Annotated in this window: 51 protein-coding genes (1 of these 51 running past the window's edge); 24 read left to right on the top strand and 27 right to left on the bottom strand. The window is 72.2% G+C overall.

From position 1 onward, the window contains the following. Positions 1 to 525 (bottom strand): hypothetical protein (locus tag ACWIGU_RS42860; RefSeq protein ID WP_454407308.1); only part of this gene is annotated, 525 nt, incomplete at its 3' end. Between the two features lie 648 nt (positions 526 to 1,173). Between ACWIGU_RS42860 and ACWIGU_RS42865 the strand changes: the two genes are divergently transcribed. Beyond that, entirely contained in the window at positions 1,174 to 2,565 is a 1,392-nt protein-coding gene (locus ACWIGU_RS42865) for an MFS transporter (RefSeq protein WP_454407309.1), read from the top strand. A 109-nt stretch (positions 2,566 to 2,674) separates the two neighbouring features. Here ACWIGU_RS42865 and ACWIGU_RS42870 read toward each other — a convergent pair whose 3' ends face one another. From ACWIGU_RS42870 to lnt, 4 genes are all read right to left on the bottom strand, one after another. Then, the gene (locus tag ACWIGU_RS42870) at positions 2,675 to 4,618 is read right to left on the bottom strand and encodes a helix-turn-helix domain-containing protein (protein ID WP_454407310.1); all 1,944 of its coding nucleotides are present in this window, start codon (positions 4,616 to 4,618) and stop codon (positions 2,675 to 2,677) included. Positions 4,619 to 4,708: 90 nt separating this feature from the next. Continuing rightward, positions 4,709 to 5,500, bottom strand: a complete 792-nt coding sequence (locus ACWIGU_RS42875; protein ID WP_454407311.1) for a 3-hydroxybutyrate dehydrogenase — start codon at positions 5,498 to 5,500, stop codon at positions 4,709 to 4,711. A gap of 55 nt (positions 5,501 to 5,555) precedes the next feature. Next, on the bottom strand, positions 5,556 to 6,035 hold the full coding sequence (locus ACWIGU_RS42880) for an NUDIX hydrolase (protein WP_454407313.1): 480 nt from the start codon (positions 6,033 to 6,035) through the stop codon (positions 5,556 to 5,558). A gap of 10 nt (positions 6,036 to 6,045) precedes the next feature. Continuing rightward, positions 6,046 to 7,647, bottom strand: a complete 1,602-nt coding sequence (gene lnt, locus ACWIGU_RS42885) for an apolipoprotein N-acyltransferase (RefSeq protein WP_454407314.1) — start codon at positions 7,645 to 7,647, stop codon at positions 6,046 to 6,048. A 224-nt stretch (positions 7,648 to 7,871) separates the two neighbouring features. Here lnt and ACWIGU_RS42890 point away from each other — a divergent pair, with 224 nt between their 5' ends. Further along, on the top strand, positions 7,872 to 8,942 hold the full coding sequence (locus ACWIGU_RS42890) for an O-antigen ligase family protein (RefSeq protein WP_454407371.1): 1,071 nt from the start codon (positions 7,872 to 7,874) through the stop codon (positions 8,940 to 8,942). A 15-nt stretch (positions 8,943 to 8,957) separates the two neighbouring features. Here ACWIGU_RS42890 and ACWIGU_RS42895 read toward each other — a convergent pair whose 3' ends face one another. Both ACWIGU_RS42895 and ACWIGU_RS42900 read right to left on the bottom strand, forming a co-directional pair. Continuing rightward, the gene (locus ACWIGU_RS42895) at positions 8,958 to 9,509 is read right to left on the bottom strand and encodes a hypothetical protein (RefSeq protein WP_454407315.1); all 552 of its coding nucleotides are present in this window, start codon (positions 9,507 to 9,509) and stop codon (positions 8,958 to 8,960) included. 105 nt (positions 9,510 to 9,614) lie between these two features. Beyond that, on the bottom strand, positions 9,615 to 10,403 hold the full coding sequence (locus ACWIGU_RS42900) for a glutamate racemase (protein ID WP_454407316.1): 789 nt from the start codon (positions 10,401 to 10,403) through the stop codon (positions 9,615 to 9,617). A gap of 58 nt (positions 10,404 to 10,461) precedes the next feature. Between ACWIGU_RS42900 and ACWIGU_RS42905 the strand changes: the two genes are divergently transcribed. After that, positions 10,462 to 11,637 (top strand): glycosyltransferase, encoded by a 1,176-nt coding sequence (locus ACWIGU_RS42905; RefSeq protein WP_454407317.1) that lies wholly within the window; start codon positions 10,462 to 10,464, stop codon positions 11,635 to 11,637. A 12-nt stretch (positions 11,638 to 11,649) separates the two neighbouring features. On the opposite strand, the gene ACWIGU_RS42910 is transcribed toward ACWIGU_RS42905, so the two are convergent. Further along, positions 11,650 to 12,939 (bottom strand): TerD family protein, encoded by a 1,290-nt coding sequence (locus ACWIGU_RS42910; protein ID WP_454407318.1) that lies wholly within the window; start codon positions 12,937 to 12,939, stop codon positions 11,650 to 11,652. A 259-nt stretch (positions 12,940 to 13,198) separates the two neighbouring features. Between ACWIGU_RS42910 and ACWIGU_RS42915 the strand changes: the two genes are divergently transcribed. The 4 genes from ACWIGU_RS42915 to ACWIGU_RS42930 all read left to right on the top strand — a co-directional run bounded on the left by ACWIGU_RS42915 (position 13,199) and on the right by ACWIGU_RS42930 (position 17,816). Further along, the gene (locus tag ACWIGU_RS42915; RefSeq protein ID WP_454407319.1) at positions 13,199 to 13,639 is read left to right on the top strand and encodes a DUF6643 family protein; all 441 of its coding nucleotides are present in this window, start codon (positions 13,199 to 13,201) and stop codon (positions 13,637 to 13,639) included. Positions 13,640 to 13,684: 45 nt separating this feature from the next. After that, on the top strand, positions 13,685 to 14,509 hold the full coding sequence (locus tag ACWIGU_RS42920; protein ID WP_454407321.1) for an MOSC domain-containing protein: 825 nt from the start codon (positions 13,685 to 13,687) through the stop codon (positions 14,507 to 14,509). Positions 14,510 to 14,689: 180 nt separating this feature from the next. Continuing rightward, the gene (locus ACWIGU_RS42925; RefSeq protein WP_454407322.1) at positions 14,690 to 15,295 is read left to right on the top strand and encodes an Rv1733c family protein; all 606 of its coding nucleotides are present in this window, start codon (positions 14,690 to 14,692) and stop codon (positions 15,293 to 15,295) included. 115 nt (positions 15,296 to 15,410) lie between these two features. After that, positions 15,411 to 17,816: a right-handed parallel beta-helix repeat-containing protein gene (locus ACWIGU_RS42930; protein WP_454407324.1), complete on the top strand. Its 2,406-nt coding sequence runs from the start codon at positions 15,411 to 15,413 to the stop codon at positions 17,814 to 17,816. On the opposite strand, the gene ACWIGU_RS42935 is transcribed toward ACWIGU_RS42930, so the two are convergent. Next, on the bottom strand, positions 17,786 to 20,125 hold the full coding sequence (locus ACWIGU_RS42935; RefSeq protein WP_454407325.1) for a hypothetical protein: 2,340 nt from the start codon (positions 20,123 to 20,125) through the stop codon (positions 17,786 to 17,788). The two genes, ACWIGU_RS42930 and ACWIGU_RS42935, sit on opposite strands and share 31 nt — an antisense overlap. A gap of 215 nt (positions 20,126 to 20,340) precedes the next feature. On the opposite strand from ACWIGU_RS42935, the gene ACWIGU_RS42940 reads away from it, so the two are divergent. Together ACWIGU_RS42940 and ACWIGU_RS42945 are read left to right on the top strand one after the other, a co-directional pair. After that, on the top strand, positions 20,341 to 21,168 hold the full coding sequence (locus tag ACWIGU_RS42940; protein WP_454407326.1) for a DeoR/GlpR family DNA-binding transcription regulator: 828 nt from the start codon (positions 20,341 to 20,343) through the stop codon (positions 21,166 to 21,168). 66 nt (positions 21,169 to 21,234) lie between these two features. Further along, on the top strand, positions 21,235 to 21,732 hold the full coding sequence (locus tag ACWIGU_RS42945) for an SRPBCC family protein (protein ID WP_454407327.1): 498 nt from the start codon (positions 21,235 to 21,237) through the stop codon (positions 21,730 to 21,732). A gap of 16 nt (positions 21,733 to 21,748) precedes the next feature. On the opposite strand, the gene ACWIGU_RS42950 is transcribed toward ACWIGU_RS42945, so the two are convergent. After that, complete coding sequence (locus tag ACWIGU_RS42950; RefSeq protein WP_454407328.1) at positions 21,749 to 22,906, bottom strand: PLP-dependent cysteine synthase family protein; 1,158 nt, start codon at positions 22,904 to 22,906, stop codon at positions 21,749 to 21,751. Positions 22,907 to 23,212: 306 nt separating this feature from the next. On the opposite strand from ACWIGU_RS42950, the gene ACWIGU_RS42955 reads away from it, so the two are divergent. Both ACWIGU_RS42955 and ACWIGU_RS42960 read left to right on the top strand, forming a co-directional pair. Then, on the top strand, positions 23,213 to 23,557 hold the full coding sequence (locus ACWIGU_RS42955) for a hypothetical protein (RefSeq protein ID WP_356287178.1): 345 nt from the start codon (positions 23,213 to 23,215) through the stop codon (positions 23,555 to 23,557). 211 nt (positions 23,558 to 23,768) lie between these two features. Then, positions 23,769 to 24,287 (top strand): ATP-binding protein, encoded by a 519-nt coding sequence (locus ACWIGU_RS42960; RefSeq protein ID WP_454407329.1) that lies wholly within the window; start codon positions 23,769 to 23,771, stop codon positions 24,285 to 24,287. A 62-nt stretch (positions 24,288 to 24,349) separates the two neighbouring features. On the opposite strand, the gene ACWIGU_RS42965 is transcribed toward ACWIGU_RS42960, so the two are convergent. From ACWIGU_RS42965 to ACWIGU_RS42975, 3 genes are read right to left on the bottom strand one after another with little or no spacing between them, the layout of a single operon-like run. Further along, positions 24,350 to 26,911, bottom strand: a complete 2,562-nt coding sequence (locus ACWIGU_RS42965; RefSeq protein ID WP_454407372.1) for an ABC transporter permease — start codon at positions 26,909 to 26,911, stop codon at positions 24,350 to 24,352. A gap of 5 nt (positions 26,912 to 26,916) precedes the next feature. Continuing rightward, entirely contained in the window at positions 26,917 to 27,705 is a 789-nt protein-coding gene (locus ACWIGU_RS42970) for an ABC transporter ATP-binding protein (protein ID WP_454407330.1), read from the bottom strand. Then, on the bottom strand, positions 27,702 to 27,983 hold the full coding sequence (locus tag ACWIGU_RS42975; RefSeq protein WP_100598543.1) for an SHOCT domain-containing protein: 282 nt from the start codon (positions 27,981 to 27,983) through the stop codon (positions 27,702 to 27,704). The genes ACWIGU_RS42970 and ACWIGU_RS42975 overlap by 4 nt, the downstream gene beginning before the upstream one ends. A gap of 183 nt (positions 27,984 to 28,166) precedes the next feature. On the opposite strand from ACWIGU_RS42975, the gene ACWIGU_RS42980 reads away from it, so the two are divergent. From ACWIGU_RS42980 to ACWIGU_RS42990, 3 genes are read left to right on the top strand one after another with little or no spacing between them, the layout of a single operon-like run. Then, the gene (locus tag ACWIGU_RS42980) at positions 28,167 to 28,727 is read left to right on the top strand and encodes a TetR/AcrR family transcriptional regulator (RefSeq protein WP_454407331.1); all 561 of its coding nucleotides are present in this window, start codon (positions 28,167 to 28,169) and stop codon (positions 28,725 to 28,727) included. A 19-nt stretch (positions 28,728 to 28,746) separates the two neighbouring features. Next, complete coding sequence (locus ACWIGU_RS42985) at positions 28,747 to 29,331, top strand: DUF4865 family protein (RefSeq protein WP_454407332.1); 585 nt, start codon at positions 28,747 to 28,749, stop codon at positions 29,329 to 29,331. Beyond that, positions 29,328 to 30,248 (top strand): phosphotriesterase family protein, encoded by a 921-nt coding sequence (locus ACWIGU_RS42990; RefSeq protein WP_454407333.1) that lies wholly within the window; start codon positions 29,328 to 29,330, stop codon positions 30,246 to 30,248. The genes ACWIGU_RS42985 and ACWIGU_RS42990 overlap by 4 nt, the downstream gene beginning before the upstream one ends. Positions 30,249 to 30,256: 8 nt before the next feature. Here ACWIGU_RS42990 and ACWIGU_RS42995 read toward each other — a convergent pair whose 3' ends face one another. The 4 genes from ACWIGU_RS42995 to ACWIGU_RS43010 all read right to left on the bottom strand — a co-directional run bounded on the left by ACWIGU_RS42995 (position 30,257) and on the right by ACWIGU_RS43010 (position 34,370). After that, positions 30,257 to 30,847, bottom strand: a complete 591-nt coding sequence (locus tag ACWIGU_RS42995; protein WP_454407334.1) for a DUF1097 domain-containing protein — start codon at positions 30,845 to 30,847, stop codon at positions 30,257 to 30,259. 84 nt (positions 30,848 to 30,931) lie between these two features. After that, positions 30,932 to 32,182: an amidohydrolase family protein gene (locus ACWIGU_RS43000; RefSeq protein ID WP_454407335.1), complete on the bottom strand. Its 1,251-nt coding sequence runs from the start codon at positions 32,180 to 32,182 to the stop codon at positions 30,932 to 30,934. A 107-nt stretch (positions 32,183 to 32,289) separates the two neighbouring features. After that, the gene (locus tag ACWIGU_RS43005; RefSeq protein WP_454407336.1) at positions 32,290 to 33,357 is read right to left on the bottom strand and encodes an acetamidase/formamidase family protein; all 1,068 of its coding nucleotides are present in this window, start codon (positions 33,355 to 33,357) and stop codon (positions 32,290 to 32,292) included. Continuing rightward, positions 33,354 to 34,370: a carbamate kinase gene (locus tag ACWIGU_RS43010; RefSeq protein WP_454407337.1), complete on the bottom strand. Its 1,017-nt coding sequence runs from the start codon at positions 34,368 to 34,370 to the stop codon at positions 33,354 to 33,356. The genes ACWIGU_RS43005 and ACWIGU_RS43010 overlap by 4 nt, the downstream gene beginning before the upstream one ends. 171 nt (positions 34,371 to 34,541) lie before the next feature. Between ACWIGU_RS43010 and ACWIGU_RS43015 the strand changes: the two genes are divergently transcribed. The 4 genes from ACWIGU_RS43015 to ACWIGU_RS43030 all read left to right on the top strand — a co-directional run bounded on the left by ACWIGU_RS43015 (position 34,542) and on the right by ACWIGU_RS43030 (position 40,212). Further along, positions 34,542 to 36,158, top strand: a complete 1,617-nt coding sequence (locus tag ACWIGU_RS43015) for a PucR family transcriptional regulator (RefSeq protein WP_454407338.1) — start codon at positions 34,542 to 34,544, stop codon at positions 36,156 to 36,158. A gap of 132 nt (positions 36,159 to 36,290) precedes the next feature. Continuing rightward, a complete protein-coding gene (gene fdrA / locus ACWIGU_RS43020; RefSeq protein ID WP_454407339.1) occupies positions 36,291 to 37,862 on the top strand; it encodes an acyl-CoA synthetase FdrA in 1,572 nt (523 codons plus the stop codon). Continuing rightward, on the top strand, positions 37,859 to 39,307 hold the full coding sequence (locus ACWIGU_RS43025) for a DUF1116 domain-containing protein (protein WP_454407340.1): 1,449 nt from the start codon (positions 37,859 to 37,861) through the stop codon (positions 39,305 to 39,307). Before fdrA ends, ACWIGU_RS43025 begins: the two co-directional genes overlap by 4 nt. A 38-nt stretch (positions 39,308 to 39,345) precedes the next feature. Next, positions 39,346 to 40,212: a DUF2877 domain-containing protein gene (locus ACWIGU_RS43030; protein WP_454407341.1), complete on the top strand. Its 867-nt coding sequence runs from the start codon at positions 39,346 to 39,348 to the stop codon at positions 40,210 to 40,212. Between the two features lie 9 nt (positions 40,213 to 40,221). Here ACWIGU_RS43030 and ACWIGU_RS43035 read toward each other — a convergent pair whose 3' ends face one another. From ACWIGU_RS43035 to ACWIGU_RS43055, 5 genes are all read right to left on the bottom strand, one after another. Continuing rightward, the gene (locus ACWIGU_RS43035) at positions 40,222 to 40,716 is read right to left on the bottom strand and encodes a levansucrase (protein WP_454407342.1); all 495 of its coding nucleotides are present in this window, start codon (positions 40,714 to 40,716) and stop codon (positions 40,222 to 40,224) included. Between the two features lie 62 nt (positions 40,717 to 40,778). Continuing rightward, positions 40,779 to 42,041 (bottom strand): ROK family protein, encoded by a 1,263-nt coding sequence (locus tag ACWIGU_RS43040; RefSeq protein ID WP_376252430.1) that lies wholly within the window; start codon positions 42,039 to 42,041, stop codon positions 40,779 to 40,781. A gap of 108 nt (positions 42,042 to 42,149) precedes the next feature. Further along, positions 42,150 to 42,836, bottom strand: a complete 687-nt coding sequence (locus ACWIGU_RS43045; protein ID WP_454407343.1) for an alpha-ketoglutarate-dependent dioxygenase AlkB family protein — start codon at positions 42,834 to 42,836, stop codon at positions 42,150 to 42,152. Between the two features lie 60 nt (positions 42,837 to 42,896). Continuing rightward, positions 42,897 to 43,772: a class II fructose-bisphosphate aldolase gene (locus ACWIGU_RS43050; protein ID WP_454407344.1), complete on the bottom strand. Its 876-nt coding sequence runs from the start codon at positions 43,770 to 43,772 to the stop codon at positions 42,897 to 42,899. Positions 43,773 to 43,811: 39 nt separating this feature from the next. Next, positions 43,812 to 44,696 carry an SIS domain-containing protein gene (locus ACWIGU_RS43055; protein ID WP_454407345.1) on the bottom strand — a complete coding sequence of 295 codons (885 nt, stop codon included), beginning with the start codon at positions 44,694 to 44,696 and terminating at the stop codon, positions 43,812 to 43,814. A 179-nt stretch (positions 44,697 to 44,875) separates the two neighbouring features. Here ACWIGU_RS43055 and ACWIGU_RS43060 point away from each other — a divergent pair, with 179 nt between their 5' ends. The 3 genes from ACWIGU_RS43060 to ACWIGU_RS43070 all read left to right on the top strand — a co-directional run bounded on the left by ACWIGU_RS43060 (position 44,876) and on the right by ACWIGU_RS43070 (position 47,837). Next, a complete protein-coding gene (locus ACWIGU_RS43060; protein ID WP_356287247.1) occupies positions 44,876 to 45,655 on the top strand; it encodes a DeoR/GlpR family DNA-binding transcription regulator in 780 nt (259 codons plus the stop codon). 153 nt (positions 45,656 to 45,808) lie between these two features. Continuing rightward, positions 45,809 to 47,032 carry an MFS transporter gene (locus ACWIGU_RS43065; protein ID WP_454407346.1) on the top strand — a complete coding sequence of 408 codons (1,224 nt, stop codon included), beginning with the start codon at positions 45,809 to 45,811 and terminating at the stop codon, positions 47,030 to 47,032. A 67-nt stretch (positions 47,033 to 47,099) separates the two neighbouring features. Continuing rightward, positions 47,100 to 47,837: a maleylpyruvate isomerase family mycothiol-dependent enzyme gene (locus ACWIGU_RS43070; protein WP_454407347.1), complete on the top strand. Its 738-nt coding sequence runs from the start codon at positions 47,100 to 47,102 to the stop codon at positions 47,835 to 47,837. 24 nt (positions 47,838 to 47,861) lie between these two features. On the opposite strand, the gene ACWIGU_RS43075 is transcribed toward ACWIGU_RS43070, so the two are convergent. Then, entirely contained in the window at positions 47,862 to 48,266 is a 405-nt protein-coding gene (locus ACWIGU_RS43075) for a MarR family winged helix-turn-helix transcriptional regulator (protein WP_454407348.1), read from the bottom strand. A gap of 87 nt (positions 48,267 to 48,353) precedes the next feature. Between ACWIGU_RS43075 and ACWIGU_RS43080 the strand changes: the two genes are divergently transcribed. Then, positions 48,354 to 49,880, top strand: a complete 1,527-nt coding sequence (locus tag ACWIGU_RS43080) for an MFS transporter (RefSeq protein ID WP_454407349.1) — start codon at positions 48,354 to 48,356, stop codon at positions 49,878 to 49,880. A 94-nt stretch (positions 49,881 to 49,974) separates the two neighbouring features. Here the strand turns inward: ACWIGU_RS43080 and ACWIGU_RS43085 are convergent, their stop codons facing one another. From ACWIGU_RS43085 to ACWIGU_RS43095, 3 genes are all read right to left on the bottom strand, one after another. Then, positions 49,975 to 50,640, bottom strand: coding sequence for a response regulator (locus ACWIGU_RS43085; protein WP_454407350.1), 666 nt, complete (start codon positions 50,638 to 50,640; stop codon positions 49,975 to 49,977). Next, the gene (locus ACWIGU_RS43090; protein ID WP_454407351.1) at positions 50,637 to 51,929 is read right to left on the bottom strand and encodes a sensor histidine kinase; all 1,293 of its coding nucleotides are present in this window, start codon (positions 51,927 to 51,929) and stop codon (positions 50,637 to 50,639) included. Before ACWIGU_RS43090 ends, ACWIGU_RS43085 begins: the two co-directional genes overlap by 4 nt. Before the next feature lie 102 nt (positions 51,930 to 52,031). Continuing rightward, positions 52,032 to 52,784 (bottom strand): TetR/AcrR family transcriptional regulator, encoded by a 753-nt coding sequence (locus ACWIGU_RS43095; RefSeq protein ID WP_454407353.1) that lies wholly within the window; start codon positions 52,782 to 52,784, stop codon positions 52,032 to 52,034. A 175-nt stretch (positions 52,785 to 52,959) separates the two neighbouring features. Here ACWIGU_RS43095 and ACWIGU_RS43100 point away from each other — a divergent pair, with 175 nt between their 5' ends. Then, a complete protein-coding gene (locus ACWIGU_RS43100) occupies positions 52,960 to 53,442 on the top strand; it encodes a nitroreductase family deazaflavin-dependent oxidoreductase (protein ID WP_454407355.1) in 483 nt (160 codons plus the stop codon). Here the strand turns inward: ACWIGU_RS43100 and ACWIGU_RS43105 are convergent. Next, complete coding sequence (locus tag ACWIGU_RS43105) at positions 53,426 to 54,733, bottom strand: geranylgeranyl reductase family protein (RefSeq protein WP_454407356.1); 1,308 nt, start codon at positions 54,731 to 54,733, stop codon at positions 53,426 to 53,428. The two genes, ACWIGU_RS43100 and ACWIGU_RS43105, sit on opposite strands and share 17 nt — an antisense overlap. Before the next feature lie 211 nt (positions 54,734 to 54,944). Between ACWIGU_RS43105 and ACWIGU_RS43110 the strand changes: the two genes are divergently transcribed. After that, positions 54,945 to 56,279, top strand: the 5' portion of a protein-coding gene (locus tag ACWIGU_RS43110; RefSeq protein ID WP_454407357.1) for a M20/M25/M40 family metallo-hydrolase. 24 nt of this gene lie beyond the right edge of the window; 1,335 of the gene's 1,359 nt are visible here — the first part of the coding sequence; it begins with the start codon at positions 54,945 to 54,947; the stop codon falls past the right edge of the window.

Raw genomic sequence — 56,279 nt, forward strand, 5'->3', positions numbered from 1 at the left:
GCCGGCGTGGATGCCACCACGCGGCTTGCCGTGGCCAGAGCCATAGCCGTCGCGCTCGTTCTTGCCGTAACCGCCGCGCTCGTCCTTGCCCGAGCCGTGATCGCCCTTGCCGGAGCCGCGTTCGTCCCCGCGCTCGTCGCCGCGCTCGTCCCCGCGCCCGTCCCCGCGCTCGTCGCCGCGCTCGTCGGAGTCCCCCTTCTTGTTCTCGTCCTTGCTCCAGTCGTCACCCTTCACCGCGGTGAGGGCGCCACCGCCGGTGTGGATGCCACCACGCGGCTTGCCGTGGTCAGAGCCGTAGCCGTCGCGCTCGTTCTTGCCGTAGCCGCGCTCGTCCTTGCCCGAGCCGTGGTCACCCTTGCCCGAGCCGTGATCGTCGCCGCGGTTGCTGTCCTTGTCGTGCCCTGTGCTGTAGGAAGAGTCATCGTTGTCCCAGTCGCCTGCGGCGACTGCGTACGCACCGGGAGCAGCCATGGCGAGTGCAGCCGTGGCCGTCGCGGTAGCGAGGAGCATGCGAGCAGAACGCATCGTCGAAGTCCTTCCGCCGCGGCCAGGCCACTGACTCTTCGTCAGCTCGACTTACCCGGCCCCGACGTGATAACCGTCGACCACGTGTGGCCCGCTCACCACTTGAACCGCCCGCCCGGCCGATTGCCGCGTCGTCACCCACTCGGCCCCCAATGGCTCAACCGGGGGCGAGTCACAGATCCTGACCAGGCATTTCACCACAAGATTTCCCCGGCCTCCGGCTCGTGGACCGCTTCGGGCACAACCCGATCGGCCCCGACACGACTGCGCGCACCCGGCCCCTCGAATGCACCAGCCCGACTCACCCCTCTCGCTGACGATGGGTCCGATCCGACCACACCTGATCGCTGACGAGGAGTCTGATCCGCGCCGGCCGTGCTCCCTGACGACGGGTCCGATGCACTGACCCCGATCGCTGACGGTCAGTCTGATCCGCCTGGCCCAGTGACTACGGGGCCCCACGGTCGTCACGCTGTCGCGACACGCCGACGTGCGATGAACTTGACGCTGCTCACCGACTCCTCATGGTGGCTCCCCGCATAGCACCGCCCAAAACTATGGTGCCCCACCACATGTGCCGTTGACCTGCGTCTTTCTACCTTGTGCCGACACGTTCCCGTCCCCGCCCAACGCCTGGAAGTGGTCCACATGGCCTCCGCAGCAACCGCTCCCCCACCGCCCGCGAGCCTCCGGCGGATCGTCGCCGCGAGCCTCATCGGCACCACGATCGAGTGGTACGACTTCTTCCTCTACGGCTCCGCCGCCGCGCTCGTCTTCAACAAGCTCTTCTTCCCCAACTCCGAGCCGCTCGTCGGCACGCTCCTCTCGTTCCTGACCTACGCCGTCGGGTTCGCCGCGCGGCCGATCGGCGCGCTCGTCTTCGGGCACTTCGGCGACAAGCTGGGCCGCAAGAAACTGCTGGTCCTGAGCCTGCTCATGATGGGCGGGGCGACGTTCGCGATCGGCCTCCTGCCCACGTACGACACGGTCGGCATGGCCGCTCCGGTACTGCTCACCGTGCTGCGACTGGTCCAGGGCTTCGCGCTGGGCGGCGAGTGGGGCGGCGCCGTGCTCCTCGTCTCCGAGCACGGGGACGCCAAGCGGCGCGGCTTCTGGGCCTCCTGGCCGCAGACCGGAGCGCCCGCGGGACAACTCCTCGCCACCGGCGTGCTCTCCCTGCTGACCGCGCTCATCTCCGACTCCGCCTTCACCTCCTGGGGCTGGCGCATCCCGTTCCTGCTGTCCGGCGTCCTTGTCATGGTCGGCCTGTGGATACGTCTCTCTGTCGATGAGTCACCTGTCTTCAAGGAGGCGCTGGCCCGGGCCGAGTCTCGCAAGGCCGCGCAGGGCGGCGCGAGCGAGAAGACGCCGCTCGTCGCCGTGCTGCGCCACCACTGGCGTGACGTCCTCGTCGCCATCGGCGCTCGCATGGCCGAGAACATCAGCTACTACGTCATCACCGCCTTCATCCTCGTGTACGCCACCACGTCGGCCGGCGTCTCCAAGCAGACCGCGCTGAACGCCGTACTCATCGCGTCCGCCGTGCACTTCGCGGTCATCCCGGCCTGGGGCGCGCTCTCCGACCGGGTCGGGCGCAGGCCCGTGTACCTGCTCGGGGCCGCGGGCGTGGGCCTGTGGATGTTCCCGTTCTTCTCGCTCATCGACACCGGCGGCTTCGGGAACCTGATCCTCGCCGTGACCGTGGGCCTCGTACTGCACGGGGCGATGTACGCACCGCAGGCGGCGTTCTTCTCCGAGATGTTCGCGACGCGGATGCGCTACTCGGGTGCTTCCATCGGCGCGCAGTTCGCCTCGGTCGCCGCCGGAGCACCCGCGCCGCTCATCGCCACGGCGCTCCTCGCGGACTACGGCAGCTCCACCCCGATCGCCCTGTACGTGATCGCCGCCGCCGTCCTGACGCTCATCGCCGTGGGCGTCGCGAAGGAGACCAGGCACCGCGATCTGGCTCACGTCGAGGAGGACAGCGCCGCCGGCGAGCAGGCGGCCGCGGCCCGCACGGCGGACGCCCGCCCCGCCTGACCCGGCCACCGCTCCCCCGGCCCCCGTACGCACCGCGCGTACGGGGGCCTCGCCGTCACGCGGGGCACGGCGCACGACACGCAGCGCCCAGCTCAGCACACCCCGGCCGTCAGCCCGATATCGCCCCGGCCAACCGGTGCAGCCGCAACGCGAGTTGGATCTCAAGGGCGCGCGCGGGCGACTGCCAGTCCGGGCCGAGCAGGCGCCCTATTCGTTCCAGGCGCTGTGCCACCGTGTTCACGTGCACATGCAGCGCGTCCTTGGTGCGGGCGGGACTCATGCCCGAGGCGAAGTAGGCGTCGAGCGTGCGCACGAGGTCGGTCCCCCTGCGCTGGTCGTACGTCACGACCTCGCCCATGGTGCGTTCGACGAACCCGGAGATGTCCCGGCTCTGCGCGAGGAGCAGGCCGAGGAAGCCGAAGTCCTCCGCGGCGGCGCCCTCGCCGGCTCTGCCGAGCAGGCGCAGGGCGTCCAGGCAGCGTTGCCCCTCCGCGTACGCGGCGGCGACGGTGTCGGTGCGAGTGGTCAGGTCCTCCACGGGCGCCGACGCGCCGACGGTGACCTGCTCGTGGACCGCGGCGGAGAGGTGCTTGGCGGTGCGGCGGGCGAGGTCGGAGGCCCGGTCCCCGGTTCTCAGGGGAAGCAGCAGGACCGTACCCCCGTCACGCGCGGCGGCGAGCCCGTGCCGGGTGGCGGCGACATGGGAGGCGGCGGACCACAGACGGCGCCGGGCGGCGGCCTCCTGTTCGGCGTCGGCGCCGGGGGTCTCGAGGCGCGCGGCCAGGACCACATGGGTGGCGTCCAGGTCGGCGTGCAGCCGCGCGGCGCGCTCCCGCAGCAGCCGCGGATCCCGGTCCCGCGCGTCGAGCAGGTCGTCCAGCAGCTCACCCCGTACACGCTGTTCTGCCTCGGAGGCGGAGCGCCGGGCGAGGAGCAGGAGCGAGGTGACCATCGCGGCCCGTTCCAGAGTGCGCTGGTCGACGGGGTCGAGCCCCGGGTGGCCCCGCAGGACGAGCGCGCCGAGGAGTTCACCGCCCGCCGCGACGGCGGCGACCCAGTCGTCCCCGTCCCGCACGGCGTGCCCGTCGGCGCGGGAGGCGTCGAGGGGTTTGTCGGGGGCGGTGACCACGTCGGCGAACTCCACGGTCCCGTCGAGGACTTGGGAGACGGCAGCCGCCACGTCGTGGACGCCGCCGCCCCTCAGGACGAGTTCCGCGAGGCGGTCGTGGACGTCGGACGCGCGCTCGATGACGTCGCCGCGGTCCCGGATGATCTCGTTGGCGCGCTCCAGCTCGCCGAGCGCCTCCCGGGTCTCCGAGAGGAGGTTCGCGGTGTCGATGGCGGCCGCGGCGAGCGCCGCGAAGGAGCCGAGCAGCGCGATCTGCTCCCGCTCGAAGACCCGCGCGCGCCGGTCGGCGGCGAACAGCACGCCGATGACATGGGGGCCGAGCATCAGCGGCACGCCAAGGATCGCGACGAGGCCCTCGTCATGGACTCCGGTGTCGATGGTGCGCGTGTGCTTGAAGCGGATGTCCTGCGCGTAGTCCTCGGTGACGTACGGCCGGGCGGTCTGGGCGACGAGTCCGCCGAGCCCCTCGCCCATGCCGAGCCTGAGCTGCTGGAAGCGCGCGGCGACGGAGCCTTCGGTGACCCTCATGTAGGTGTCGCCCCTGGCCGGGTCGTTCAGCGTCAGATAGGCCACGTCCGTGCTGAGGAGGGAGCGGGCGCGCTGCACGATGGCCTGGAGGACGGCGCCCACGTCGCGCAGGCCGGCGAGGTCGTGGGCGGTCTCGAAGAGCGCGGACAGCTCCGCCTCGCGGCGGCGCCTGCCTTCGAGGTCGGCGCGGACCCGCAGGGCGAGCCCCTTGGCGTGTTCGAGGGCGTCGAGCCGCCCCTGCGGCTCGCCCTCGGCGCGAGCGACCAGCACGGGCTGTTCGTAGGCGTCGGCGGACGCGCCCCGGGCGAGGAGCTCGAGGAACGGCGCCTCGGCACTCGATGCGGGGCGTTCAGGGCCTGCGGGGCCTGACGGGGACTGTGCTGGATCGTGCTTCATGCTCAACAGGATTACCCGCCGTACGGCCGGCCCCGCCAGCCCTGTGGACAACTCATTGGATCAGACAATCGCCGCCACCCGCGAGGGTGATCAGTGTGCGGTCCAGCCGCCGTCCAGGACGAGCGACGTCCCGGTGATGAAAGAGGCCTGCGGGCTGCACAGGTACGCGACGGCCTCGGCGATCTCGTCGGGTTCGATGAGCCGCTTGAGCGCGCTGTCCTGGAGCATGACTTCGGCCAGGACCCGTTCCTCGGGGATGCCGTGGGCTGCGGCCTGGTCGGCGATCTGCTTCTCGACCAGCGGCGTGCGGACGTAGGCGGGGTTCACGCAGTTCGAGGTGACGCCGTGCGGAGCGCCTTCGAGCGCGGCGGTCTTGGAGAGCCCTTCGAGGCCGTGCTTGGCGGCGACGTACGCGGACTTGAACGCGGAGGCGCGCAGGCCGTGGACCGAGGAGAGGTTCACGATGCGGCCCCAGCCCTGCTCGTACATGTGCGGCAGGGCGCCGCGGATCAGTCGGAAGGGTGCCTCCAGCATCACCGTCAGGACGGTGTGGAAGACGTCGGGCGGGAACTCCTCGATGGGGCGCACCAGCTGGATGCCCGCGTTGTTGACCAGGATGTCGGCGCCCGCGGCGCACTCCTCGGCCGCGTCCAGGTCGGTGAGGTCGAGGACGCGCGGCTCGATGCCGCCGGGGGTGGCGCCGGCCTGCTCGGCCAGCGCGTCAAGGCCCTCCCGGTCCCGGTCGACCGCTCTCACCTTGGCCCCGGCCGCGGCGAGCCGCAGCGCGCAGGCGCGGCCGATGCCGCCTGCGGCGCCGGTGACGAGTGCGATGCGGCCGCCGAGATCGAGCGGCGCGGTGAGGGGTGCGTTGGGCGCGGTCATGCTCCGCACCCTAGGCAGCGCTCGCGCCCCGCCCGATGTGGTCAGCACCCATACTTCAGCGCTCGGACGTGGTTTCGAACCATGTCGGCCCGTCGGAGGCCGCCTGCTTGATCCGGAGCAGGCAGAAGTCTCCCAGCGGCGGCAGCGAGTCCAGCGCGAACCAGCCCACCTCGAGGGACTCGTCGTCGTTGACCCGGGCTTCGCCGCCGGTCGCCCGGCAGCGGAAGGTCGTGTCCGTGAACTGGCACTGGTCGCCGTTCGGGTACGTCACCGGCTTGAGGGTCTTCACCAGGACGACCCGCTCGGGCACGCACTCGACGCCCGTCTCCTCGTACACCTCGCGTACGGCGGCCGCGGCGGGCTGCTCACCCGGCTCCGGTATCCCGGCGACGACGGCCCAGTTGCCGGTGTCGGCGCGCCGCCCGAGGAGAACCCTGCCGTCGTCGTCGAAGACGACGGCGCTCACGCCGGGCAGCACGAGGAGCTGGTGGCCCGCGGTGGCCCGGATCGTACGGATGAAGTCTGGAGTCGGCATGCCAGCGACCCTATCCGGCGGTGCTGCGCCCCACCCGGCGGGAGCGCACCACCGCCCAGCCGAGACCGCCCACGCCGACGGCCACGAGCAGCAGCTCAGGCCATCCGCCCAGGCGTGTGGCCGGCGTCAATGAGGTCCGCTTGGGCACATCGGCGACCAGGGTGTCGGCGACGAACATGCCGGTGTGCTGGGCGACGGATCCGTCGGGCCTGATGACCGCGCTGACGCCGCTGGTCACCGGCACCATCACGGCGCGGCCGTGCTCCACGGCGCGTACCCGGTCCATGGCGAGCTGCTGGTAGGTCATCTGGCTGCGGTCGAAGGTGGCGTTGTTGCTGGGCACGGAGAGGATCTGCGCGCCCGCCTTCACCTGGTCGCGCACGACGGAGTCGAACGCGGCCTCGTAGCAGGTGACCGGCCCGATCCTGGTGCCGGCCATGTCGAAGACGACGGCCTTCTTCCCTGACACGAAGTTGCCCGCGCGGTCGACGTCCTTGCTGAAGATGCGGAAGAAGCTCCGGTACGGCATGTACTCGCCGAAGGGCTGGAGCTGCCGCTTGTCGTAGACGGCGCCGGGGCCCGTCTTCGGGTCCCAGAGGATCTGGCGGTTGCGGGGCGTGCCGTCCTTGGCGGTGACGACGGCGCCGACGGAGACGGGCGCGCCGACCGCCTTGGCCGCCTTGTCGATCTCGGCGTACGCGTCGGGGTTCACGTAGGGGTCGATGTCGGAGGAGTTCTCCGGCCACAGCACGAGGTCGGGCTTCTTGATCTGGCCCGCCTTGATCTTCGCGGCGAGCTTCATCGTCTCCCGTACGTGGTAGTCGAGCACGGCCCGGCGCTGGGAGTTGAAGTCGAGGCCCATGCGCGGCACGTTGCCCTGGATGACGGCGACGCGCGCGGTGCCGTCCTCGGCGGCGGTGGAGACGAGGGGCGCCGCGGCCGCTCCGGCGATGACGGGCGCGACGGCGAACGCGGCGGCGATGGCCACACCCCGGTCGCGTACACCGCGTACGTCCTTGAGGCGCAGCGCGAGAGCGGTGAGGCCGAAGCCGCACAGGACGACGGCGAATCCCAGGAGCGGGGTGCCGCCCAGCGAGGCGAGCGGCAGGAACAAGCCACTGGGCTGACCGAACGCGACCTTGCCCCAAGGGAAGCCGCCGAACGGAAAACGTGCCCGCAGCGCCTCGTCCGCGATCCACACGCCCGCGGCCCACAGCGGCCACAGCGGCAGGCGTGAGACGTAGGCGATGCCGAGCCCGGCCAGGGCCATGACCAGCGATTCGGCGAGGGCGAGGGCCAGCCACGGCAGCGGCCCGACGTCGACGCCCGTCCACGACAGGAGCGGCACGAGGAAGCCGAGGCTCATGAGGAAGCCGAGGCCGAACCCCGCGCGCAGGCGCCGCCCGTACACGGACGCCCCGAAGAGGGCGAGGGCCAGGGGCGCGAGCCACCACAGTTCACGGGGCGGGAAGCCGGCGTACAGCAGCAGTCCGGAGAGCACCGCGGCGGCGGCCGGAGCGATCCGTCGCGGCAGGCGGGCCCGGCGCGAGGCGGGCGCCGACTGCGGATCGAGCTGTTCCGGCTCGTCTACGGAGGTTGCGGTGGCGGTCACCCGGGGAGTGTACGGCGGGTCACCTGCCGGGCGACACGGCGGTCCGCGGGGGTCCTGGCCGCCACGCGGATCACTGCGTGCAGCATCGTTCCTGCGCAACCCGTGCACAAACCGGCGCATCAGCCGTTACGGTGTGCCCGAGTCCCCGAGGAACGGCCGGATCCGGCCATGCCGCTCGGGGCCCGTCACAGTCGGGGGGCGACGGGGTGGTGGGGACCACGGGGATGTCGTCGGCGGCCGGTCCGTCGGCGGAGTACGAACGGCGCAATGTCGCCGACGCGGCGGGCATCGTCGTGCTCGGCGCGTGCGCCGTCTGGTCGCTGATCACCGCGACCGCCCGCGCGGGCAGGCCCGAGGGCGTGCTGCTCGCGGTGCTGGCCGTCGCGGCGGGCTACGCGTGCGGCCGGATCTCCGGCGCGCTGCTGCCCATGGCGACGCCCTGTGCGGCGGCCTTCGCGGGACTCGGGCTCGCGCTCGCCTCCCCGCACGCGGTGCCCGCGCCCGACACGGGTTCCCCGCTCGGCCGCACCGGCGCGACGGCCGCACTCCTCGTGCTCTCCACCGGCGGGGCCTGCTGCGCGGCCTGGGCGGCGCGACGCCTGCCCGTGCGCGCGGCCCTGTTCCTGCTGGCCGGCGGCACGGTCGCGGCGGCCGCCGCCGTCGGATCGATCGCCGGTGTCACCGCGTGCACGGGCGTGCTGCTGTGCTCCCTCGCCTCGGTCATGATGCGGCGCCACAGGGGCGTCGGCCTCGCCGGTCTCGGCGTCATGACGGGGCTGGTGACCGGACTCTCCCTGGCTCTGCTGAAGGGCGCACTGCCCTCGGGACTCACCGCCTCCTTGGAGGGGCAGCTCACGCAGCACCGGATCCTTTTGTGGCAGGACGCGCTGCGCATGGCCGAGTCCGATCCCGGCCTCGGCAGCGGCCCGGGCCGCTTCGGAGAGCTCAGCCCCACGGTCGGCGAGACGCTGCTGCCCGACGGCAAGCCGCACTCCGCCCCGCTGCAGCAGGCCGCCGAACAGGGACTCGTAGGAGTCTGCCTCCTTGCCGCGGTGTTCTGCTGGCTCCTGTACGTCCTGTGGCGGTCGGCGCGCTCCACGCCGGTGGTCCTGACGGCCGGCGCGGCCCTGACCGCTCTCGCTGCTCTGGCGACGCTCGGCAACGCCCTGAGTTTCACGACCGTCACCGCGGGCGCGGGCCTGCTCGCGGGGGTGGCGACGGCGAGACCCTGGGGCGACGAGCCCCCGGACAGCACTACGGCCGCCCCGGAGCGTGTCCAAAGCGGCCGCGTGTAAAGGGGGCGGGTGCCGTCAGACGGCGGGGCCCATCGAGGCCGGCTTGAGCCTGGCGTGAATGGCGCGCACCGCGGCCTCGGCGTTGTCCACGGTCACTGTGAACTTCCTGCCGTCGACCATGATCAGAACGACGCCTTCGCCACGCCGGACGATGACGGCCGTGCCCTGCTCGGGACGCCAGCGGTAGCCCCAGCCGCCCCACTGCCGTGGCGTGACGCTGGGTTCGAACTCGGCTCCCGCCACATGGGCGAGCAGGATGCGGCGGCGCGGGACTCCTATGTGGCCGCACCGCACTTCCAGGTAGTCCTTGTCGACCCTCACGGCCACATGGACGAAGGCAAGGGTGCCGAACAGGATCAGGAGACCCGCGGCGATGCAGCCGACCACCGACATCACCAGCGCGACGATCCCGGAAGTCCACTGGGAAGCCACGGCGATCTCGATGCCGAGCGCCACGCACGCGGCTCCGCCCAGCGCTGCCAGCCACTGCACGCGATTGCGCGCACGGCCTGTCCAGACCTCGGGGGCGGCGGAGGTGCGCCGCTCACTTCCGGAGTGGTGCCTCATGAAAACGAGACTACTCATGTTCCGCAGTGAAGGCACTGGGCTGCGGAGAGTGATTGCGTCAAGCCCTGGCGCACCTGGGCCATGCCCGAAATCCGGGCCCGGTCGTCACTGTGCGTGGCTTACGGCGGCCTGGAGCAGCCTGCCTTCCGCGTACGCGAGTGCGGCGGGCGGCAGCGAGGAGGTGCGGCCGCTGAGGAGGACGGTGAGGGAGCCCTGCGCACCGGTCTCGGCGTCGGGCCCGGCGCCGATCCTGCGCAGCGCCTGCGCGGCGACGGCCCCTGCGCTGCCGTGCAGGGCGAGCGGCGGCATGCCGGGCTGCTGGACGGCTGCGCGGATGCGTTCCGCCACGAGTTCGTAATGGGTGCAGCCCAGGACGACGGCCCTTACATCCTTCGGAGTGAGCGCCGCGGCGGCAGCGATCGTCCTGTCGATGGCGCCCTCGTCCGCGTACTGCACGGCGTCGGCGAGCCCCGGACAGGGCACCTCGGTGACCTCCACCCCGTCGGCGAAGTCCCGGATCAGTCCCCGCTGGTAAGGGCTTCCTGTGGTGGCGGGGGTGGCCCAGATGGCTACGGGTCCGGCGCCGGCGGCGGCCGGCTTGATCGCGGGGACCGTGCCGATGACGGGGATCCCGGGTTCGAGTCGGGCCCGCAGCGCCGGCAGGGCGTGGACCGAGGCGGTGTTGCACGCGACGATGAGCGCGTCGGGGCCGTGCTCCGCAGCGGCCTCGGCGACGGCCAGGGCCCGCTCGGTGATGCCCTGCGGGCTGAGCGGCCCCCAGGGCATCCCGTCGGGGTCCGAAGAGAGGACGAGCCCGGCGTCGGGCCGCAGGCGCCGTACCGCGGCAGCGGCCGCGATGAGTCCGATTCCCGAGTCCATGAGCGCGATCTTCACCCGGAAACCATAGACGATGGCCCTCACAGCGAGGGGGCGGTGGGGCAGACTGCGGCGGATGGACGCCGTTGTGTGGATCACCGCAGCATCGCTGGCCGCGTGGGTGTGGCTGCTGGCCGGGCAGGGCTTCTTCTGGCGCACGGACCTGCGTCTGCCCCCGCGTACGGAGCCGGCCAAGTGGCCCTCGGTGTGTGTCGTCGTCCCCGCACGCGACGAGGCGGCGGTCCTCCCGGACAGCCTGCCCTCGCTCCTCGCGCAGGACTATCCGGGGCGGGCCGAGGTCTTCCTGATCGACGACGGCAGCACGGACGGCACCGGAACCCTGGCGAGGGAGCTGGCCCTGCGGCACGGCGGGCTGCCCCTCACGGTCGACTCACCGGGCGAACCGCCGGCGGGCTGGACCGGCAAGCTGTGGGCGGTGCGCCACGGGATCGGCCTGGCACGCGCGCGTGAGCCCGAATATCTGCTCCTGACCGACGCGGACATCGCGCACGAGCCGGACAGCCTGCGGGAGCTGGTGGCGGCGGCGCGCACGGGCGGCTTCGACCTCGTCTCGCAGATGGCGCGGCTGCGCGTGGAGAGCGTGTGGGAGCGGCTCGTAGTCCCGGCCTTCGTGTATTTCTTCGCCCAGCTGTACCCGTTCCGCTGGATCGCGCGGAGGGGCTCGCGCACGGCGGCTGCGGCGGGTGGCTGCGTGCTCCTGAGCGCCCGGGCCGCCGAACGCGCCGCGGTCCCCGACTCGATCCGGCACGCCGTCATCGACGACGTCGCGCTCGCGCGGGCGGTGAAGGGCGCGGGGGGCCACATCTGGCTGGGCCTCGCCGACCGCGTCGACAGCGTCCGCCCGTACCCGCGGCTCGGCGACCTGTGGCGCATGGTGTCGCGCAGCGCCTACGCCCAGCTGCGCCACAACGCGCTGCTCCTCGCCGGGACCGTGGCCGGCCTTGCGCTCGTCTACCTGGCGCCGCCGGTCGCACTCGTCGCCGGACTCGCCACGGGACATGGACTGACCGCGCTGCTCGGCGCTCTCGCGTGGCTGCTCATGACCGCGACGTACGTTCCGATGCTGCGCTACTACGCGCAGCCGCTGTGGCTGGCGCCGCTGCTGCCGGGCACCGCGTTCCTGTATCTCCTCATGACGGTCGACTCCGCGGTGCAGCACTACAGGGGGCGGGGTGCGGCCTGGAAGGGACGTACGTATTCCAGGCCGGACCCCGCGCCGGAGCGGCAGTAGCCGACCGGGGCGCTACTTTCTGCCCGGCGTCCAGTTCATGCCCCACCCGTAGGCGTAGTCGACGGTGCGCTGCGGGCTCACGCCGCGCTCGGGCACGAGGTAGCGGGCCTCGCGCTGCACGGTCAGGTCGCTGCCCGTGTTCGTGATGAGCGCGAGGGCGCACACCGTCGACGGCACGGTGCACTCGTCCAGGGAGAAGTCGACGGCCGCGCCGAACTGGGGCTGGAGCGTGACGGTCGCGTGCAGGTCCGCGAAACTGCGGGCGCCTTCGTAGATCGTGACGAAGATGAGGACGCGCCGGAGGTCCTTCATGTGGTCGAGGTTGATCGTCAGGTTCTCGCCGCTGGAGACGGCGCCGGTGCGGTCGTCGCCGTCGAGGTGGATGTACGGCGGCCGGTTCAGGGCGCCGAACGCGTTGCCCAGGGCCTGGACGACGCCCTTGCGGCCGTCGGTGAGTTCGTAGAGGGCGCACAGGTCCAGGTCGAGGTCCGCGTGCTGCGCGACGGCGCGGCCCAGCTTGCTGCCCCACCCCTTGAACTGCTTGCGCACCTCCCAGTTGAGGTTCACGCGCATCGCGCCCGACGTGCCGCCCTGCTTGGCAAGGGAGACGGACGGCGCCGCCTTGGTGAGCGTCACCTTGGTGAGGCGGACGGGCTGCTGCGGGGGTGCGGTGGGGGGCGGAGGCGGCGGCGCGGTGACGGGGGCCGCGACGGGCGGTGCGGGGGCGGGCGTGACCGCGGGTGCCGGCGCGGGTGCGGGTGTCGGCGCGGGTGTCTGGGGTTCGTCGACCGTGATCCCGTAGTCGGTGGCCAGGCCCGCCAGACCGCTGCCGTACCCCTGGCCGACGGCGCGGAACTTCCAGGCGCCCTGGCGCCGGTAGAGCTCGCCGAGGACGAAGGCGGTCTCCACGCTCGCGTCGGCGCTGTCGTAGCGTGCGATCTCGGCGCCGTTCGCCGCATCGAGGACTCTGACGTACAGCCCGGGGACCTGCCCGAACGTGCCGCCGTCCGACGACGCGGCGAGCACCACGTTCTCGATCGCGGGCTCCACGCGCGCGAGATCGACCGAGATCGTGTCGGTCACCTGGCCGTCCGCGCTCCGCTTGCCCTCGTGACGTACCGCCCCCGAGGCGTGCGCCGGCTGGTTGTAAAAGACGAAGTCCGCGTCCGAACGGACCTTTCCGGAGACGAGCAACAGCGCGGAGGCGTCCGCGTCGGGCACCCCCGCACCTGAACGCCACCCCAATTCGATCCGCACGGCCGGCGCCGCCACGACGACATTCGAACCTTTAGACATTGGCATGTCCGCCCCCAACAGAGATCTCCGGCTTCCTGGTCAACCTATTCCCCGCGACCGAAAGCGGCACCGGGGCACGCGTTTGATGATCACTGGCCAACCGCCGGTAACCCATCAGAACTCGCCTTTACACGATCCGAACGCTCAACGACGACCGATTTTGCCAAGTTCGCTCGCATTGGGGATCTCGAGTCACTGCCGACACGCAAAACAACCCTCTTATCGGTCTCCCCAACCAGCACATCGTGGGCTTAACTTATGTGCCATGACCTCCCCCCGCTCCACCTATGGCGGCGGTTACTACTCCGCGCCGTCCTTCCCGGACACTCCGATCTACGACTCCCTCGTCGCAGAGCGGGGCACACCCCAGATCGCCCCGATCCGGGTTCCTGCCATGTACGACACCGGCAGTCATCTGCCCGCACTCCCGTCCGCGCTTCCCGCGCTGCCGGCCGGGCCCTCCGCTCCCATGCCCCAGTACGGTTACGCGACCCCGCAGCAGGCGCCGCTCCAGCACGCGCCGGCGCCGTACATCCCGCAGCAGGCCTCCGGGCCCCGCGGCTACGCGGGCATGCAGCAGCCGCAACAACAGCAGCAGCAGCGCCCGGCGCCCGGCACCGGCTACGAGGCCATGCGCCCGGCGGCGCCCCGCCCTGCCGCGCCCTACGAGGATCCGTACAACCGTCAGCAGTACCGCGGTTACTGATCTTCCGGACATGGGGCTGTCCGTGCCGCCTGGCAGGATGGCCCCATGCCGAATGCCTCGCTTCACTCGATTCACATACACCCACTGAAGTCGGTTCGGGGGCACGCGCCGCGCGAGGCGGCCGTGGAACCGTGGGGTCTTGCAGGAGACCGCCGGTGGGTGCTCATCGACGCCTCGGGCAAGGTCGTCACCCAGCGCCAGCACCCGCGTCTCGCGCTCACTTCGGCCGAGACCCCGGACGGCGACGGTCTGCGCATGTCGGCACCCGGCCGCGCTCCCCTGACCGTGCCGGTGCCCCGGCCCGCCGGGACGACCACGGTGAACATCTTCGGTGACAAGGTCGAGGCCGTTGCGGCCGACGACGCGGCGCACACCTGGTGGAGCGCGCACCTCGAGGCCGACGTGCGGCTCGTCCACCTCGACGACCCGGCGACGCGACGTCCCGTCGACCCCGAGTACGCGAAGCCCGGCGAGACGGTCAGCTTCGCCGACGGGTATCCGCTGCTGCTCGCCACCCTGTCCTCCTTGGATGCCCTCAACTCCCTCATCGCGCAGGGCGATCACGCGGACGAGGGCCCGCTGCCCATGAACCGATTCCGGCCGAACGTCGTGGTGGACGGCACCGCGCCCTGGGCGGAGGACGACTGGTCACGCATCTCGATCGGCGACGTCACGTTCCGTATCACCAAGAAGAGCGGCCGCTGCGTGGTGACCACCACGAACCAGTCGACTTCGGAGCGTGGCAAGGAGCCGCTGCGGACGCTCGCACGCCACCGCCGTTTCGGTGACCAGCTGTGTTTCGGAACGAACCTGGTCCCCGAGACGACCGGGACGGTCCGGATCGGTGACGCGGTCACGATCCTGGGCTGACGCGTGGCCGCGCGGGGAACCCCGCGCCGGAACACGGTCGTTGGAGCACAATGGAAAGACATGGAGAGACGGACAGGCGGAGAGCTTCGCCGAGTGGGGTGATTTCGCTCTCTCTTCGCCCCACCTGCGCGTGAGCCGTGCCGTTCACGGTTAAGACGGAGGCGGAAGGGGGTGCTGGCTGTGCGGGCAATCGCCGGACTCTGGCGCTGGCGGCACAATCCGCTGCGCCGCGCGACCGACCTCGCCGAGGCCTGGGTCGCACTGGTGGCGGTGCTGCTCATCGTCGTCGTCGCACCGGTCATCGGCGTCGCGACGGGATCCCTGGCGCAGGGCGCCTTGATGCAGTCGGTCCAGGAACAGCACAAGAACCGCCGGGAAGTTCCGGCGACGGTCGTACGGAAGCTGGCCCAGCCGCCGCTGGACTCCGATCCCGAGACGTCCACGGCGCGAGACGCGCACAGCAGGGTCGTCGCCGACTGGAAGGGACCCGACGGCGTCAAGCACACGGGCCGCGTCCTGTCGAGCCTCACGACCCCGCAACCGGGCGACCGGTTCCCGCTGTGGGTCGATGCCACAGGTCAGGTCGCCGGCCGCCCGCTGGACAACGCGACGGCGACAACACACGCCGCGCTGGCCGGATTCGGGACCGCGGCGGCCGTGGCGGGACTCGTCGAGGGCGCCCGACGCCTGGTCATGTGGCGCATGGTGCGCCGCCGGTACGACCGTTGGGACCGCGCCTGGGACAAGGCGGGCCCGGACTGGGGCAGGACAGGGACCGGCAGCTGAGCGGCCTTCCGCTCCGGTCAACTCCCGTCCTTCGCGCACGCTACGGTGGACCCACCTTCGCCGCGGGGAACGCAGCGAGGACCCGCGTACGACGAGGTGGGGGCACGACAAAGCCATGGCACAGGGCACGGTCCAGGTGACGCACACCGGCACGTCGCGGTGGCGGCGCCGCACTGGGGAGTACGGATCGCTCGCCGCGGCCCTGGAGGCCGCGGGTGACGGCGACGTGCTGACCGTGGGGTCGGGCACGTACAGAGAGAACCTCGTCGTGGAGCGCGCGGTGACGCTGCGCGGTCCCGAGGGCTCGCCCGGGTCCGTGCGGATCGCCCCCGTCGACGGGGTGCCGCTCACGGTGCGCGCGTCCGCGACCGTCACCGGTCTGCATGTCGAGGGGCAGGACTCGGCGGCCCCGGCACTCCTCGTGGAGGAAGGCGCTCCGGAGCTCTGCGATCTGCGGATCGTCACGCGCTCGGCGGCCGGCATAGAGGTGCGGGGCGGCGCGCGGCCCACCGTGCGGCGCTGCACCGTCGACAACCCCGGAGGCATCGGCATCGCCGTGCTCGACGGCGGGGGCGGTGTCTTCGAGGAGTGCGAAGTCGTCGCGGCGGGCCAGGCCGGAGTCGCCGTACGCGGCGGCGCGCACCCCCGCCTGGAGCGCTGCCGGGTGCATCACGCGTCGGGGTCCGGACTGTCCGTCACCGGCGAGCACAGCGGCCTGGAGGCCGTCGGCTGTGAGGTGTACGAGGTCAAGGGCACCGGCGTGCAGATCACCGGGCGCGCCACGGCGCATCTCACGGACTGCGATGTGCACCGCACCACGGCGGACGGTGTCACGCTCGACACGGACGCGGTGCTCACCCTCTCCGACTGCCGTATCCACGAGATCCCGGAGAACGCGATCGACCTGCGCTCCCGGTCGGTTCTGACGCTGACCCGCTCGACGGTGCGCCGGTTCGGGCGCAACGGTCTGTCCGTGTGGGACCCGGGCACGCGCGTGGACGCCAACCAGTGCGAGATCCATGACAGTACGGGCGACTATCCGGCGGTGTGGGTGAGCGACGGCGCGACCGCCGTGCTCGACGCGTGCCGGGTGCACGACGTGCCCGACGCCCTGTTCGTGCTCGACCGCGGCTCCCGCGTGGACGTGGTCGACAGCAGTCTCTCCCAGGTCCGCAACACGGCCGTGTCGGTGAGCGACGGCGCCACGGCCCAGCTGGACGACTGCCGGATCAGGGAGGCCGCGACGGGCGCCTGGTTCCGTGACCACGGGAGTGGCGGCACCCTCGCCAACTGCACTGTGGACGCGGTCCAGACGGGCGTGATCGTCACCAAGGGCGCCGACCCGACGGTCGAGCGCTGCACGGTCTCCTCCCCCGCCGAGGCCGGCTTCTATGTGTCGGCCGGGGGCCGGGGCAGCTTCCACGGCTGCCGCGTCACCGGGAGCGAGGGCTACGGCTTCCACATCATCGACGGCTGCCGCACGACGCTCAAGAAGTGCCGTACGGAACGGTGTTCGCGCGGCGGTTACGAATTCGCCGAGGACGGTCCCGTCGTCGAGGACTGCACCAGCGACGAGAGCGGCGGGGTGCGCTCCGCGGGGCAGGCCGCTCCGGCGCCCGGCGTCCAGAAGGCCACGCAGACCGTGGGACTGCTCAGCGCGCTGCCCGAGCAGCGTGCCGTGGCACCCGAGACACAGGCGCCGGACACGACGCGTACGTCGACCGACGTCCTCGGCGAACTCGACACCCTGGTGGGTCTGGAGAGCGTCAAGCGCGAGGTGCGCGCCCTGACGGACATGATCGAGGTGGGCCGGCGCCGGCAGCAGGCGGGCCTCAAGGCGGCTTCCGTCAGGCGGCACTTGGTGTTCACGGGCTCCCCCGGCACCGGCAAGACCACCGTGGCGCGCCTGTACGGGGAGATCCTCGCCTCGCTCGGTGTCCTGGAGAAGGGCCATCTCGTCGAGGTGTCCCGGGTCGACCTGGTCGGGGAGCACATCGGTTCGACCGCCATCCGCACGCAGGAGGCCTTTCAACGGGCCACCGGCGGCGTGCTGTTCATCGACGAGGCATACGCCCTGTCCCCCGAGGACTCCGGCCGTGACTTCGGGCGTGAGGCGATCGACACGCTGGTGAAGCTGATGGAGGACCAGCGCGACTCCGTCGTGGTGATCGTCGCGGGCTACACCTCCGAGATGGAGCGCTTCCTCTCGGTCAACCCCGGTGTGGCGTCCCGTTTCTCACGGACCATCACGTTCTCCGACTACGCGCCCGAGGAGCTGCTGCGGATTGTGGAGCAGCAGGCCGACGAGCACGAGTACCGGCTCGGCGAGGGCGCGTCGGAAGCCCTCCTGAAGCACTTCACGGCGCTCCCGAAGGGACCCGCCTTCGGCAACGGCCGCACGGCGCGGCAGACCTTCGAGTCGATGGTCGAGCGCCACGCGGGCCGGGTCGCCCAGCTCGCCGAGCCGAGCACGGACGACCTGACCCTGCTCTACGAGGACGACTTGCCCGAGCTGCCCTGAGGCGCGGCGGGCTCGCCGTCCGGGCGCGGCCCCGGGACTTCCGGGCGCAGCCTGGCGAGGAGGCGGGCCCGTTCCTCGGCGAAGACGGGGTCGGCCTGGTAGTCGGAGTGGCCCAGGATCGGTGCGGGCAACGGGTGTTGCTCGGTGCGGCCGTAGGCGAGGGGGTCCTTCAGCGCCGGGTGGTCGACCTGGGGGCCGTCCTCGCCGGGCAGCCGGACGGGGCCGCCGATCGGGTCGGTGGTGCGGTGCAGGTTGCGCCAGCAGTCGACCTGACGGTGCAGGGCGCCGAGCGCGGCGGGGCCGAAGTGGGCCGGGAACCAGCGCCCGTAGAGCCGCTCCAGAGGCGAGCCGTAGGTGAGCAGGGCGACGCGTCGGCGGACCGTGGGGTGCAGCTGCCAGGCGGCCGCGGCGGCGAGGACGCTGCCCTGGGAGTGGCCCGACAGGACGAGGCGGCCGCCCGTGGTGCGGGTCCAGGTGGCCATGCGCCAGGTCAGGTCGGGCACGGCGCGCTCCGCGTAGCAGGGCGGCGCGAAGGGGTGCGCGGCGCGCGGCCAGAACGTGCCGACGTCCCACAGGATGCCGATCGTGCGGCGGGCCGACCGGTCGCGGTAGGCGCGCCTTCCCCAGGTGACGAAGAGTATGAAGCCGAGGCCGATGAGCCAGGAGCCCAATGCCTGCGCGGTCTGCGCGGCGCCTTCCACGATGTCGTACGTGCCCTGTGCGGCCCGGCCCGGCACCTGGTGGGTCGCCCACGCACCCGTGAGGGCGCCCGCGCCGAGGAGGAGGGTCACCGTGGACACGGCGCCGATGATCATGGGCGCCTGGTCGGTGAGGGCGGCACGCGCGCGCGTGCCCGCGATGCGGCTGGTGCGGGCGGCGTCCTCGGGCTCCCCCGGGTAGTCGGTCGCGACGGTGGCCGTCTCGCGGCGCTTGAGCCGCATGGTGCGCTGGGCGAGGACGGCGCACACCACGGCGACGACGATCAGCAGCGGCGGGATCACGGAGGCCTGCCAGGACAGCAGGACGGGCGGCCCTTCGATGGTGCCGCCGGCGCCCGGCGTGCCGGAGCCGTCCAGCCAGTCGGCTACGCGCTGGGACACTCCCCCGGACATCACACCGCCCAGGGCGCAGGCGAGCATCGCGGTCGCGGGTCCGCCGAGGCCGCGCAGCGCCGCGCGGGTGTCGCGGGCGCGGCGGTGGATGGCGTGGGCGACCACGGCGAGCGCCACGACCACCGCGCCCTGGACGAGGACGATCCCGCCGAACGTCGCGTCTCCGGGCAGGCGCCCGTGCGAGCGCCACTCGGGGCGCGACCAGCCCGCGTACAGGAACGTGAGCACCAGGAGGGCGAGGGCGGCCGCTGGCAGGAGGCGGACGAGGGTCCGGTCGAGGGTGCGGTCGACCGTGTTCTCGCTGCGGCCCCTGCGGCACACCACCCAGACGACGACGGCGGTGCCCGCGACGAGCGCGCCGTCGAGGATCCGGCCGAGCACGTCGAGGAGGACGGGACCGCCGCTCTCGCGGTCGAAGCGGGCGGCCGAGGTGCCGACGGCGGCCGCCACCGTGAGCAGGCCCGCGGCGGTGTGCGCGGCGCGCAGCCGGGCGACAAGACGGCGGCCGTACCAGAACCCCGGCCGGCCCAGCGCGTTGGTCGGGGCCTCCTCCTCCGGGTCGGGCTGATGGGGCAGCGGCTGCTGGGACTCGTACGCGCCCCAGGTGCGGTGGGAGAGGTACCAGAGGAGTCCGGTGAGGGCGGCCGGGACGAGGGCGGCGAGGGCGAGGCGGCGGCCGGGCTGGCTCCACCAGCCGCCGTGTCCGTGCGCGTCGACCGACAGGAAGCCGAGCCAGGAGCGTCCCTCGGCGCACGCATGCGTGCCCGCGCACTGCCAGGCCACCAGGTCGAGCGCCACCTCGCAGGCGGCGGCGACCAGGAGGACGGTGAGGCTGAGGCCGACGAGGCGCACCAGGAGTCCGTAGGCGCGCACGGTCCGCGTGCGGCGGTGGGCGTTGGGGCGCATCCAGTGGGCGAGGTTGACCACCATGAACGGCAGGAGCAGCAGCCACAAGGCGCGCGAGCCGTTGCCGGACGTGAGGTTGCACCAGACGTACGCCTCGGGGACGGGCTTGCCCCGGTAGTCGTCGGGGCGTTCCTCCGCGTCGGCGTCGTCGGCGCGGCGGTAGACGGCGGCCGTGTCGTCGCCGGAGACCCGGACCGTGCGCGGGTCGCCCAGCATCGCCTCGGGGGTGGTGCCCCCCACGCCGTGGACCAGAAGTTCGAGGGCGGTCTCGTCCGCCGTGTCACGCTCCACCGTTCAGCATCCCCCGATTGACGTGCGCGTGTGGTGCCGGAATCAGAATCCCCGCTCACGGCCGCGCTACGCATCCCTCGTCACCGAATCTCCCCCATCCGTGCCACCGCGCGCCATACTGCCGCGCGAGCGGGCAGTGGCCCGGTTGCCGGTGGCGCGTGCGAGGATGTGGCGACCATGGACGGCTGTGCCGAGGCGAAGGGATCCGACAGGACGTGAGCGAGAATCAGAACCTCCTCGCGGAGCAGCGCCGGGCCTTGATCCTCGACGAGGTCAGGCGCCGTGGCGGCGTCAGGGTCAACGAGCTCACGCGCAAGCTGGGCGTCTCCGACATGACGGTCCGCCGTGATCTCGACGCGCTCGCCCGGCAGGGCGTCCTGGAGAAGGTGCACGGCGGCGCGGTCCCCGTGGAGGAGGCAAGCACGCACGAGCCGGGCTTCGAGGCGAAGTCGGGTCTGGAGCTCAGCGCCAAGGAGGACATCGCGCGGACCGCCGCGGCCCTGGCGGCGCCGGGCACCGCCATCGCGCTGTCCGGCGGCACCACGACGTATGCGCTGGCCCACCACCTCCTCGACGTGCCGGACCTGACCGTGGTGACCAACTCGGTGCGGGTGGCGGACGTGTTCCACGGTGCGCAGCGCTCGTCGGGACAGCGGCAGGGCGCGGCGACCGTGGTCCTCACGGGCGGCGTGCGAACACCTTCCGATTCTCTGGTGGGGCCGGTCGCGGACCAGGCCATCGCGGCGCTCCACTTCGACGTGCTGTTCCTCGGTGTGCACGGCATATCGCTGGAGGCCGGCCTGTCGACGCCGAACCTGGCGGAGGCGGAGACGAACCGGCGCCTCGTGCAGTCCGCGCGCCGGGTCGTCGTGGTCGCCGACCACACCAAGTGGGGGACGGTGGGCCTGAGTTCGTTCGCCTCGCTCGACCAGGTGGACACGCTCGTGACGGACGCGGGGCTGCCCCCGGACGCGCGCGCGGAGATCTCGGAGGAGCTGCGGCTGGTCATCGCGGGCGAGCCCGGAACAGGTACAGACATCTGACGGTTCGCCAGCTATGGTGACCTCTGCCCGGTCAACCGCCCGATTCCGCTTGGGGGCTGAACGTCCATGGCACGCCGACTGAAGCCCGTGGGGCTCGAGTTCACCGAGTCCGCGCCGCTGCGCCTGGTCTTCGCCCGTGAGGTGTCCGCACCTCCGCAGGCGGTGTTCAGGGCGCTCTCCGAAGACGTGACGGGCTGGCCCGAGTGGTTCTCCGCCGTGACGCTCGCCCGCCCGACGGACGGCGGCGCGGGGCGCGAGGTGCGGCTCAGGGGCGGTACGCGCATGCGGGAGACCATCCTCGCGGCCGAGCCCGACACGGTGTACGCGTACCGGGTGGACGAGACCAACGCGCCGGGGATACGTGCCCTCGTCGAGGAGTGGCGGCTCACGCCGTCGGGCGTCGGCGGGACGCGGGTGCAGTGGACGTTCGCCGCGGACGGCGCCGCCGCTTTCCGGGTGGGCCTGCGGCTCGGCCGGGCCGGACTCGGCCGGGCGTTCCGTGACGCGGTGGCCGCACTCGACCGCAGGATCGCCGCCAACTCCCGGGACTCCAGGGCGAGTTGAGGAAGCTCCCGGGCCCTCAGTCGGCGCTCGGCCAGACTCCCGTGGCGAGCAGCGTCTCGATGGTCCGCGTGTACGGCGCGATGTCCATACCCTGGTGGGCCAGCCACTGGTCGGAGTAGTACTTGTCGAGGTAGCGGTCCCCCGGGTCGCACAGCAGGGTGACGACGCTGCCGGTCCTGCCCTCGGCCACCATCTCGGCGACGATCTTCAGTGCGCTCCACAGGCCCGTACCGGTCGAGCCGCCCGCCTTGCGGCCGATGGCGCCCTCCAGGGCGCGCACGGCGGCGACGCTCGCCGCGTCCGGCACCTTCATCATGCGGTCGATCGCGCCGGGCACGAAGCTCGGCTCCATGCGGGGCCTGCCGATCCCCTCGATGCGGGAACCGCAGTCGCAGGTGACGTCCGGGTCCCCGGTCGTCCAGCCCTCGAAGAAGCAGGAGTTCTCGGGGTCCGCGACGCAGATGCGGGTGTCGTGCTGCATGTAGTGGACGTACCGGGCGATGGTCGCGGAGGTGCCTCCGGTGCCGGCGGTGGCGACGATCCAGGTGGGCTCGGGGTAGCGCTCCAGTTCCAGCTGCCGGTAGATCGACTCCGCGATGTTGTTGTTGCCGCGCCAGTCCGTGGCCCGCTCCGCGTACGTGAACTGGTCCATGTAGTGGCCGCCGGTCTCGACCGCGAGGGCCGCCGACTCCTGGTACATCGTGCGCGAGTCGTCGACGAAGTGGCACCGGCCGCCGTGGAATTCGATCAGGCGGATCTTCTCGGAGCTGGTGGTACGGGGCATCACGGCGATGAAGGGCACCCCGATGAGCTTCGCGAAGTAGGCCTCGGAGACGGCGGTCGAACCGCTGGACGCCTCGATGACGGGGCGGCCGGGCCGGATCCACCCGTTGCACAGGCCGTAGAGGAACAGCGAGCGGGCGAGCCGGTGCTTCAGGCTGCCGGTGATGTGCGTCGACTCGTCCTTGAGATAGAGGTCGATGCCCCACTCCTCGGGGAGCGGGAAACGCAGGAGGTGGGTGTCGGCCGACCGGTTGGCGTCGGCCTGGACCTTTCGTACGGCTTCTTTGAGCCAGCTACGGTACGCGGCGTCCGTGTGGTCCACGTCCAGTGTGGGCACCGGTTCCGGCCCTTGGGGGATCACGGCTGACGGGTTCTGCCTAGGGGTACTCACCGCATGGCTCCTTAGCGTCGTTCCGAGCGCCGGTCCGACGCCGTCCACACCCGGCCGTCGTCTTTACGACCGGTCGGACGCCCCGATCATAAACACCTTCCGCACGCTTCTCACCTGCATAAACACCCCTTTGAGCAACTCAAAGGAACACCTGCCCCAGGGCGGGAACGGGCGTGCGGAGGAACAAAGGCGTGAGTCGGCCCTTCCCCTGCCGGGCGCACTCCCCCGCGCACTGGTGCGGACGCCTTCGTGCGGGCAGACTGCACCGCGGGGCCGGTGAGAGCTCACACCAAGGGGGCGGACGACATGGCGGAGCCGGAGTTCACGGCGACGGGTGTGCGCATAGGGCGACTGCTTCGCTCGCTCACCCGGGCAGGCGAGGTCCGCATCAAGGGCGGCCGTCTCGAACTGCTCACGAGTTACGGCAGCGAGATCGACAGCGCGCCGCTCCAGGAAGTCCGCGCCGGCAAGGCCTGGTTCGCGCCCGGCGACCGGGCGCTCGCCGATGTCGGCGGCAGGCGCTACCTGCTGAAACTCGGCGACGATCATGAGCCGGGCGACGCGGTACCCCGTCTCGCCGGCGAGAGCGGGCCGCCCACGACGCGTCGGTTCCTCGACGCGGTGCGCAGGGCGCGCGGCCGGCTGACGTAGCCGGCGGCGGACTGGGGGACTGCGTCCGCGAGTTGCAGGCTCGCACCCCCTGAGTCACTCTGGTCACACATCACTACTCAGGGTTTACCGGCGATAACGCTGCGAACCAGCCCGCCGGACACGCAGCAGGCGGGCCTCGGCCGACAACGCGACCCTCTGCTGGCTCGGTACTCCGCCTTCTTCCGGACCTTCAATTCGGGGAGTCGCAGCCGTGATCAGCCACCCAAGCAAGCACTGCACGGTGGAGCTCCAGGCCCTGCCGTCGCGGATCCGCCAGGTCCGCAGAATCGTATCGGCGCAGTTGCGCTACTGGCATCTGGATCCCCTGATCGACGAGGCCATGCTCGGCGTGACCGAGCTGCTGACCAACGTCCATCGGCACGCCGGTCCCGACAAGATGTGCACCGTCGAGATAGAGCTGCTGCGCGACCGACTCACGGTGTCGGTGCACGACCACGACCCGCACCTGCCGCAACTGTGCGACGCCGACCCGCTCTCGACCTGCGGCCGGGGCCTCGCCCTGGTCGCCGCGGTCAGCGAGAGCTGGGGCGCGCGTCCGCAGGGCGAGGACGGCAAGGTCGTGTGGTTCACGCTCCCCGCGCCACCGGCGGCGCTCCCGCTGCCGGCGATTCCCGAGTACCGGGTGGCGGACGTCTTCCCCGAGATGGACTCCCCGGCGGACCGCCGCGCGGCCCGACATGCTCCCGCCCGGTCGGCCGTTGTCGGCTGACCGGGCGGTGACCACCCCCTCGTACGGCACGGGCCACGTCACTCCTGACGGCACGGACCGCGTCACTCGGTGGCGATGGCCCGCAGCACGTCGAGGCGTGCGGCGCGGCGGGCCGGACGCAGGCCCGCGAGCGCTCCGGCGGCGAGGCCCACCAGGGCCACGACGACGAGCTGGAGCGGGGGCAGGGCGAACGCGAACGCGCTGTCGCTCGCACCGTCCGACGCCTCGACCAGGACCCAGCCGAGGAAGCCGCCGAGCACCAGGCCACCCGCGGTGCCGAACGCCGCGACCAGGACGGACTCCCACCGGACCATGGCCCGCAGCTGGGCGCGGGTCTGGCCGACGGCCCTCAACAGGCCCAGTTCACGGGTGCGTTCGTGGACGGCCAGGGTGAGGGTGTTGGCGATGCCGAGCAGAGCGATCAGCACGGCGAGGGCCAGCAGCGCGTAGACCAGGGTCAGCATCATGTCGATGCCGCCGGCGGACGACTGCGCGTACTCGTCGCGGGTCTGCACCTCCGGATTCCCGTACGCCTCCGCGACCTTGGACACGGCGGCCTTGCCGTCGGCCGTGCTCACGCCGTCCTTGAACGTGACGGCGATCAGGGTGTCGGAGTCCTGGGCGCGGTGCGGGGCCCAGGCCTCACGCGTGATGACGTAGTCCCCCGCGAGCTCCGACTGCCCGTAGACCGCGCGGACGGTGAAGTTCTGCTGCTTGCCGTCGGTGAAGGCCAGCCGGGCGGTGCTGCCCGGTTCCAGGTGCTGCTTGCCGGCCTCCTTGCGGTTGATCGCGATGCCGTCCGTGCCGAGGTCGCTCAGCGAGCCGCGGACGGTGCCCAGGTCGAAGGACCTGGCGAGCGCGGCCGGGTCGGTGACGGTGAGGGCGCGGCCCTCGCCGTCGACGTCCGCGACGCCCTTGCCCAGGCCCACGGCTGTCGCGACCTGCGGCTGCCCGGCGATGGCCGGGGCGAGCTTCGGGCTGAGGCCGCTGCCGCCCGCGCCGAACGACGGCGCGGACACGGCGATGTCACCGGCGAAGGAGCGGGACACCGTCTGGTCCATGGTCGCCTTCAGCGAGGCGCCGAAGACGGTGAACAGGGAGACGACGGCGACACCGATCATCAGGGCGCTCGCGGTGGCGGCGGTGCGCTTGGGGCTGCGCAGCGCGTTGCGCCGGGCGAGACCGCCGGTGACGCCGCGCAGCTTGTCGAGCGGGCTGCCGAGGACGCGTACGGCGCGCGACGAGGCGACGGGACCGAGCACCACGAACGCGACGAGGATCAGCACGCTGCCGAGGCCGGCGAGCCAGATGGACGGCGACGCGAGGACACCGGTCAGGGTGACGGCGACCGCCGCGACGCCCAGTGCCGTGCCGATGACGGCGCGGCGGCGCGAGGCCCCGGACTGGTCGACTGCCGTCTCGCGCAGGGCCGCGAGGGGTGCGGTGCGTCCGGCTCGTACGGCGGGCAGGAGCGCCGAGCCGAGACAGACGAGGATGCCGACGGCGAGCGGGAGCAGCAGGGACAGGCTGCTGATCACGAGAGCGCCGTCGGGGAACGGGAAGCCGATCGCGGGGAAGAGCGCCTGGAGCCCGGCCGCGATGCCGATGCCGCCGGCGAGACCGGCGGCCGACGCGAGGACGGCGACGGCGCTCGCCTCGACGAGCGTGGTGGCGGTGACCTGGCGGCGGGAGGCGCCGAGGGCACGCAGGAGGGCGTTCTCCCGGGTGCGCTGGGCGACGACGATCGCGAACGTGTTGTGGATCGAGAAGGTCGCCACGAGCAGGGCGATGCCGGAGAACACGAGGAGGAATGTGGTGAAGAGGGTCAGGAACTGGCCGGAGATCATGTCGGTGTTCTCCTGCGCCGACGCCTCACCGGTGATGGCCTCGACTCCCTTGGGCAGTACGGGAGTCAGCTCGCCGACGAGTTCCCGCTGGCTGGTGCCGGGGCCGGCCCGCACCTGGATGGACGCGGCCTCGCCGGGCTTCGGCGTGAGGTACTTCTCCGCGTCGGCCTGCGTCATGCCGGTGTACGTCACCTGGGCCATGCCGTCCTCGCCGCCGAACGTGGCGAGGCCGACGATCGTCACCTTGACGGGGTCGGGGGTGCGCAGGGTCGTGGTGTCGCCGATCTTGAGGTCGCCCTTTTTGGCGGCTCCACGGTTGACGACCACCTCGCCGGTCCTCGAAGGGGGGTGTCCTTCGGCCAGGCGGTACGGGTTGAGTTCGGGATCGGCGATCCAGTTGCCCGCGAGGGTGGGCGGGCCCTGGCCGCCGATCGCCTTGCCGTTGCTGCCGACGAGCTGGCCCGCGCCCTGGATGCCGGGCACGGCGGCGGCGACGCCCGGGGTGTCCGCGAGCTTCTTCGCGAGCGACGCGGCGACGGGCTGCCGGGTGCCCTGGCTCTCACCGGGGGTCGTGATCACGTTCGTGCTGCGGACGACGGCGTCGGTGCCGCTCGACGCGTTGCCGAACATGGTGTCGAAGCTGGCGCGCAGGGTGTCGCCCATGACCAGCGTGCCGGTGAGGAACGCGACGCCGAGCAGGACGGCCAGGAAGGTGCCGGCGAAGCGCCGCTTGTGGGCGCGCAGGGACGACAGGCTCAGGCGCGCGGAGGTGCTCACGGAGCTCATGACGGCGTCTCCCCCGCATGTCGTGCGCCGCCGGCCGCGTCGAAGGCCTTCATGCGGTCGAGGACCCTGTCCGGGGTCGGGTCCTGCATCCGGTCGACCAGGCGGCCGTCGGCGAGGAAGACGACCTCGTCGGCGTGGGCGGCGGCCACCGGGTCGTGGGTGACCATGACGACCGTGCGGTCCATCTGCCGTACGGCGCGGCCGAGGAGCCCGAGCACCTCCTCGCCGGAGCGCGAGTCGAGGTTGCCGGTGGGCTCGTCGGCGAAGACGACGTCGGGACGGCCCGCGAAGGCCCGGGCCACGGCGACGCGCTGCTGCTGTCCGCCGGAGAGTTCGGACGGCCGGTGGTGCAGGCGGTCGCGCAAGCCGACGATGTCGACCAGGGTGTCGATCCACTCCCTGGAGGCGGCGTCGCCCTTCGCGCCCGCGAGGTCCATCGGCAGGGTGATGTTCTCCGCGACCGTCAGCGTCGGCAGCAGGTTGAAGGCCTGGAACACAAAGCCGATGCGGTCGCGGCGCAGCAGGGTCAGGCGGCGGTCGTCGAGGGAGCTCAGGTCGGTGTCGCCGATGAAGGCGGAGCCGGCGCTGAGGGTGTCGAGGCCCGCGGCGCAGTGCATGAGCGTGGACTTGCCGGAGCCGGAGGGACCCATGATCGCGGTGAACCTCCCGGCCTCGAAGCCGACGCTCACGCCGTCCAGGGCCCGGACCGCGGTGTCGCCGCTGCCGTAGACCTTCACGGCGTCGACGACTCGGGCCGCGGTCCGGGTGAGGGTGGCGGTGGTCATTCCGCACCGCCCTTGGTGCGGCCGAACTCCTCGTTCAGGACGGAGCTGCGGCGCCAGTACTCGTCCTCGTCGATCTCGCCCGCGGCGAAGCGCCGGCCGAGCACGGTGAGGGGCGAGTTCTCGTCGGCGGCGGGCCGCCAGGGGCCGCCACGACGGCGTCCGCGCCACACGGTGCGGCGCAGCAGCGTGACGACGCCGATGACGACGGCCGCCCAGATCAGCGGGAAGAACAGGATCCACGGGCCGGGCCCGCCGTCCCAGTTCGCCAGGGTCTGCATGAGAGTCATCTCCTCGGAACGTGTGTTCACGCTTTCTCGATGACTCGAGACTCGCTCCGAAGGGGGGTCGAAGTCGTCGTACAGCCAGCGGCAGCGCGCGTACCACCGCGGGAGTACTGAGCCTGCTTCGGCCTACTCTCCTCGCTCTCGACTTCTGTACCTACTAGTATGTACAGTGACTTCATGAGCACTTCGGACCGGTTGATCGAGTCCACTCGCGAGCTCCTGTGGGAGCGGGGGTACGTGGGCACGAGCCCCAAGGCGATCCAGCAGCGCGCCGACGCGGGGCAGGGCAGCATGTACCACCACTTCGGGGGGAAGCAGGACCTCGCGCTCGCCGCGATCGAGCGGACGGCGCAGGAGATGCGGGCCACGGCCGCGGAGTCGTTCGGCGGCGCGGGCTCCGCGTACGCCCGCGTCGAGGCGTATCTGCGGCGCGAGCGCGATGTGCTGCGCGGCTGCCCGGTCGGCCGGCTCGCGATGGACCCGGATGTGATCGCGAGCGACGCGCTGCGCGCTCCGGTCGACGAGACGATCGACTGGCTGCGGGAGCAGCTCGCCGGGATCGTCGAAGAGGGCAAGGAACAGGGCGAGTTCGCGCCTTCGCTGGATGCCGAGGAGATCGCGGCGACGATCGTCGCGACGGTCCAGGGCGGCTATGTGCTGGCCCGCGCGTCGGGCTCGCCCGCCGCTTTCGACGCGGGGGTGCGCGGACTGCTCTCGCTGCTCGTACCCGCCGCCTGAGCCGAGGAGTGACACGACCGTGCACGCGATGCAGTACGAGATCACACTGCCCGCCGACTACGACATGGCCGTCATCCGCAAACGGGTGGAGACCAGGGGGCATCTTCTGGACGACTTCCCCGGACTCGGGCTCAAGGCCTATCTGATGCGGGAGCGCGGCGTCGCCGGGTCACCCGTGAACCAGTACGCGCCGTGCTATCTGTGGAACACCGCTCAGGGCATGAACTCGTTCCTGTGGGGGCCCGGTTTCCAGGGGATCGTGGACGACTTCGGGCGACCCGAGGTGCAGCACTGGGCCGGGCTCGCGTACGAAGAGGGGCCGGCCTCGCACGCCACCCCGAGGAGCGCGGTGCGCCGCCGGACACCCCTCACCGGGAGGGCGCCGCTCGCCGAAGTGACGGGCGCCGCCGTGCGCGACGCGGCCCGCATCGCCGGGCAGGACGGGGCCGTGTGCGCGGCGGTCGCCGTCGACCCGCGCCACTGGGAGCTGCTCACCTTCTCCCTCTGGGACCACGCGTCGCCGGACACGCCGGGCGACGTCTACGAGGTGCTGCACCTGAGCGCGCCCGAGCGCGACCAACTTCCCCGGGGGAGGCAGTGGTGACCGCGACCGTACGGACCGTGCTCGGGGATGTGGCTCCGGAGGAACTCGGCGTGTGCGACGCGCACGACCACCTCTTCTTCCGCAGCCCGCTGCTCCCCGGCCAGGAACTCGACGACGCGGCAGCCGCCGAGGCGGAACTGCGCGCCTACCGGGAGGCGGGCGGCGGCGCGGTCGTCCAGTGGACACCGCACGGGCTCGGACGACGGGCCGAGCTGCTGCCCGAGCTGTCGTCCGCGACGGGTGTACGCATCGTGGCCGCGACGGGACTTCATCAAGCCGCCCACTACACACCGGAATTGCTCGCCCGGCTGCGCCCCGTCCTCACCGACGTGTTCGTGCGGGAACTCACCGCGGGGATCGGCGACAGCGGTGTGCGGGCCGGGCTCATCAAGGTCGCGGGCGGCTTCCACGCCCTCGACGACCACGCGGTGTGGACGATGCGGGCCGCCGCCGAGGCCCATCACGCGACGGGCGCACCGATCGCCGTCCACCACGAGCTGGGTACGGGCGTACTCGACGTACTCGACCTGCTGTGCGGGGAGTTGGGGGTGGCGCCGGAGCGGGTCGTGCTCGGGCACCTCAACCGCTCCCCCGACTTCGCCGTGCACCGCCAGGCCGCAGAGTCCGGCGCGTATCTCGCCTTCGACGGGCCGTCGCGCGCCAACCACGCGACGGACTGGCGGATGCCGGACGCGATGGCGGCGCTCGCCGACGCGGGGTTCGGCGACCGGCTCCTGCTCGGCGGCGACACGACGACCGCCGGGGCGCGTTCGGTCAGCGGCGGGCCCGGGATGCCGTATCTGCTGCGCCGCGTCCGTCCTCGCCTCGAACTGGCCCTGGGCAAAGCGCTGGTGGACCGGATCCTCGTCGACAACCCGGGCAGGGCGTTCGCGGTGGAGCGGCTGCCCGGGAGGTGACGGAGGCCTTACTCGGCCTGTGCGCTACCGGCCGACGGTGTGCGGCCGTCGTGGTGCACGGGGCCCGCGGACGCCACGACCGACGTCGGCACCGGCGAGAAGATCGGGTACATGAGCCGGTTGGACAGATAGGCGAAGACCGGCCCGAGCGCGTTCATCGCGACCACGCAGACCCACGCCGCCCAGATGTTGCCCGGCTTGTAGCCGAAGCCTCCGAAGAACGTGGCGAAGTAGCTGGCGAAGCCGAGGAACATGCCGGGAATCAGCGAGAACGCCTTGATGCGGCCCGTGTACATCAGGACGGTGTTGACGACCATGATCACCAGGGCCAGCACGGCGTTCCTGGCGAACTGGCTGTCGCCGAACGCCGTGCCCGCGTGCTGGTCGATCAGCACGATGATCAGGGCGAAGGCGGAGCCGGCGGGCATCGTGCACCACAGCCTGCGTGCGTTCGCCCAGCTCGGCCCTCCGAGAGCGAAGACGGCCGCCCACGAGATGAAGATCGCCCAGGGCGGGAGATGGAGCGCGGTCCCTCCGATGAACGCCGTCAGACCGGCGAGTACGGAGGCAACGATTTCGTGAGAGAGGCGTTCGCGCATGGGGATTCCTCTGCTGGAGTCGGATGGCAGAGCGCGGTGCCGTGCGGGGGCGCGTGGGGGGCTGTTGGGGGTGCGACGGGGGGCTCAGTGGACGAGGAGTTCGCTGGTCCTGACCGTGCGGGCCACCACCTTTCCCGCCTTGATGACATGGGCGCGTTCGGGCCGGTCCAGGACGATGTCGTCGTAGACCTGCGTGTCGAGGACCACCAGGTCGGCGCGGGCGCCGGGCCGCACGCCGTAGTCGTCGGCGACCCCGACGACGCGGGCCGCGTCGTGCGTGACCATGCGCAGCACCCGGTGGAGGTCGGCGGGCCCGGACAGATGGCCGGTCTGCGCCAGCAGGAGCGCCGTGTCCAGGGGGTCCGCGCGCCCGAACGGGGTGAAGGCGTTGCGGATGTTGTTGGAGGAGCAGGCGGCGAGCACGCCGTGGTCCCACAGTTCTCGGACCGGGGCAATCCCCCGCCGGACCGACCGGGTGTCGCGTCGGCCACCGAGGTGCAGGTCGGTCGCCGGGAGCGGCACGACGGCGACGCCCGCGTCGGCGAGTGCCGCCATCGCCCGCGCCCGGTCCGCCGGCTCCCGGCCGCCGAGCGACGTCATATGGCCGAGCGTCACCCGGCCTCCCAGGCCCCGTCGCACGGTCTCACCGGCGATGAACTCGGCGAGCGCGTACCGGGGGTCGGACGCGTCGTCGGCGAAGTCGGCGTGCAGATCGGCCGGGACTCCGTGCTGTGCGGCGAGGTCGAGTACGAGCTCGACGTGGCGGCGGCAGTCGTCCAGGGTGCCCTCGTTGTACGTGCAGCCGCCCACCACGTCGGCGCCCGCCGCCAGCGCCGCGATCAGCAGCTTCTCGGTGCCGGGTGAGCGCAGGACGCCCTCCTGGGGGAACGCCACGATCTGGAGGTCCACCACATCCGCGTACTCCTCTCGGAGTTGGAGCACGACCTCGACGCCGAGCAGCCCAGCGATCGGGTCGACGTCCGGATGGGCGCGGATCACCGTCGTACCGTTGAGGACCGCCGCCTCGAGGACGCGCCGCGCACGCGCCAGTACGTCCTCGTGGGTGAACGCGCTCTTCAGTTCGCCGGTCACCGCGATCGCTCCGGCGAGGGTTCCGTCGGGGTTGCTTCGTACGCCGTCCAGGAGGGCCTTGTCGAGATGCAGATGCGGTTCGACGAAGCCGGGCAGGACAACCCGGCCCGCGCAGTCGATCACCTCGTCGGCGTCCTGGCCCGAGGCGTCCCCGACGGCTCGCACCCGGCCGCCGTCGATCACCACGTCGCAAGGCGACCGGGCGTCCTCGACGCGTGCTTGACGCAGTATCAGTTGAGGCATACGGGCTCCCGGTGGGTGGATGGGCGGGGGCGGATGCGGGGGGACTGGCATACGCGGCAGGTGCGATCAGCCGCGATCGGACGGGATGGATACCGGATGCAACTGGATCAGTCAGGGAAGTCCGCCTTGCGGATGAGGCAGTGCACTCCCTGGACCTGGTCGACGACCTGCGAGATCTCGAAGTCCGCCGCCGCGCTCAGGTAGGCGTACGCGGCCGGCCCGTCCATCCCGAAGCGGTCCGTGAGGAAGCGGACGGCGGCGCGGACCGCTTCCCGCATCGCCTCGCCGAGGTCCTCGTGCAGCCCCACGGGGATCCAGTGCCGGTCGGTCTCGCCGAAGGGATGCGTGAGGGCCGCGGCGGCCGCACGGGCCCGTGGGCCCTTGAGGAGGGTGAGCCGGAATGTGGCGCGCAGCGGCGCCTCCAGGGCGGTGAGGGCGACTTCGCCGTTGCCCTGGGCGTAGTGCGGATCTCCGGTGTAGAAGCCCGCCCCGGCCGTCTGTACGGGCAGGTAGAGCGCGGAGTGCGTCGCGAGGTCCTTGATGTCGAGGTTGCCGCCGTGCCGTCCTGGTGGCACGGAGTGCTCCGGCTCGTCCGTGTCGGTGGCCACGCCCATGATGCCCATGAAGGGCCGCAGCGGGAACCGGGCCGCCGCCCGGCCGTTGCCGTAGCGGATCACGCCGACGTCCCGGCCGGCCGCACGCTCCACCGCGCAGAAGGTGAACTCCGGCCCTGTGCGGGCGAATTCATCGGGCAGGGCGCCACGGCCGTGCCGACTGGAGATGACGCCGTAGTCGGCGCGCCGGTGCAGGGACAGCACTTCGGCCTTGAGGAGGTCGCCCGGCTCGGCGCCCTTGATGTGGACGGGCGCACTGACGACGTGAGGCCCGTCCCCGTCCGGGTCCCGTGGCGGGGGTGACTTCGCCAACAGGCGGGCGTCGGAGAGCACTTCGGTCGCGGCGATGCCGTACCGCCCGAAGAAGGCCGCCGGATCGCGCCCCTGGTCCTCCAGGATGCCCTCGTGCGAGACGGTGTCGAAGGTGACGCTGTCGCCGGAGTCGATCGTGAGTGCCGGCGCGGTGGTGCGGCACGGCAGCCGCCCCCAGCCGGCGGTCTCCGGTGTGGCACGCAGATAGTGCGTGCCGTCGATCGGGCCCTGTCCCGCTTCGAGTATCACTGCGGCCTCCCTGCCGTGACGGTGCCGTTGAAGGGTTCTTCGGTGGTCCGCGCCGGTTCGCCGGCGAGCCAGGTGCCGGCGCGCCCGTCGAGAGCGGCGCCGAGCTGCTGCGGTGAGGCGATGAGCACCTGACGGCCGGGGGCACCGCGCAGGAAGTCGAGGGCGGCTCGGATCTTGGGGCCCATGCTGCCCGGCGGGAACTGGCCCTGCGCCAGGAGACGTTCGGCCTCGTCGTGGGTGAGCCGGTCCAGGTAGCGCTGCGTGGGCCGGCCGTGGTCGACGGCGACGCGTTCCACTCCGGTGGTGATGACCAGCAGGTCCGCGCCGAGATGCGCCGAGGTCAGGTCCTTGTCGATGACGGCTTCGACGCCCCGGTAGCCGCCCTCGGTCTCTACAAGGGGGATGCCGCCGCCACCGCCCGCGATCACCGTGAATCCGGCCGAGGACAGCGCTCGCACGGCCTCCGTCTCCAGGATCCGGCGCGGCCGGGGCGACGGGACCACGCGCCGCCGGCCCCGCGCGTCCTCCTCCGCCACGGTCCAGCCGTGGCGGTGCGCCAGCTCCTTTGCCCTGGCCGGCGGGTAGAAGGATCCGATGCGTTTGGCCGGGCGGCTGAACGCCTCGTCGTCCGCGGTGACCACGGTGTGGGTGATCAGCGCGGCGACCCGGTCATCGGCGCGACCGAGCGGCCGGAGGCGGCCCGCGATCGCGGTCGCCAGGATGGATCCGAGGCCGCCCTGCGAGTCGGCCACACACATGTCGAGGCCGACAGCGGGCAGTTCGGGCGCCAGCGCCGCCGCGAGGTCCCCGCGGCGCTTGATGAATCCGACCTGAGGGCCGTTGCCATGGGTGACGACAACCCGCCACCCCGTGTCGGCCAGCGCCACGACGGGGGACGCGAGCCGGCGTGCGGCCTCGACCTGTTCGGCGACGGTGGCGTGGGTGCCACCGCGCAGCAGCGCGTTGCCGCCGATGGCGACCACCGCTGTCCTCGGCACGGATCGGGGAGTCATGCGAGTCACCGTAAGAGCGGCGGGCCGAGCCGGTCATGGGCACCGGACGCCAGGATGAGCGGCCCACCGTTGACACCCGCTGACAAGGGGCGTCCGCAACCGCGGTGGGAAACATGGAAGTTACGCGCGGGGTATTACAGGTTACTCGCGGCTGTCGCATAGTGACTGTGCATGACAGGCATCGGTATCGGTACCGCCCCGACCGTCCCCTACGGCCTCTCTCCCGGGCTGACCGTGAGCGAGGCGCTGGCCCTGCCCTGTCTCAGCGGCGCACGGCTCGTCGCCGGGGCGAGCGGCCGCGGCCGCCGTATCCGCGTCGTCAACATCATGGAAGTCCCCGACATCGTGCGCTGGATGCGCGGCGGTGAACTGCTGCTGACCACCGCCTACGCCGTCCGTGACGACGCGGAGGCGCTGAGCGACCTGATCCCCGTACTCGCCGAGCGCGGCCTCGCCGCCCTGGCCGTGAAGGTGGGCCCTTATCTGCCCGCGTTGCCGCCTGCGATGCTCGCGATGGCGGACGAACTCGGCTTCCCTGTCGTCGAGTTGCCGGGCGCCGTCATGTTCAACGACATCCTGTCCGAGGTGCTGGGCACCGTACTGAACCGTCAGGCCTTGGAGTTGGAGCGTTCGCGCGCCATCCATGAACGACTCACGGCGGTGGCCCTCGACGGAGGCTCCTACCAGGAGCTCATGAACGTACTGCTCGAACTGTCCGGCTGCGCGGCCGCCGTGCTCGACGAGCACGGGTGGATCCTGGCCTCCGCGGGCTCCCCGCCTGCCGACCGTCCGCCCGCCGCCGAGCGTGCCATCGAGACGGGCACGGGCACGAGCGGCGCCGTGGCGCTGTGGCGGGACGACACGGAGGTGGCGGACCACGGGGCCGGGGCGGCCACTGCTTCCGCTCATGAGCTCGACACTCATCAGCGGATGGCGCTGGAGCACGCCACGACCGTCGCGGCGACCATCGCCGCCCAGGAACGCGCCCTGGCCAGCCGCCAGCAGCGCTACCGCACGCTGCTCCTGATGGAGCTGGTCTCCCGGCCGCCCCGCGACCGCGCCGAGACCGCGCGCCGGGCCGCGGCCATGGGCTGGAACCTGCGGCTGCCCCGCGCGGTCGTGCTCGTCGAGGTCGCCTGCACCGGCGTCGGCAGTCCCACCGACACCGAACTCGCCCTGGAGGAGCGGCTGTTGCCGCTCGTACGGTCGGCGGCCGGGTCCGGCGCGATCATCTGGGGCAGCCAGAGCGGGCTCGTCCTGCTGATGGAACCGGGGCCGTCACTCGCCGGCCGGTGTCAGGCCCTGCATGCGGCTGTCACCGCCGCGCACCCCGGCTGGGACGTGGCTGTCGCCGCCGGCACCGTCCGGGACGACTTCACCGACTACCACCACAGCTACGAGGAAGCGGCGCAGACCCTGACGCTCGGCCGCGAACTGCACGGCCCCGACTTCGTTCGCGGCTACGCGGACCTGGGGGTGTACCGGCTCCTCGGACAGCTTCCCGCGGCGGAGCTCACGGCCCTCGTCGACGACGCGCTCGGCCCGCTGCTCGCCCATGACGCCGAGCACGAGGGCAGCCTCGTCGAGACCCTCAGCGTCTATCTCCTCCAGGATCGAAACGGCGTGGCCACCGCCGCGCGGCTGCACATCCACTACAACACCCTGCGCTATCGACTGCGCCAGATCGACCGCCTCACCGGCGGTCTCGAACGCCGGCCGACGGCCCGGCTCCAGACCGAACTGGCCGTCCACGCCCACCGGTTGCTCTCCTCGCGCGACCGGCACTGAGCAAGTGCGCCTTACGGCCGGCACCTACCCCCGCAAGGCGGGTCACTGTCACCCGTTGCCGGTAAATCCCCGGCTGATTCTGACACTTCGAGCCATGCTGCAAGGGGCGGGCCGCTGCCTAGAGTCGCCACCATGGTGCTACGAAACGCCGTGCACAAGGATCTCTACGCCGACTCCGTCGCCCTCATGAGGGTTGCCGCCCGCCTGGCCGAACCGCCGGGCGTCGAAACCATCAGCCTCGTGATGGGAACACCCGCCAACCGCGACGTCCTCGCGCGGTCGGGGCTGCTGACCACCCCGGGCCACGACGCCGGACCCAACGACCTGCTCGTCGCCGTCCGCGGCGAACGCGACGCGGTGGACACTGCCCTCGCCCTGGTGGTCGATGCCCTCTCCGGTCCCGGCGAGGGACCGGGCGCAGGACCGGAGGCCGGTGCGGACGCGGGGCCCCCGGTGCGCTCGCTCGCCGGCGCTCCCGCCGACGCACGTCTCGCGCTGATCTCCACCCCCGGACGGTACGCGGCCGCCGAAGCTCTCAAGGCGCTGCGCCTGGGCCTGCACGCCTTCGTCTTCAGCGATCACGTGCCGATCGAGCAGGAGGTGCTCCTGAAGCGGGAGGCCGCCCGCCGCGGGCTGCTCGTCATGGGGCCGGACTGCGGAACCGCGGTCATCAGCGGCATCCCCCTCGGCTTCGCCAACGAAGTGCGGGCGGGCCGCGTCGGCCTGGTCGGAGCCTCCGGTACGGGACTGCAGCAGGTGTCGAGCCTGCTGCACTCCATGGGCGCCGGGGTCAGCCATGTGATCGGCACGGGCAGCCGCGACGTGAGCGCGGATGTGGGCGGGCTGACGATGCGGGCCGGGCTCGATGCCCTGTCCGCGGACCCCGCGACGGACGTCATCGTCCTCGTGTCCAAACCGCCTGCCCCACACGTGGCCGAGCAACTGCTGTGGCACGCGGGCGCGTTGGGGAAACCCGTGGTGGCCTGCTTCCTCGGCACGGACGAGACCTCCCCCGCCCCGGCCCGAATCACGCTCGCTCCCACCCTCTTCGAGGCGGCACGGTCCGCAGCCTCCCTTGCTGCCGGCGGGGCGCTCCCACCCGGCGAAGAGCAGCCCAAGCTGCCCGCCCCCGCTCCGCCGCGCCGCCTGCTGCGGGCCCTGTACGCGGGCGGCACGTTCGCCCACGAGGCGGCCTGGCTCCTCGGCCCGGTGCTCGGTGACATCACCCGTACCGCTCCCCCGCCCGCGCCGGGCGCGCCCCCGCGCCTCCCGGACCGGCATCTCGTACTCGACCTGGGCGACGACGAGTTCACCGCCGGGCGCCCCCACCCGATGATCGACCCCACGGTCCGCACCGAGTACCTTCGGGCCGCCCTCGCGGACCCGCGCAGCGCCGCGGTCGTCCTCGACGTGGTCATCGGACACGGCGCCGCGCCGGATCCGGCAGCGGCTCTCGCCGGAGCGCTGGCCGAGGCTCCCGCCGACGCACCGCCGGTGATCGCGTTCGTCGTGGGCACCGATGATGACCCGCAGGGGCTCACCGCACAGCGGCGGATCCTGCGCGACGCGGGCGCGTATGTCGTCGACAGCAGTACGACGGCTGCGCGGATGTGCGCCGAACTCCTGTCCACTAGTGACGCCTTGGCGCTCACCCCAGCTACCCGTGCCCCCGCCCCTGACTCCCGGATCGGAGAGACCGCATGACCGCACATGCCATGCCCGCACAAGCCGCGCCCGCGCAGGGCCTCCTGACCGGCGTCCCGCACGTCGTGAACGTCGGTGTCGACGCGTTCGCCGGGCCACCGCGGGCCGCGGGCGCGACGGTGACCGCGGTCGACTGGCGCCCCCCGGCCTACGGTGATCCGGAACTCGGTGCCGGGCTCGCCCGCCTGGTCGCGCACCCGGCCGTGGAGGCCGCCAACTCCGAAGCACTCGAAAGGATCCTGGGCGTCGTGCCGATGTGGACCGACGTCCGCCCCGCCGGAGAGCTGATCCCTGAACTGGCGCGGGAGAGGCTCCTGTTGCACGCCGGACCGCCGATCGAGTGGGAGCGCATGTGCGGCCCGATGCGGGCCGCCGTCGTCGGCGCCGCACTCCTGGAGGGCTGGGCGGCGACGCCGCCGGAAGCGGAAGCGCTCGCCGACGCGGGAGCCATCCGCTTCGCCCCCTGTCATCACCACGACGCGGTCGGCCCGATGGCGGGCGTCGTCTCCGCGTCCATGCCCCTGCTCGTCGTGGAGGACGAGGCCACGGGGCTTCGGGCGTACTCCAACCTCAATGAGGGACAGGGCCGTTGTCTGCGCTACGGCGCACTCGGCGACGACGTCATGGAGCGGCTGCGCTGGATGGGAGAGCGCCTCGGCCCCGCTCTGCGCGCTGCGATCGGCTCGCTCGCCCAGCCGGTGAACCTGCGGTCGGTCACCGCGCAGGCCCTGCAGATGGGCGACGAGTGCCACAGCCGCAACACCGCGGCGAGCGCCCTGCTCACCCGCGAACTCTCCGCCGCGCTCGCCCGGCATGCGGACCTGGGCGGGATCGAGGCGCTGGACTTCCTGCGCGACAACAACTACTGGTTCCTCAACTTCTCCATGGCCGCAAGCAAGTTGGCGCTCATGGCCGGGCACAAAGTGCCGCACTCTACGGTCGTCACTGCCTTCGCACGAAATGGTGTCGACGTCGGCATCCGCGTCAGCGGCCTCGGCGACACCTGGTTCACCGCGCCCGCCGCCCCCGTGGACGGCCTCTACTTCGCCGGTTACGGACCCGCCGACGCCAATCCCGACATCGGTGACAGCGCCATCACCGAGATGCACGGCCTGGGCGGGTTCGCGCTGGCCGCCGCCCCGGCGATCGTCGGCTTCGTGGGCGGCACGCCCGAAGGGGCCCGCCGCGTCAGCCAGGAGATGGGGACCCTCACCGTCGGCCGGCACCGCGACTACCGGCTCCCCGGCCTCGACTTCGTCGGCAGCCCCGTCGGCGTCGACATCCGCAAGGTCGTCGACACGGGCCTCGAACCGGTGATCACCACGGGTATCGCCCACCGCGAGCCGGGCGTCGGCCAGATCGGCGCCGGCCTCACCCACGCCCCGATGCGCTGCTTCACGGACGCGCTGAGCGCCTTCGAGGTGCCCCCGGAGCCCGGGGAGTGACGGGCACGGCGGCCGGCAGGGGTTCTGTACGGGCTGGGGTGCCCCGCCCTGAGCACGTACGCCTCGGCACCCTCAGTCGCGTACACCCCGGCATCATCAGCACGGCCGTCGCCCCGCTGCTGCACGGCCCGTTCCGGCCGGCCCGCCTCGTCGCCGCCACCCGCTACGCGGTCCATCTCGCCACCGGCGACCGGGAGATGCCCGCGCTCGCCGTGGTGACCCGGGACGCGATCCGCCTGCCGAACGCGCTCGTCCTGCCCTTCTCGTCGGCGGACCGGCCGTTGGACCTGAACACACCATGGGCCGGCTTCGGGGCAGGCCGCGTAGTCGTCGGGCCCGTTCACTTCGAGCCGGAGGCGTCCTGGACACCGCCCCGTGTCCAGGGCGCCTCCTCCCCACCGGATCCGGCGCGCATCGGACAGGTGACGGTGCTGCTCGACGCCCTGGCCCAACCCCTGCCGCCCCCGCTGGCGCCCCGCCTGACGGACCTGCGCCACGCCCTGCACTCCTATAGGTCGAGCGAAGTCCGGCGGGCCGCCCGCGCACTGCTCGGCCTCGGCCCCGGACTCACCCCGTCCGGTGACGACATCCTGTGCGGCGCACTGCTGGCGAGCCGGGCGTGGGGAGGCCCTCTCGCGCCTCTCTCGGACGCGGTCGCGGACGCGTCCCGCCGCACCCCGCTGCTCTCGGCAGCGCTCCTGCGGCACGCGGAGCGCGGCGAATGCGTACCGCAGGCCCACGCGTTCCTGCAGGCGCTGAGCGGGGCAGGCCCTCCCCTGGAACTGGAACCCGCCGTACGCGAACTGCTCGCCGTCGGGCACCACTCGGGAGGCGACCTGGCGCGCGGGGTGCTCGCGGTGGGCCAGAGCAGAGCGTGCGCGGCGACCGGTGACGGTGACCGGTGACCGTAACGACTACTCGTTGAAGTAGCGGTTGCCCTTCTCGATGAGGTGCGAGGCGTAGACGCGGCCGATGGCCGGCTTGCCGCGGTAGAAACCGACGTAGCGCTGTGCGCTGTCCACGACGACGGGGCGCGCGAAGCAGGCGAAGCGGTTGCGCTGCTGCTCCTCGGCCCAGGCCATGGCGGCCGGGTCGACGCGCTCGCTGACGAGGACGGGGAAGGCGGCGACGCCGGTCTGCATGCCGACCGGGAGGCCGCCCTTGTTCTTCTTCGCGCACGTCAGGACCTGCGAGGTGAACGCGTCGACGCTCTGCGGGGTGATCTCGGGCACGGCGGCGGCGACGGTGAACAGGTGCAGGTTGGTGGCCATCCAGCGCATCCGGAAGTCGGCCCGCCGCCCCACGAGGACGGGCACACCGAACCAGTCCTCCCAGCGCGTCGCGCAGCCGTCAGCCTGGAGGCGGCTCTCCACCGAGGCCAGGTAGTTCCGGGCCGATTCACCAGTCATGGCGTGATTGTGCACGGTCAAACCCCTGCCGGACCAGTCGCGGTGCGACGGAGTCCCGCGCGTCAGGCCAGGCCCAGTGCCGAGAGCGGGTCGTCCAGGACCGGCTGCCACGCCAACTCGGCGGCTCCGACGAGGCTGTTGTGGTCGAGCGTGCACGCCAGGATGGGCACGCCGCCGCTGCGGCCCCACAGGCTGCGGTCCGCGACGACGGCCCGCAGGCGGTCCGGGTCCGCGTCGAGGAGCGCCCGGTGCAGGCCGCCCAGGATGATGCGGTCGGGGTTGAGGATGTTCACCAGGCCCGCGAGGCCCAGTCCGAGACGGTCGATCAGGGCCTCGGTGGCCATCCGCACCTTCGGGTCGTCGAGGCTGCCGGCGATCAGGTCGCGGGCCTGCTGGAGCAGGGAGCCGTCAGGGCCCGGTTCGCGGCCCGCCGCGTCGAGCAGGGCCAGCGGGTCGGTCTCCACGTCGAGGCAGCCGCGGCTGCCGCAGTAACAGGGCCGGCCCTCGGGGTTCACGGTGAGGTGCCCGACCTCCAGGGCGAGGCCCGAACTGCCGGTGTGCAGACGCCCGTCGAGGACGAGCGCGCCGCCGACGCCGCGGTGGCCGGTGGCGACGCACAGCAGGTCGCGCGCGCCGCGGCCCGCGCCGTGCCGGTGCTCCGCGAGGGCGGCGAGGTTGACGTCGTTCGCGGCGAACGCCGGCCGCCCGATGCCCGCCTCCCGTACGCGCTCGGCGAAGATCTCGCGGACGGGCGAGCCCGCGGGCCAGGCGAGGTGGAGCGGGTTGAGGGCGGTGCCGTCGGGCTCGGCCACCGCGGACGGGACGGCGAGGCCCGCGCCGACGCAGTGGCGCCCGGTCTCGCGCAGGAGTTGGGCGCCGGCTTCCACGACCGAGCCGAGTACCTGCGCCGGGTCCGGGTCGATGATCTCGCAGCCGGGCGTGGTCGCGACGATCCGGCCTCCGAGGCCCACCAGGGCGGCGCGGTAGCCGTCGGCGTGCACCTGCGCGGCGAGTGCGACGGGTCCGTCCTCGGCGACGGACAGCCGGTGCGAGGGTCGCCCCTGCGAGCCTGCGGCGGCGCTCGGCTTGGCGTCGATCCTGATCAGGCCGAGCGCTTCGAGCTCGGCGGCGACCGCTCCTGCCGTGGCCCGGGTCACGCCCAGTTCGGCGGTGAGGACGGCGCGGGTCGGCGCGCGGCCGGTGTGCACGAGTTCGAGCGCGGGCCCGAGCGCACCACGGCCCCGCTCGAGACGTGGCGCACGCGCGGAACCCTCCGCCTCGCCCGCCGTCTGCCCCCCGGCCCCGGAGGCCGCCTTGCCACGCATCAGCAACTCCTCGCCCTGATCACCGTGTCGCATCGTAACCGGTGAACGTCGCAGCCCCTGCGGGTGAACTCACCCCTGTGCGCAGGGCGGGGAAGGCGCGGAGGGCGGTCAGGTGAGTCCGGTGACGCGCATCGTGAGGTTCAGGCGGCCCTGGGAGAGCCCGGCGGCGGGGTCGCCGGTGCCGGGGTACACCTTCGGCACCCCGTGGAAGGCGAGCCGCGACGGCCCTCCGAAGACCAGCAGGTCTCCGGAGACCAGCTCCACGTCCTCGTACGGTTTGCCGCGGTTCTCGGTGTTCCCCAGCCGGAAGACGCAGGTGTCGCCGATGCTGAGCGAGACGACGGGTTCCCGTGCGCGCTCGTCCTTGTCCTGGTGCATGCCCATGGTGGCGGCGCCGTCGTAGAAGTTGATCAGTGCCGTGTCGGGGTCGTAGCCGTCGCCGGCGGCGTCGTCCTCGTACGCGTCGACGAGCGCGCGTCTGCCCAACTCCCTCAGCCAGTCCGGAAAGGGGGCCACCTGCGCGCCGTTCACATCGGATGCCGTACGCGTGTAGCGGTAGGGCTGCCAGTGCCATCCGACGCACACGGTCTGGACGGACATCACGCCGCCGCCCGGCAGTCGTGTGTGACGCATCGGCACGGGTCCCGCCGCCCAGTCGCGACAGGCCTCGACCAGTGCGCGCCGGGCCCCGGCGTCGAGCCAGCCGGGCACGTGCACGGCGCCGGGCGTGATCTCCCGGCGCTCCCGGTGCACCGGGAAGAGCGGGAGCGCGTGCGATTCGTGCCGGCCGGCCATGGACCCATTGTCCCCGGTACGAGGTGCCTTCCGCGTACCGGGGCTGGAGCGGTGGACGGGTCAGCGGCGCATCACCTCGACCAGCTCCGTCACGGTGCGGGCCATCGCCTCGCGGCCCACGCTCAGGTACTTGCGGGAGTCGACGGCGTCGGGATGTGCGGCAAGGAACTCCCGGATGGCCGCCGTCATCGCTATGTTCAGGGCGGTGCCGACGTTCACCTTGGCGATGCCGCCCCGGACGGCCTGCGAGAGCTCGTCGTCACCGACACCGGAGGAACCGTGCAGGACCAGCGGTACGTCGAGACCCTCCGAGAGCTGCTTGAGGAGGTCGTGGTCGAGCGTCGCGGTGCGGGTGGTCATGGCGTGCGAGGAGCCGATCGCGACGGCGAGGGCGTCGACGCCCGAGTCCGTCACGTAGGCGCGGGCCTCCCCCGGGTCCGTGCGGGCACCTGGCGCGTGGGCGTCGAGCGGCTCCGAAGCTGGTTTTCCCCGCCCGCCCGGCCCGGCCTTGCCGCCGACCTCGCCCAGCTCCGCCTCGACCCACAGCCCGTTGGCATGGCCCCAGTCGGCGGCCGCGCGGGTGGCCGCGAGGTTCTCGTCGTAGGGGAGCCGGGCCGCGTCGTACATCACCGAGCTGAACCCGGCGTCCGCGGCCTGGCGGAGCAGCTCGTCGCTCTGGACGTGGTCGAGGTGGAGCGCCACGGGCACCGAGGACGCCTCGGCGGTGGCGGCCGCGGCCCTCGCGAGGGGCAGCAGGCGCCCGTAGCGGTACCGCACGGCGTTCTCGCTGACCTGGAGGATCACCGGCGCGTTCGCCGCCTCGGCGCCCGCCACGACGGCCTCGATGTGCTCCAGGGTGATGACGTTGAACGCGGCCACCGCGGTACGCGCCGCGGTGGCCTCGGCGACGAGCGCGCCGGTTGCTGCGAGGGGCACAGCCCCTCCTTTCGGAAGGCTCGGAAGCTCGGTCGACGGTCAGCCGGCGGTGAGGATCACCGAGCGGGTGAGGTGGCGCGGCTGGTCGGGGTCGAGGCCGCGGGCGGCCGCGACGGCGACGGCGAGGCGCTGCGCGCGCACGAGTTCGGCGAGCGGGTCGAGGCCGCCCTCGACCCAGAGCGCGCCGGTGCCGGCCACCTGCTCGGCGAGCCCCTCGGGCGCCGTGCCGATCATCCAGGTGGCGGTGCCCGCGGTGGTGACGCTGATGGGGCCGTGGCGGTACTCCATCGCGGGGTACGCCTCGGTCCACGACAGGGACGCCTCGCGCATCTTCAGGGCTGCCTCGTTCGCGAGGCCGACGGTCCAGCCGCGCCCCAGGAAGCTGAACTGGCCGCACTCCACGAGGCCTTCGGGCAGCGGCGTCTCCAGCGCGGTGCGCGCGTCGGCGACCGCCTGCTCGGTGTGCAGGCCGAGGTGGGCGCGCAGGAGCGTGAGCGCCGTCGTCGCGAAGCGGGTCTGGACCACGGACTGCTCGTCGGCGAAGTCCAGGACGATCACGTCGTCGGCGGCGGAGACGATCGGTGTGTTCGGGTCGCCGATGACGGCGGTCGTCCGGATGCGGCCCTTGACCGCGGCGAGCAGCTCGACGACCTCGGTCGTGGTGCCGGACCGGGACAGCGCGATGAGGCGGTCGTAGGGGCGCCCGGCCGGGAACTCCGAGGCCGCGAACGCGTCGGTCTCGCCCTGTCCGGACTCCTCGCGCAGCGCGGCGAAGGCCTGCGCCATGAACCACGAGGTGCCGCAGCCCACGATCGCGACGCGCTCCCCCGGCGTGGGCAGCTTGGCCGCCTCGCCCGCGGCCAGGCCCGCCGCGCGCGTCCAGCACTCCGGCTGGCTGTTCAGCTCGTTCTCGACATGGCTCATGCCGTGCCCACTCCCTGATGTGTCGTGTCCGTGGACCGGTCGAGTACGCCGCATGCGCCGCGCTCGATCGGCCCCGTCGAGCGTATGCTCGTTCCTGCAAGAATTCGATACGTTTCGAGCATAACCAAGCATCAGGTAGTGCGCTAGGGTCACCGGAGAACGACGATTGGAGGCCGCGGATGTCCCGCGACGCCCGCTGGAAGTCCCTGCTGGAACTGCTCGTGGAGCGGGGGCGCCTCGATGTCGAGGAGGCGGCGGCCGATCTGGGGGTGTCCGCTGCCACGATCCGGCGCGACTTCGACCAGCTCGCCGAGCAGCAGATGCTCGTACGCACCCGGGGCGGCGCCGTCGTCCACGGCGTCTCCTACGAGCTGCCGCTGCGCTACAAGACGGCGCGCAACGCCTCCGAGAAGGAACGGATCGCCAAGGCGGTCGCCGAGCTGATCACGCCGGGCGAGGCCGTCGGCCTGACCGGCGGCACGACGACGACCGAGGTGGCGCGCGCACTCGCGGTCCGCCCCGATCTCGCCTCCGGCTCCCCGGCCCTGACGATCGTCACGAATGCGCTGAACATCGCCAACGAGCTTGCCGTGCGGCCCCAGTTCAAGATCGTGGTCACGGGCGGAGTCGCCCGGCCGCAGTCGTACGAGCTCATCGGCCCGCTCGCGGACGGCGTGCTGAGCCAGATCACCATCGACACGGCCGTGCTCGGCGTGGTCGGTCTCGACGTCGCGCACGGCGCCGCGGCGCACGACGAGGCGGAAGCGGCCATCAACCGGCTGCTGTGCGAGCGGGCGGAGCGCGTGATCGTCGCGGCGGACTCCAGCAAGCTGGGCCAGCGCGCGTTCGCCCGGATCTGCTCGACGGAGCGGATCGGCACCCTGGTCACGGACAGCGCCGTGGACGCGGCGACGGTGGAGCGCTTCGAGGAGGCGGGTGTCAAGGTCCTCGCGGTGTGACACCCCGAGCCACACCTACGATTTTCATGGCTGCGGCCCCGCCCGGACGGGTGGGGCCGCAGCCATTTCCCTGCGCCCGGTCCGGCGGATGTCGTGGCCGTCACGCCTCGAACCGTCTTGTCCCCGGCCGGGGTGGCGCCCTACCCTGACTTTGTGCCGACACTAAACAAACTCCGGGCGGCCAAGGACGACAGCCCGCGGACCGCGTCCCTCACCCGCCTGCGTATCGCGCTCACGGTCTTCTTCGCGCTCGACGGCTTCATCTTCGCGGGATGGGTCGTACGCATCCCCGCTGTGAAGGAGCAGACCGGCGCTTCGGCGAGCACGCTCGGACTCGCGCTGCTCGGCGTCTCCGCGGGGGCCGTGATCACCATGATGCTGACAGGGCGCCTGTGCGGGCGCTTCGGCAGCCATGCGGTCACCGTGGTGAGCGCCGTACTCCTGGCGCTGAGCGTCGCACTGCCGCCGCTCACCCACTCGGCGCTCGCCCTCGGCCTGGTGCTGCTCGTGTTCGGAGCCGCCTACGGCGGGATCAACGTGGCGATGAACAGCGCGGCAGTCGACCTGGTCGCCGCCCTGCGCCGCCCCGTCATGCCGAGCTTCCACGCGGCGTTCAGCCTCGGCGGCATGCTCGGCGCGGGCCTCGGCGGCCTGGTCGCGGGCCACGTCTCCGCCACCCGGCACCTCCTCGCCCTCACCGTCATCGGCCTGCTCGTCACGGCCGCCGCCGGCCCCACACTCCTGCGCCACGACGCCCCGAAGGCCCCGGACGACAGCGGTCGTGCACGAAGCGAGACCGTGTCGGCGTCCGAGCGGCCCGCCGGACGCGTGCGCGGGCTCGGCAGGCTCGTCTTCGTATTCGGCCTCATCGCCCTGTGCACCGCGTACGGCGAGGGCGCGCTCGCGGACTGGGGCGCGCTGCACCTGGAGGAGGACCTGCACGCCCATCCCGGCGTGGCCGCGGCAGGGTATTCCTGCTTCGCCCTGGCCATGACCATCGGCCGGATCAGCGGGACGACGCTGCTCGAACGTCTGGGCAGGACCCGCACGCTGGTGTTGGGCGGCGCCACCGGCGCGGCCGGCATGCTGCTCGGCTCGCTCGCCCCCACCGTGTGGCTGGCGCTCCTCGGCTTCGCCGTCACCGGCCTGGGTCTCGCCAACATCTTCCCCGTGGCGGTCGAACGCGCCGGCGCCCTGGCCGGACCCACGGGCGTCGCCGCCGCCTCCACGCTCGGCTACGGCGGCATGCTCCTCGGACCGCCGATGATCGGCTTCATGGCGGACTGGTTCTCGCTCCCCGCCGCGCTGACCAGCGTGGCCGTACTGGCGGGCGTCGCCGCCCTGATCGGCTTCGCGACCCGGCGCGCAGCCGTCTGATGACCCGCACGCCACCGGCGTCCCGAAGGACGCATTCAAGCCAGGTCCCATCGGGCAGACTCCCGCCATGGAGACTGCGGAGCACATCGAGACGCTCGACGAGGAGGGCCGCCTCCTCGCCCGCGCCGCCGAGACGGCAGGCACCGACGCCAAGGTGCCGACCTGCCCGGGGTGGAATGTACGGGACCTGCTGCGGCACGTGGGCATGGTGCATCGCTGGGCCACGGCGTTCGTCGCCGAGGGGCACACGTCGTACCACCCCGACGACGGTCTGCCGGATCTGGACGGAGCGGAGCTCATCGCCTGGTTCCGCGAGGGCCACGGCCGGCTCGTCGGCACGCTGGCCGGCGCCCGGCCCGACGTGGAGTGCTGGACGTTCCTGCCCGCGCCGTCGCCGCTCGCGTTCTGGGCACGGAGGCAGGCGCACGAGACGACCGTCCACCGGGTGGACGCGGAGTCCGCACTGGCCGGGGCGCCCGGCGTGATCCCCGCGGAGTTCGCCGTCGACGGCATCGAGGAGTTGCTGCTCGGCTTCCACGCGCGCGGCCGGAGCAAGGTGCGGTCGGACGCCCCGCGCCTGCTGCGCGTACGGGCCACCGATACCGGCCGGGCGTGGACCGTACGGATCTCACAGGAGCCGCCGGTCACCGAGCGGGACGGGGCGGGCGAGGCCCACTGCGAGCTGTCGGGTCCCGCGGCGCGGCTCTATCTGTCGCTGTGGAACCGGCTGCCGTTCCCGAGCCTCACGGGCGACGCCTCACTGGCCGCGCTGTGGCGGGAGCGGTCGGGGATCACCTGGAGCTGACGACCGCCGGACCGCCTGCGGACATCAGCCCTTCGGGCCGTCCGCGAGCATCCGCCCCAGTACCGCGCGCTGCAGCGGTCGCACCTCGGTGTGCAGGTCGCGGCCCTTCTGCGTCAGGCAGACCCGTACGCCGCGGCGGTCCTCGGAGCACATCCCGCGCGTCAGGAGGCCGTCCTTCTCCAGGCGGCCGATCAGGCGCGACAGGGCGCTCTGGCTGAGATGGACCTGCGCGGCGATCTCCTGCACACGGAAGGAGGAACTGCCGTCCTCCGCCGTGCCGGCGGCCAGGACGTCGAGCACCTCGAAGTCGCTGGCGCCCAGGCCGTGCTGATGCAGCTCGCGATCGAGCTCGCACATGGTGCGCGCATGCACCGCAAGGATGTCCCGCCACTGATCCACGAGGCCGGGCTCGGCCTTTTTCGCCGCCATAACCGCACCGTAGCAGAAATGACGGGCATTGTTGCATCGGAATTAAATGCACTTGCAGTCAATGCATATGCATGTAATCTGCTCCGCATGACCTCTCCGCTCGCCAGCACTCCTGCGTCCCAGGAGCGTTGGTCCCCCCGTCTTTGGGGCACACTGCTCGTCCTCTGCGCCGCGATGTTCCTCGACGCGCTCGATGTGTCGATGGTCGGAGTCGCCCTGCCGTCCATCGGCTCGGAGCTCGACCTGTCCACGTCGACCCTGCAATGGATCGTCAGCGGCTACATCCTCGGCTACGGCGGCCTGCTGCTGCTCGGCGGCCGCGCGGCCGACCTGCTCGGCCGGCGCCGGGTGTTCCTGATCGCCCTCGGCGTCTTCGCCCTCGCGTCGCTGCTCGGCGGACTCGTCGACTCCGGGCCGCTCCTGATCGCCAGCCGCTTCATCAAGGGTCTCAGCGCCGCGTTCACCGCGCCGGCCGGCCTGTCCATCATCACCACGACGTTCGCCGAGGGCCCGCTGCGCAACCGCGCGCTCTCCATCTACACGACCTGTGCCGCGACCGGCTTCTCCATGGGCCTCGTCCTGTCCGGCCTGCTCACCGAGGCCAGCTGGCGCCTGACCATGCTGCTGCCCGCGCCGATCGCCGTGGTCGCGCTGCTCGTCGGCATCAAGCTCATCCCGCACAGCGAACGCGAGAAGAACCACCGCGGCTACGACATCCCCGGCGCCATCACCGGCACCGCGTCGATGCTGCTCCTCGTGTTCACGGTCGTCCAGGCACCGGAGGCGGGCTGGGCCTCGGCCCGGACCCTGCTGTCCTTCCTGGCCGTCGCCGTCCTGCTCGCGGTCTTCGTCTCCATCGAGCGCCGCTCCCCGGGCCCCCTGATCCGTCTCGGAGTGCTGCGCTCCGGCTCACAGATCAGGGCGCAGCTGGGCGCCATGGCGTTCTTCGGCTCGTACGTCGGCTTCCAGTTCCTCGTCACCCTGTACATGCAGTCCCTGCTCGGCTGGTCCGCGCTGCACACCGCGCTCGCGTTCCTGCCGGCGGGCGCCCTCGTGGCGCTCTCCTCGACGAAGGTCGGCGCCATCGTCGACCGGTTCGGCACGCCGCGCCTGATCGCGCTGGGCTTCACCTTCATGGTGATCGGCTACGCGCTGTTCCTGCGCATCAACCTCGACCCGGTCTACGCGTCCGTCATCCTGCCGACGATGCTCCTGATCGGCGCGGCCTGCGCCCTGGTGTTCCCCTCGCTCAACATCCAGGCCACGAACGGCGTCCACGACGACGAACAGGGCATGGTCTCGGGCCTGCTCAACACCTCGGTGCAGGTCGGCGGCGCCATCTTCCTCGCCGTCGTGACGGCCGTCGTCACCGCGAACGCCGGCGAGGGCTCGTCCCCGCAGGCCGTCCTCGACAGCTTCCGGCCCGGTCTCGTCGTCGTCACCGCGATCGCCCTGGCGGGCCTGCTGATCACCCTCACCGGCCTGCGGACCCGTCGTCCGCAGGACACGATCCTGATCGCGAAGTCGGTGCGTGAGGAGGGGTCGGCGCAGGAGTCGATGAAGGAGGAGGCGGACGCCGCCGCGCGTACGGAGCGCGTCCCGGTCCGCGACTGACCCACAGGTCCTCGGCCCCATCACCCATGGGTTGCGCCCGGCCGGCAGTCCCCTGCCCGCCGGGCGCACCCGCGTGTCGGCGGCGCGTGTCCGCTCAGCCGAGCCAGCCGGGCCGTACGAGGCCCGACTCGTAGGCGAGCACGACCAGTTGGGCCCGGTCACGCGCGCCGAGCTTGACCATCGTGCGGCTCACATGTGTCTTCGCGGTGAGCGGGCTGACGACGAGACGGCGGGCGATCTCCTCGTTCGACAGGCCGATGCCGACCAGCGCCATCACCTCACGCTCGCGCTCGGTGAGCTGCCCGAGCGACTCGGCGGCCGCGGGCTCCTTGGAGCGTGCCGCGAACTCGGCGATCAGACGGCGGGTCACCCCCGGCGAGAGCAGCGCGTCCCCGTGCACCACCGCCCTTACGGCACGCAGCAGTTCCTCGGGCTCGGTGTCCTTGACGAGGAACCCGGACGCTCCGGCGCGGATCGCCTCGAAGACGTACTCGTCCAGTTCGAAGGTGGTCAGCATGACGACCTTCACGCTCTCCAGCACGGCGTCGTCGCTGATGCGGCGGGTCGCGGCGAGTCCGTCGAGGACCGGCATGCGGATGTCCATCAGGACGACGTCGGGCCGCAGTTCGCGTACGAGCCGCACCGCCTCGTCTCCGTCGGAGGCCTCCCCCGCGACCTCGATGTCGCTCTGCGCGTCGAGCAGCGCCCGGAATCCGGCGCGGACGAGCGACTGGTCGTCGGCGAGCAGTACGCGGATCAACGGTTCTCCTCCGTCGGCGTGAACGGCAGTTCGGCGAGCACCCGGAAACCGCCGTCGGGCCGCGGTCCCGCCTCGATCGTGCCACCCAGTGCGGCGGCCCGCTCGCGCATCCCCGCAAGCCCGTTCCCGCTGCCACCGGCCGCCTCATGGCTCGCCGGTCCGTCGTCGTCGATACGCAGGGACAGCGCGGTCCCCGAGTACCGCACCTCCACGCGCGCGTTGCGCGACTCCGAGTGCCGTACGACGTTGGTGAGCGCCTCCTGCACGATGCGGAACGCGGCGAGGTCGGCGCCGGGCGGCAGCGCGGCGCGGGAACCTTCCGTGGCTACGTCGACGCTGAGGCCCGCGCTCGCGGCCTGCTCCACGAGTTCCGGGAGCCGGTCGAGACCTGGGGCGGGGGCGCGCGGCGCGTCACCCGGGGTCCGGAGGGTGTCGAGGACCTGGCGGACCTCGCCCAGCGCCTCCTTGCTCGCGGACTTGATGGTGGTGAGGGCGGTACGGGCCTGCTCGGGGTCGGAGTCGAGCAGCGCGAGTCCCACGCCCGCCTGGACGTTGATGACCGAGATGGAGTGCGCGAGCACGTCGTGGAGCTCACGCGCGATCCGCAGGCGCTCCTCGTCGGCGCGCCGCTCCGCGGCCTTCTCGCGCTCGGCGCGCTCCTTCGCCCACTGCTCGCGGCGCGTTCTGACCAGTTCGGAGAAGGCCACGATCGCCAGGACCCACGCGGCGATCACACCCTCCTGCCCCCAGGACGCGGCATCGTCCCCCGACGGCGGCAGATACGCGTACAGCCAGTGCGCCACGAGGACATGCCCCACCCAGAACATGCCGACCGCCGCCCACGCGGCTCTGCGGTGCCCCGCGACGATCGCCCCGTAGCAGCCCACGGCCACGGTGATGAAGACCGGCCCGTACGCGTAGCCCGCGCCGAGATAGACCGTCGCGCACGCCGCCGTACCGAAGGCCACGAGGACGGGGTGGCGCTGACGCCACAGCAGGAGAAGGCCACCGGCGATCAGCAGCACGCGGGCGAACACGTCGAGGCCGGCGCGCTCGGTCTGGGCGTGCGCCGCGAACGTCGAGCCGACGAGGACGAACGCGGTGATCAGGACAGTGGACCGCCAGGGCCAGCGCGGCCCCCGGCCCGGGGCGCCCCACCAGGGCGGCCCGTAGTGGCCTCGCCGGGCGGCACCGGTCGCCGTCCAGGGCGGCCCGTAACGCCTGAGGTGCGGCGGACCCGCCCAGGTCCGGGGCGGGCCGCCGGCCCCGCGTACGTGCTGCTCATCCATGACCGCAACGCTAGACGCCGGACGCCGTCGCGGGCGTCAGCCGGGCGTGGTGATCACGCGTACTCCCCGGGGAGTAGGCGACGCAGTTTCGGGCGGCGCGCGTCACGCCCTGGGCAGCACCAGACCCACGCCGTGGGCGAGCTGTGTCACGGCGTGCGTGAAGAAGGTGGCACGGTCCTCCACGACCCGGTTGAACTGGCCGAACAGCTCGAAGCCGATCAGGCCGAACAGCTGTGCCCAGGCGGCGACGAGCGCGGCCACCACCGCGGGCGGCAGGTCGGGGGCCAGCTCGGCGCCCAGCCGCTCGGCCTCGGGCCGCAGCTCCGCGGGGAGCGGCGGCTCCGCGATCCCGCGGCCCTGACAGGCGTCGCGGACGATGCCGAAGAACAGCAGCCCGATGCGCGACGCGGCCGGGACGGTTGTCATCGGCGCGGTGTATCCGGGTACGGGCGAGCCGAAGATGAGCGCGTACTCGTGCGGGTGGGCGAGCGCCCAGGCACGGACGGCTTCGCTGACGGCGACCCAGCGGCGCACGGGTGCGACCGCCTCGGTCTTGCTGCCGGAGGTCCTCGCCTTGTCGGTGCTCTTCGCGGCCTTCTTGAGCAGGGCGGCGTCCGCCCGCTCGGCGGCCTCGCCGATGGAGTCGTACGCGTCGATGATGAGCGCCGTCAGGAGGTCGTCGCGACTGGGGAAGTAGCGGTAGAGCGCCGAGGAGACCATACCCAGCTCGCGGGCGACGGCGCGCAGGGACAGCTTGGCGGCGCCCTCGGCCGCGAGCTGTCTGCGGGCCTCGTCCTTGATGGCGGCGGTGACTTCTTCCCGTGCCCGGGCCCGGGCTCCTCGTGCGGTGCTCATATGGGCAGTGTCCCACGCTTCCGGAGCAGTGCACGCATTCTGGATCGGTGCACAAAAAAGAGAGCACCGCTCTTGCTTTGGATCACCGACCGCGTGCACACTGATCTCAAGCGAGAGCAGTGCTCTCGAAACCGCAGGCCACAACCACACCAGCGACAGCCACCAGGAGAACCCCATGACCGCGAACGCCTCGTCCGGCTCCTCCTCCCCCAGCCCTTACTACCTGAAGGGCAGCCGTCTCAACGTCCGACTGAACGGCGTGATCGGCTGGCTCGCGCGGCACGGCGTCAGCCTGATGGGGTCCGCCGAGCTCTCCGTGCGCGGCCGCAAAAGCGGTCAGATGCAGCGCATCCCGGTCAACCCGCACACGTACAAGGACGCGCAGTACATCGTCTCGGCCCGCGGGCACTCGCAGTGGGTGCGCAACATGCGCGTCGCCCAGGCCGGCGAGCTGCGCGTCGGGCGCAAGGTCCGTACGTTCACCGCGACCGAGGTGCCCGACACGGAGCAGAAGACGGCGATCCTGCGCAGCTACCTGGAGAAGTGGGGCTGGGAGGTCAACCAGTACTTCCAGGGCATCACGGCCAAGTCGACCGACGAGGAGCTGACCGCGGCCGCGCCGGACCACCCGGTCTTCCTCATCACGATCGAGAAGTAGCCTCCGGATCACCGTCGACCGATGGCGCGGCCGAGGACGCGGCCGCCGCTGCCGGCCGGTCCAGACGGCTCAGGACGCGACCCGCCATCGGATACGTCCTGACGATCTCGCCCAGCGTCGTCGAACCGCGGGTGATGCGGGCGAACGCCTTCCACGCGGGCCGGAACCCGGTGATCGCCGCGTGCAGCACGCCGGGCCTGCGCTCGAAGACGGTCAGCATCCGCCTGCCGACGCTCATCTCGACACCGAGCCCCGCCTTGACGGCGAACGCGTAGTTCAGAGCCTGCCGGCGCGCGTCCACCGCGTCGTGCGCCTCGGAGACGCGGACGGCCCACTCCCCCGCGAGACGACCCGACCGCAGCGCGAACGAGATGCCCTCGCGCGTCCACGGCTCGAGGAGACCCGCCGCGTCACCACACACGAGTACGCGACCGCGCGAGAGCGGCGAGTCGTCGGCGCGGCAGCGCGTCAGATGACCGGAGGAGACGGACGGTTCGAAGCCGGCGAGGCCGAGCCGGGCGATGAAGTCCTCCAGGTACCGCTTCGTGGCGGCGCCCTCGCCCCGCGCCGAGATCACGCCGACGGTCAGCGTGTCCCCCTTGGGGAAGACCCAGCCGTAACTCCCGGGCATCGGGCCCCAGTCGATGAGCACGCGGCCCTTCCAGTCCTCGGCGACCGTCTCGGGAACGGGGATCTCCGCCTCCAGACCCAGGTCGACCTGGTCGAGCTTCACCCCGACATGAGCCCCTATGCGGCTGGCGCTGCCGTCCGCCCCGACGACGGCGCGCGCCAGGATCGTCTCGCCGTCCTGGAGGATCACGGCGACCGTGCGCCGGTCGGGCACGGCCGAGCCGTGCTGCTCGACCCGCGAGACCGTCGTCCCCGTGCGCAGCTCGGCGCCCGCCTTCTCGGCGTGCTCGACGAGCTGGTGGTCGAAGTCGGCGCGGTTCACCAGACCGAAGAGCATGTGACGGGAGCGCCGCGTACGGCTGAACTTCCCGTCGAGGGAAAACGTCACCGCGTCGATCCGGTCCCGGAACGGCAGCTCGAATCCCGGCGGCAGCGCGTCCCTGGAGGGGCCGATGATGCCGCCGCCGCACGTCTTGTACCGGGGCAGTTCCGCCTTCTCCAGAAGGAGGACGCTGCGTCCGGCGACCGCTGCCGCGTAGGCGGCCGAGGCGCCGGCGGGACCGGCGCCCACCACGACGACGTCCCACACCTGCCCGCCGTCACCGGCGTCCGCCGCGTGCTCGCCCGTTCCGTTGCCGTCCGCCGAGTTCTCGCTGCTCACGATGGTCTACTGCTCCCGATCCAGCCGCCTGCCGCACCTTTCCCAGGCATCCTACGGCGGGGTCCTGCCAACCCCTTGTGGCAGGATCGGCACCGCATGCCCTGTGCACGAAACGCTCACGCACACCAGCCGACGGCGGACCCGCACGGACGCGTGCGAAAGCCGCATACGTACACACACGTGCAACGTCGCACCTACGAGGAGCGTTCCCATGTCACCGAATCCGATCGCCGAGACCGTCGCCTCGCTCATGCCCGGGGCCCGGACCGAGCTCGCCGAACTGGTGGCCTTCAAGTCGGTGGCGGACTTCGACCAGTTCCCGAAGAGCGAGAGCGAGGGCGCCGCGAACTGGGTGGCGGACGCGCTGCGCGCCGAGGGCTTCCAGGACGTCGCGCTGCTCGACACCCCGGACGGGACGCAGTCGGTGTACGGCTTCCTGCCGGGCCCCGAGGGCGCGCCGACCGTTCTCCTGTACGCGCACTACGACGTGCAGCCTCCGCTGGACGAGTCGGCCTGGGTCACGCCGCCGTTCGAGCTGACGGAGCGTGAGGACGGCCGCTGGTACGGGCGCGGCGCCGCGGACTGCAAGGGCGGCGTCCTGATGCACCTGCTCGCGGTGCGCGCGCTCAAGGCCAACGGCGGTGTCCCGGTGAACGTCAAGGTGATCGCCGAGGGTTCCGAGGAGCAGGGCACGGGCGGTCTCGAGCGGTACGCGGAGCAGCACCCGGAGCTGCTGAAGGCGGACACGATCGTCATCGGTGACGCCGGCAACTTCCGGGTCGGCCTGCCGACGGCCACGTCGACGCTGCGCGGCATGACGCTCGTCCGCGTCCAGGTCGACACCCTCGGGGGCAACCTGCACTCGGGCCAGTTCGGCGGCGCGGCCCCGGACGCGCTCGCGGCGCTGGTGCGTGTCCTCGACTCGCTGCGCGCGGAGGACGGCTCGACGACGGTCGACGGTCTCGCGGGCGACGCCGTGTGGGACGGACTCCAGTACGACGAGGGCCAGTTCCGCAAGGACGCCAAGGTCATCGACGGTGTCGGGCTGATCGGTTCGGGCACGGTCGCCGACCGCATCTGGGCCCGCCCCGCCGTCACCGTCCTCGGTATCGACTGCCCGCCGGTCGTCGGCGCGACGCCGTCCGTGCAGGCCGGGGCGCGCGCCGTGATCAGCCTGCGGGTGCCGCCGGGCACGGACGCCGTGGAGGCGACGAAGCTCCTCGTCGCGCACATCGAGTCGCACACCCCGTGGGGCGCCCGCGTCCAGGTCGAGCAGATCGGGCAGGGCCAGGCGTTCCGCGCGAACACCGGCAGCCCGGCGTACGCGGCGATGACGGAGGCGATGGGCGTCGCGTACGACGGTCAGGAGATGCAGTACGCGGGCCAGGGCGGCTCGATCCCGCTGTGCAACACGCTCGCGTCGCTGTACCCGGAGGCGGAGATCCTGCTGATCGGCCTGAGCGAGCCCGAGGCGCAGATCCACGCGGTGAACGAGAGCGTGTCGCCGCAGGAGCTGGAGCGGCTCTCGGTCGCCGAGGCGCTGTTC

This window comes from Streptomyces sp. NPDC055400, assembly GCF_053644375.1.

Coding starts and splice junctions, on each gene's coding strand:
- ACWIGU_RS42955 (WP_356287178.1), top strand. CDS start 23,213: ATGGCGGAGCCGGAGTTCACGGCGACGGGTGTGCGCATAGGGCGACTG.
- ACWIGU_RS43025 (WP_454407340.1), top strand. CDS start 37,859: ATGACCGCACATGCCATGCCCGCACAAGCCGCGCCCGCGCAGGGCCTC.
- ACWIGU_RS42920 (WP_454407321.1), top strand. CDS start 13,685: ATGCCGAATGCCTCGCTTCACTCGATTCACATACACCCACTGAAGTCG.
- ACWIGU_RS43075 (WP_454407348.1), bottom strand. CDS start 48,266: ATGGCGGCGAAAAAGGCCGAGCCCGGCCTCGTGGATCAGTGGCGGGAC.
- ACWIGU_RS42915 (WP_454407319.1), top strand. CDS start 13,199: ATGACCTCCCCCCGCTCCACCTATGGCGGCGGTTACTACTCCGCGCCG.
- ACWIGU_RS42975 (WP_100598543.1), bottom strand. CDS start 27,983: ATGCAGACCCTGGCGAACTGGGACGGCGGGCCCGGCCCGTGGATCCTG.
- fdrA (WP_454407339.1), top strand. CDS start 36,291: ATGGTGCTACGAAACGCCGTGCACAAGGATCTCTACGCCGACTCCGTC.
- ACWIGU_RS42865 (WP_454407309.1), top strand. CDS start 1,174: ATGGCCTCCGCAGCAACCGCTCCCCCACCGCCCGCGAGCCTCCGGCGG.
- ACWIGU_RS42930 (WP_454407324.1), top strand. CDS start 15,411: ATGGCACAGGGCACGGTCCAGGTGACGCACACCGGCACGTCGCGGTGG.
- ACWIGU_RS42980 (WP_454407331.1), top strand. CDS start 28,167: ATGAGCACTTCGGACCGGTTGATCGAGTCCACTCGCGAGCTCCTGTGG.
- ACWIGU_RS43055 (WP_454407345.1), bottom strand. CDS start 44,696: ATGAGCCATGTCGAGAACGAGCTGAACAGCCAGCCGGAGTGCTGGACG.
- ACWIGU_RS43090 (WP_454407351.1), bottom strand. CDS start 51,929: ATGGATGAGCAGCACGTACGCGGGGCCGGCGGCCCGCCCCGGACCTGG.
- ACWIGU_RS43080 (WP_454407349.1), top strand. CDS start 48,354: ATGACCTCTCCGCTCGCCAGCACTCCTGCGTCCCAGGAGCGTTGGTCC.
- ACWIGU_RS42870 (WP_454407310.1), bottom strand. CDS start 4,618: ATGAAGCACGATCCAGCACAGTCCCCGTCAGGCCCCGCAGGCCCTGAA.
- ACWIGU_RS43100 (WP_454407355.1), top strand. CDS start 52,960: ATGACCGCGAACGCCTCGTCCGGCTCCTCCTCCCCCAGCCCTTACTAC.
- ACWIGU_RS42895 (WP_454407315.1), bottom strand. CDS start 9,509: ATGAGGCACCACTCCGGAAGTGAGCGGCGCACCTCCGCCGCCCCCGAG.
- ACWIGU_RS43015 (WP_454407338.1), top strand. CDS start 34,542: ATGACAGGCATCGGTATCGGTACCGCCCCGACCGTCCCCTACGGCCTC.
- ACWIGU_RS43000 (WP_454407335.1), bottom strand. CDS start 32,182: ATGCCTCAACTGATACTGCGTCAAGCACGCGTCGAGGACGCCCGGTCG.
- ACWIGU_RS43070 (WP_454407347.1), top strand. CDS start 47,100: ATGGAGACTGCGGAGCACATCGAGACGCTCGACGAGGAGGGCCGCCTC.
- ACWIGU_RS42905 (WP_454407317.1), top strand. CDS start 10,462: ATGGACGCCGTTGTGTGGATCACCGCAGCATCGCTGGCCGCGTGGGTG.
- ACWIGU_RS42875 (WP_454407311.1), bottom strand. CDS start 5,500: ATGACCGCGCCCAACGCACCCCTCACCGCGCCGCTCGATCTCGGCGGC.
- ACWIGU_RS42945 (WP_454407327.1), top strand. CDS start 21,235: ATGGCACGCCGACTGAAGCCCGTGGGGCTCGAGTTCACCGAGTCCGCG.
- ACWIGU_RS43010 (WP_454407337.1), bottom strand. CDS start 34,370: ATGACTCCCCGATCCGTGCCGAGGACAGCGGTGGTCGCCATCGGCGGC.
- ACWIGU_RS43095 (WP_454407353.1), bottom strand. CDS start 52,784: ATGAGCACCGCACGAGGAGCCCGGGCCCGGGCACGGGAAGAAGTCACC.
- ACWIGU_RS42890 (WP_454407371.1), top strand. CDS start 7,872: ATGTCGTCGGCGGCCGGTCCGTCGGCGGAGTACGAACGGCGCAATGTC.
- ACWIGU_RS43035 (WP_454407342.1), bottom strand. CDS start 40,716: ATGACTGGTGAATCGGCCCGGAACTACCTGGCCTCGGTGGAGAGCCGC.
- ACWIGU_RS43045 (WP_454407343.1), bottom strand. CDS start 42,836: ATGGCCGGCCGGCACGAATCGCACGCGCTCCCGCTCTTCCCGGTGCAC.
- ACWIGU_RS43060 (WP_356287247.1), top strand. CDS start 44,876: ATGTCCCGCGACGCCCGCTGGAAGTCCCTGCTGGAACTGCTCGTGGAG.
- ACWIGU_RS42910 (WP_454407318.1), bottom strand. CDS start 12,939: ATGCCAATGTCTAAAGGTTCGAATGTCGTCGTGGCGGCGCCGGCCGTG.
- ACWIGU_RS42970 (WP_454407330.1), bottom strand. CDS start 27,705: ATGACCACCGCCACCCTCACCCGGACCGCGGCCCGAGTCGTCGACGCC.
- ACWIGU_RS43040 (WP_376252430.1), bottom strand. CDS start 42,041: ATGCGTGGCAAGGCGGCCTCCGGGGCCGGGGGGCAGACGGCGGGCGAG.
- ACWIGU_RS42880 (WP_454407313.1), bottom strand. CDS start 6,035: ATGCCGACTCCAGACTTCATCCGTACGATCCGGGCCACCGCGGGCCAC.
- ACWIGU_RS42995 (WP_454407334.1), bottom strand. CDS start 30,847: ATGCGCGAACGCCTCTCTCACGAAATCGTTGCCTCCGTACTCGCCGGT.